This is a genomic window from Pseudomonas sp. AP19 (genome assembly GCF_001728855.1).
Lineage (GTDB): Bacteria > Pseudomonadota > Gammaproteobacteria > Pseudomonadales > Pseudomonadaceae > Aquipseudomonas > Aquipseudomonas fluorescens.
Genome location: NZ_LXJP01000041.1, coordinates 1 through 56781, shown reverse-complemented (window position 1 = coordinate 56781; position 56781 = coordinate 1). Strand labels below are relative to the sequence as shown.

General features: G+C 61.6%; 56 protein-coding genes (1 of these 56 only partly in view). 28 read left to right on the top strand and 28 right to left on the bottom strand.

Annotation, left to right across the window (positions count from 1 at the left end; translation table 11 throughout):
• Positions 1 to 191, bottom strand: the 5' end (the start) of a protein-coding gene (gene icd, locus A7D21_RS24120; protein ID WP_053256831.1) for an NADP-dependent isocitrate dehydrogenase. Its footprint begins 1066 nt before the window's first position; only the first 191 of its 1257 coding nucleotides appear in the window; its start codon is at positions 189 to 191; its stop codon lies off the left edge, out of view.
• Between the two features lie 493 nt (positions 192 to 684).
• Between icd and A7D21_RS24115 the strand changes: the two genes are divergently transcribed.
• The 22 genes from A7D21_RS24115 to nuoN all read left to right on the top strand — a co-directional run bounded on the left by A7D21_RS24115 (position 685) and on the right by nuoN (position 26934).
• On the top strand, positions 685 to 2910 hold the full coding sequence (locus A7D21_RS24115; protein ID WP_069552854.1) for an NADP-dependent isocitrate dehydrogenase: 2226 nt from the start codon (positions 685 to 687) through the stop codon (positions 2908 to 2910).
• A 228-nt stretch (positions 2911 to 3138) separates the two neighbouring features.
• Positions 3139 to 3585, top strand: a complete 447-nt coding sequence (locus A7D21_RS24110; protein WP_053256833.1) for an NUDIX hydrolase — start codon at positions 3139 to 3141, stop codon at positions 3583 to 3585.
• A 59-nt stretch (positions 3586 to 3644) separates the two neighbouring features.
• The gene (gene mnmA / locus A7D21_RS24105) at positions 3645 to 4769 is read left to right on the top strand and encodes a tRNA 2-thiouridine(34) synthase MnmA (protein WP_069552853.1); all 1125 of its coding nucleotides are present in this window, start codon (positions 3645 to 3647) and stop codon (positions 4767 to 4769) included.
• A complete protein-coding gene (gene hflD / locus A7D21_RS24100) occupies positions 4766 to 5389 on the top strand; it encodes a high frequency lysogenization protein HflD (protein ID WP_016969254.1) in 624 nt (207 codons plus the stop codon). The genes mnmA and hflD overlap by 4 nt, the downstream gene beginning before the upstream one ends.
• Positions 5390 to 5514: 125 nt before the next feature.
• The gene (gene purB, locus A7D21_RS24095) at positions 5515 to 6885 is read left to right on the top strand and encodes an adenylosuccinate lyase (protein WP_069552852.1); all 1371 of its coding nucleotides are present in this window, start codon (positions 5515 to 5517) and stop codon (positions 6883 to 6885) included.
• 85 nt (positions 6886 to 6970) lie between these two features.
• On the top strand, positions 6971 to 8137 hold the full coding sequence (locus A7D21_RS24090; protein ID WP_053256836.1) for a cupin domain-containing protein: 1167 nt from the start codon (positions 6971 to 6973) through the stop codon (positions 8135 to 8137).
• A complete protein-coding gene (locus tag A7D21_RS24085; protein WP_053256837.1) occupies positions 8130 to 8552 on the top strand; it encodes a GNAT family N-acetyltransferase in 423 nt (140 codons plus the stop codon). The genes A7D21_RS24090 and A7D21_RS24085 overlap by 8 nt, the downstream gene beginning before the upstream one ends.
• 212 nt (positions 8553 to 8764) lie before the next feature.
• The gene (locus A7D21_RS24080; RefSeq protein ID WP_053256838.1) at positions 8765 to 9502 is read left to right on the top strand and encodes a secretin N-terminal domain-containing protein; all 738 of its coding nucleotides are present in this window, start codon (positions 8765 to 8767) and stop codon (positions 9500 to 9502) included.
• Positions 9503 to 10004: 502 nt separating this feature from the next.
• Positions 10005 to 11330: an isocitrate lyase gene (gene aceA, locus A7D21_RS24075; protein ID WP_053256839.1), complete on the top strand. Its 1326-nt coding sequence runs from the start codon at positions 10005 to 10007 to the stop codon at positions 11328 to 11330.
• 655 nt (positions 11331 to 11985) lie between these two features.
• Positions 11986 to 12399, top strand: coding sequence for an NADH-quinone oxidoreductase subunit A (locus A7D21_RS24070; RefSeq protein ID WP_069552851.1), 414 nt, complete (start codon positions 11986 to 11988; stop codon positions 12397 to 12399).
• Between the two features lie 10 nt (positions 12400 to 12409).
• Positions 12410 to 13084 (top strand): NADH-quinone oxidoreductase subunit B family protein, encoded by a 675-nt coding sequence (locus A7D21_RS24065; RefSeq protein ID WP_012724951.1) that lies wholly within the window; start codon positions 12410 to 12412, stop codon positions 13082 to 13084.
• A 72-nt stretch (positions 13085 to 13156) separates the two neighbouring features.
• Positions 13157 to 14941: an NADH-quinone oxidoreductase subunit C/D gene (nuoC, locus tag A7D21_RS24060; RefSeq protein WP_069552850.1), complete on the top strand. Its 1785-nt coding sequence runs from the start codon at positions 13157 to 13159 to the stop codon at positions 14939 to 14941.
• Between the two features lie 2 nt (positions 14942 to 14943).
• Positions 14944 to 15441 carry an NADH-quinone oxidoreductase subunit NuoE gene (gene nuoE / locus A7D21_RS24055; protein WP_003174721.1) on the top strand — a complete coding sequence of 166 codons (498 nt, stop codon included), beginning with the start codon at positions 14944 to 14946 and terminating at the stop codon, positions 15439 to 15441.
• Entirely contained in the window at positions 15438 to 16793 is a 1356-nt protein-coding gene (gene nuoF, locus A7D21_RS24050) for an NADH-quinone oxidoreductase subunit NuoF (protein WP_053256841.1), read from the top strand. The genes nuoE and nuoF overlap by 4 nt, the downstream gene beginning before the upstream one ends.
• Before the next feature lie 135 nt (positions 16794 to 16928).
• Positions 16929 to 19643 carry an NADH-quinone oxidoreductase subunit NuoG gene (nuoG, locus tag A7D21_RS24045; RefSeq protein ID WP_069552849.1) on the top strand — a complete coding sequence of 905 codons (2715 nt, stop codon included), beginning with the start codon at positions 16929 to 16931 and terminating at the stop codon, positions 19641 to 19643.
• The gene (nuoH, locus tag A7D21_RS24040) at positions 19640 to 20647 is read left to right on the top strand and encodes an NADH-quinone oxidoreductase subunit NuoH (protein WP_053256843.1); all 1008 of its coding nucleotides are present in this window, start codon (positions 19640 to 19642) and stop codon (positions 20645 to 20647) included. Before nuoG ends, nuoH begins: the two co-directional genes overlap by 4 nt.
• A gap of 11 nt (positions 20648 to 20658) precedes the next feature.
• Entirely contained in the window at positions 20659 to 21207 is a 549-nt protein-coding gene (nuoI, locus tag A7D21_RS24035; RefSeq protein WP_003174725.1) for an NADH-quinone oxidoreductase subunit NuoI, read from the top strand.
• A gap of 9 nt (positions 21208 to 21216) precedes the next feature.
• Positions 21217 to 21720, top strand: a complete 504-nt coding sequence (gene nuoJ / locus A7D21_RS24030) for an NADH-quinone oxidoreductase subunit J (protein WP_003174726.1) — start codon at positions 21217 to 21219, stop codon at positions 21718 to 21720.
• Positions 21721 to 21722: 2 nt separating this feature from the next.
• The gene (gene nuoK, locus A7D21_RS24025) at positions 21723 to 22031 is read left to right on the top strand and encodes an NADH-quinone oxidoreductase subunit NuoK (RefSeq protein ID WP_003174727.1); all 309 of its coding nucleotides are present in this window, start codon (positions 21723 to 21725) and stop codon (positions 22029 to 22031) included.
• On the top strand, positions 22028 to 23881 hold the full coding sequence (nuoL, locus tag A7D21_RS24020; RefSeq protein ID WP_053256844.1) for an NADH-quinone oxidoreductase subunit L: 1854 nt from the start codon (positions 22028 to 22030) through the stop codon (positions 23879 to 23881). Before nuoK ends, nuoL begins: the two co-directional genes overlap by 4 nt.
• 49 nt (positions 23882 to 23930) lie before the next feature.
• A complete protein-coding gene (gene nuoM, locus A7D21_RS24015; RefSeq protein ID WP_053256845.1) occupies positions 23931 to 25463 on the top strand; it encodes an NADH-quinone oxidoreductase subunit M in 1533 nt (510 codons plus the stop codon).
• Between the two features lie 7 nt (positions 25464 to 25470).
• Positions 25471 to 26934, top strand: a complete 1464-nt coding sequence (gene nuoN / locus A7D21_RS24010; protein ID WP_053256846.1) for an NADH-quinone oxidoreductase subunit NuoN — start codon at positions 25471 to 25473, stop codon at positions 26932 to 26934.
• A gap of 443 nt (positions 26935 to 27377) precedes the next feature.
• Here nuoN and A7D21_RS24005 read toward each other — a convergent pair whose 3' ends face one another.
• Entirely contained in the window at positions 27378 to 28211 is an 834-nt protein-coding gene (locus A7D21_RS24005; protein ID WP_069552848.1) for an arylamine N-acetyltransferase, read from the bottom strand.
• A 120-nt stretch (positions 28212 to 28331) separates the two neighbouring features.
• Here A7D21_RS24005 and A7D21_RS24000 point away from each other — a divergent pair, with 120 nt between their 5' ends.
• Complete coding sequence (locus A7D21_RS24000; RefSeq protein ID WP_053256848.1) at positions 28332 to 28568, top strand: DUF6555 family protein; 237 nt, start codon at positions 28332 to 28334, stop codon at positions 28566 to 28568.
• Between the two features lie 43 nt (positions 28569 to 28611).
• Here the strand turns inward: A7D21_RS24000 and A7D21_RS23995 are convergent, their stop codons facing one another.
• Together A7D21_RS23995 and A7D21_RS35895 are read right to left on the bottom strand one after the other, a co-directional pair.
• Positions 28612 to 28812 (bottom strand): DUF6021 family protein, encoded by a 201-nt coding sequence (locus A7D21_RS23995; RefSeq protein WP_069552847.1) that lies wholly within the window; start codon positions 28810 to 28812, stop codon positions 28612 to 28614.
• Between the two features lie 14 nt (positions 28813 to 28826).
• Entirely contained in the window at positions 28827 to 29003 is a 177-nt protein-coding gene (locus A7D21_RS35895; RefSeq protein ID WP_167422768.1) for a hypothetical protein, read from the bottom strand.
• A gap of 127 nt (positions 29004 to 29130) precedes the next feature.
• Here A7D21_RS35895 and A7D21_RS23990 point away from each other — a divergent pair, with 127 nt between their 5' ends.
• Positions 29131 to 29652, top strand: coding sequence for a DUF3087 domain-containing protein (locus A7D21_RS23990; RefSeq protein WP_053256850.1), 522 nt, complete (start codon positions 29131 to 29133; stop codon positions 29650 to 29652).
• 15 nt (positions 29653 to 29667) lie between these two features.
• Here A7D21_RS23990 and A7D21_RS23985 read toward each other — a convergent pair whose 3' ends face one another.
• Complete coding sequence (locus A7D21_RS23985) at positions 29668 to 30795, bottom strand: MFS transporter (protein WP_053256851.1); 1128 nt, start codon at positions 30793 to 30795, stop codon at positions 29668 to 29670.
• A gap of 70 nt (positions 30796 to 30865) precedes the next feature.
• Positions 30866 to 32230, bottom strand: coding sequence for an MFS transporter (locus A7D21_RS23980; RefSeq protein ID WP_053256852.1), 1365 nt, complete (start codon positions 32228 to 32230; stop codon positions 30866 to 30868).
• Between the two features lie 659 nt (positions 32231 to 32889).
• Between A7D21_RS23980 and A7D21_RS23975 the strand changes: the two genes are divergently transcribed.
• Positions 32890 to 35706: a winged helix-turn-helix domain-containing protein gene (locus tag A7D21_RS23975; RefSeq protein ID WP_069552856.1), complete on the top strand. Its 2817-nt coding sequence runs from the start codon at positions 32890 to 32892 to the stop codon at positions 35704 to 35706.
• Positions 35707 to 35831: 125 nt separating this feature from the next.
• Here A7D21_RS23975 and A7D21_RS23970 read toward each other — a convergent pair whose 3' ends face one another.
• From A7D21_RS23970 to A7D21_RS23905, 14 genes are all read right to left on the bottom strand, one after another.
• Positions 35832 to 36104: a hypothetical protein gene (locus A7D21_RS23970; protein WP_069552846.1), complete on the bottom strand. Its 273-nt coding sequence runs from the start codon at positions 36102 to 36104 to the stop codon at positions 35832 to 35834.
• Positions 36105 to 36714: 610 nt separating this feature from the next.
• Positions 36715 to 37761: an EscU/YscU/HrcU family type III secretion system export apparatus switch protein gene (locus tag A7D21_RS23965; RefSeq protein WP_053256854.1), complete on the bottom strand. Its 1047-nt coding sequence runs from the start codon at positions 37759 to 37761 to the stop codon at positions 36715 to 36717.
• Positions 37762 to 37764: 3 nt separating this feature from the next.
• Positions 37765 to 38577 carry a type III secretion system export apparatus subunit SctT gene (gene sctT / locus A7D21_RS23960; RefSeq protein WP_053256855.1) on the bottom strand — a complete coding sequence of 271 codons (813 nt, stop codon included), beginning with the start codon at positions 38575 to 38577 and terminating at the stop codon, positions 37765 to 37767.
• Positions 38578 to 38583: 6 nt separating this feature from the next.
• Entirely contained in the window at positions 38584 to 38853 is a 270-nt protein-coding gene (sctS, locus tag A7D21_RS23955) for a type III secretion system export apparatus subunit SctS (RefSeq protein WP_003208314.1), read from the bottom strand.
• Positions 38854 to 38863: 10 nt separating this feature from the next.
• Positions 38864 to 39517: a type III secretion system export apparatus subunit SctR gene (gene sctR, locus A7D21_RS23950; RefSeq protein ID WP_017137580.1), complete on the bottom strand. Its 654-nt coding sequence runs from the start codon at positions 39515 to 39517 to the stop codon at positions 38864 to 38866.
• Positions 39514 to 40515 carry a type III secretion system cytoplasmic ring protein SctQ gene (sctQ, locus tag A7D21_RS23945; protein WP_069552845.1) on the bottom strand — a complete coding sequence of 334 codons (1002 nt, stop codon included), beginning with the start codon at positions 40513 to 40515 and terminating at the stop codon, positions 39514 to 39516. The genes sctR and sctQ overlap by 4 nt, the downstream gene beginning before the upstream one ends.
• Complete coding sequence (locus A7D21_RS23940; RefSeq protein ID WP_053256858.1) at positions 40512 to 40958, bottom strand: hypothetical protein; 447 nt, start codon at positions 40956 to 40958, stop codon at positions 40512 to 40514. Before A7D21_RS23940 ends, sctQ begins: the two co-directional genes overlap by 4 nt.
• Before the next feature lie 16 nt (positions 40959 to 40974).
• On the bottom strand, positions 40975 to 42297 hold the full coding sequence (locus tag A7D21_RS23935; protein ID WP_069552844.1) for a FliI/YscN family ATPase: 1323 nt from the start codon (positions 42295 to 42297) through the stop codon (positions 40975 to 40977).
• Positions 42294 to 42878, bottom strand: a complete 585-nt coding sequence (sctL, locus tag A7D21_RS23930; RefSeq protein WP_069552843.1) for a type III secretion system stator protein SctL — start codon at positions 42876 to 42878, stop codon at positions 42294 to 42296. Before sctL ends, A7D21_RS23935 begins: the two co-directional genes overlap by 4 nt.
• The gene (locus tag A7D21_RS23925; RefSeq protein ID WP_069552842.1) at positions 42875 to 43489 is read right to left on the bottom strand and encodes a type III secretion protein; all 615 of its coding nucleotides are present in this window, start codon (positions 43487 to 43489) and stop codon (positions 42875 to 42877) included. The genes sctL and A7D21_RS23925 overlap by 4 nt, the downstream gene beginning before the upstream one ends.
• Positions 43486 to 44268: a type III secretion system inner membrane ring lipoprotein SctJ gene (sctJ, locus tag A7D21_RS23920; RefSeq protein ID WP_069552841.1), complete on the bottom strand. Its 783-nt coding sequence runs from the start codon at positions 44266 to 44268 to the stop codon at positions 43486 to 43488. The genes A7D21_RS23925 and sctJ overlap by 4 nt, the downstream gene beginning before the upstream one ends.
• A gap of 4 nt (positions 44269 to 44272) precedes the next feature.
• Positions 44273 to 44707 carry a hypothetical protein gene (locus A7D21_RS23915; protein WP_053256863.1) on the bottom strand — a complete coding sequence of 145 codons (435 nt, stop codon included), beginning with the start codon at positions 44705 to 44707 and terminating at the stop codon, positions 44273 to 44275.
• A 9-nt stretch (positions 44708 to 44716) separates the two neighbouring features.
• Complete coding sequence (locus A7D21_RS23910) at positions 44717 to 44959, bottom strand: hypothetical protein (protein WP_053256864.1); 243 nt, start codon at positions 44957 to 44959, stop codon at positions 44717 to 44719.
• Positions 44960 to 44971: 12 nt separating this feature from the next.
• A complete protein-coding gene (locus A7D21_RS23905) occupies positions 44972 to 45544 on the bottom strand; it encodes a hypothetical protein (protein ID WP_053257994.1) in 573 nt (190 codons plus the stop codon).
• Between the two features lie 39 nt (positions 45545 to 45583).
• Between A7D21_RS23905 and A7D21_RS23900 the strand changes: the two genes are divergently transcribed.
• Positions 45584 to 46348 carry a tetratricopeptide repeat protein gene (locus A7D21_RS23900; RefSeq protein WP_053256865.1) on the top strand — a complete coding sequence of 255 codons (765 nt, stop codon included), beginning with the start codon at positions 45584 to 45586 and terminating at the stop codon, positions 46346 to 46348.
• Positions 46349 to 46491: 143 nt separating this feature from the next.
• On the opposite strand, the gene A7D21_RS23895 is transcribed toward A7D21_RS23900, so the two are convergent.
• The 8 genes from A7D21_RS23895 to A7D21_RS35890 form a co-directional block, all read right to left on the bottom strand.
• Positions 46492 to 46872, bottom strand: coding sequence for a hypothetical protein (locus A7D21_RS23895; RefSeq protein WP_069552840.1), 381 nt, complete (start codon positions 46870 to 46872; stop codon positions 46492 to 46494).
• Between the two features lie 13 nt (positions 46873 to 46885).
• Complete coding sequence (locus tag A7D21_RS23890) at positions 46886 to 48166, bottom strand: type II and III secretion system protein family protein (RefSeq protein ID WP_069552839.1); 1281 nt, start codon at positions 48164 to 48166, stop codon at positions 46886 to 46888.
• Entirely contained in the window at positions 48163 to 50301 is a 2139-nt protein-coding gene (sctV, locus tag A7D21_RS23885) for a type III secretion system export apparatus subunit SctV (RefSeq protein WP_069552838.1), read from the bottom strand. Before sctV ends, A7D21_RS23890 begins: the two co-directional genes overlap by 4 nt.
• Positions 50298 to 50633 (bottom strand): lipopolysaccharide assembly protein LapB, encoded by a 336-nt coding sequence (locus tag A7D21_RS23880; protein ID WP_053256869.1) that lies wholly within the window; start codon positions 50631 to 50633, stop codon positions 50298 to 50300. The genes sctV and A7D21_RS23880 overlap by 4 nt, the downstream gene beginning before the upstream one ends.
• On the bottom strand, positions 50633 to 50989 hold the full coding sequence (locus A7D21_RS23875) for a hypothetical protein (protein WP_053256870.1): 357 nt from the start codon (positions 50987 to 50989) through the stop codon (positions 50633 to 50635). Before A7D21_RS23875 ends, A7D21_RS23880 begins: the two co-directional genes overlap by 1 nt.
• Positions 50986 to 51120 carry a hypothetical protein gene (locus A7D21_RS36310; RefSeq protein ID WP_255311486.1) on the bottom strand — a complete coding sequence of 45 codons (135 nt, stop codon included), beginning with the start codon at positions 51118 to 51120 and terminating at the stop codon, positions 50986 to 50988. Before A7D21_RS36310 ends, A7D21_RS23875 begins: the two co-directional genes overlap by 4 nt.
• Before the next feature lie 8 nt (positions 51121 to 51128).
• The gene (locus A7D21_RS23870; RefSeq protein ID WP_069552855.1) at positions 51129 to 52016 is read right to left on the bottom strand and encodes an FHA domain-containing protein; all 888 of its coding nucleotides are present in this window, start codon (positions 52014 to 52016) and stop codon (positions 51129 to 51131) included.
• Positions 52017 to 52116: 100 nt separating this feature from the next.
• Positions 52117 to 52278, bottom strand: coding sequence for a hypothetical protein (locus A7D21_RS35890; protein WP_016969018.1), 162 nt, complete (start codon positions 52276 to 52278; stop codon positions 52117 to 52119).
• 609 nt (positions 52279 to 52887) lie between these two features.
• Between A7D21_RS35890 and A7D21_RS23865 the strand changes: the two genes are divergently transcribed.
• The gene (locus A7D21_RS23865) at positions 52888 to 56103 is read left to right on the top strand and encodes a type III effector HrpK domain-containing protein (protein WP_069552837.1); all 3216 of its coding nucleotides are present in this window, start codon (positions 52888 to 52890) and stop codon (positions 56101 to 56103) included.
• 70 nt (positions 56104 to 56173) lie between these two features.
• On the top strand, positions 56174 to 56635 hold the full coding sequence (locus A7D21_RS23860; protein ID WP_064452931.1) for a transcriptional regulator: 462 nt from the start codon (positions 56174 to 56176) through the stop codon (positions 56633 to 56635).
• Positions 56636 to 56781: the final 146 nt, after the last annotated feature.

Below are 56781 nucleotides of genomic sequence, written 5' to 3'. Positions count from 1 at the left end.
TTGCGCTTGCCGCCATAAGCCTTTTCAACAGCTGCGTCGACCACCTTGATCATCACCGGGCTGATGTCGACGCCAATACCGTCGCCTTCTATATAAGGGATGATCGGTTGGTCAGGAACATTGAGAGAATGGTCTGCATTGACGGTGATTTTGTCGCCGACTGCCGGAACCTGAATCTTCTTGTATCCCATGCTGAACTCCATCTATGGATTGAACATCTGGCTGCGTTCGAGCCTACTCCAGATAAATGGCGACTGAAACCTCGCGCCATGCTCATTTGCATCGAAAACAGCATATTTGGTCGCCTACAAGCCTGAAAGCAAAGGCAAAATCGCCAATCTTGAGCACATCGTGCGACTTTGGTCGCAGTCTGGGCCCTGCGACCTTTAGACCAATGGACGACTCACCTTTTGTATGAAGGCTCGGCGTAAGCATAGCGACCTATGTATAATGCCGCCGCTGACCCAAGAGTCACGACAGCTGACCGCTCTAGACAGTAGCCTTCAGCCAGAAAGCAGGACTATTACAATAGTCCACCCGCTTGACGCTCGACTGATGCAACCCAACATCACCGCGAAGAAACCTCGACATTTCGCTCATGGATGACTTTGAACGAACGCGCTCCACCCGGCGCATCTCGAGTTTCTGCGCACGCTTTCAGCAAAGAAGAGAGTTAATCCGAATATGCCCACCCGCTCGAAGATCATCTACACCTTCACCGACGAAGCCCCAGCCCTCGCCACCTATTCACTGCTGCCTATCGTAGAGGCCTTCACCGCTTCCGCTGATATTGCTGTGGAAACCCGCGACATCTCCCTCGCCGCGCGCATCCTCGCAAGCTTCCCCGAGCAACTGGGTACCCAGGCTATCCCGGACCACCTCGCCGAACTGGGCGACCTGGCCGTTACACCTGAAGCCAACATCATCAAGCTGCCTAACATCAGCGCCTCGACCCCTCAGCTGCAAGCTGCGATCAAGGAACTGCAGGCCCAGGGCTACGCCCTGCCGGACTACCCGGAAACCGTAACCACCGACGCGGAAAAAGAAACCCGTGCACGTTACGACAAGGTCAAGGGCAGCGCCGTGAACCCGGTCCTGCGCGAAGGCAACTCCGACCGCCGCGCACCGCTGTCGGTCAAGAACTACGCCCGCAAGCACCCGCACAAAATGGGCGCCTGGGCTGCGGACTCCAAATCGCACGTCGCTCACATGAGCAACGGCGACTTCTACGGCAGCGAAAAAGCCGTACAGATCGAAGCCGCTGACGCTGTGAAGATCGAGCTGGTCGCCAAAGACGGCACCGCGACCGTTCTGAAAGAGAAGACCTCGGTACAAGCCGGCGAAATCATCGACACGGCCGTGCTGAGCAAGAAAGCCCTGCGCAGCTTCATCGCCGCTGAAATCGAAGACGCCAAGAAACAAGGCGTGCTGCTGTCGGTTCACCTGAAAGCCACCATGATGAAGGTTTCCGACCCGATCATGTTCGGCCAGATTGTTGCCGAGTTCTATAAAGATGCCCTGGCCAAGCACGCTGCCGTGCTGGAGCAGATCGGCTTCAACCTGAACAACGGCATCGGCGACCTGTACGCTCGCATCAAGGCGTTGCCTGCCGATCAGCAAGCGCAGATCGAAGCTGACATTCAGGCGGTCTACGCCGCTCGCCCTTCCCTGGCGATGGTCAACTCCGACAAAGGCATCACCAACCTGCACGTGCCGAGCGACGTGATCGTCGACGCCTCGATGCCGGCCATGATCCGTGACTCCGGCAAAATGTGGGGCACCGACGGCCAGCTGCACGACACCAAGGCGGTGATCCCGGATCGCTGCTACGCCACCATCTACCAAGCCGTCATCGAAGACTGCAAGGCGCATGGCGCCTTCGACCCAACCACCATGGGCAGCGTGCCAAACGTTGGCCTGATGGCGAAGAAAGCCGAAGAGTACGGCTCCCACGACAAGACCTTCCAGATCAAGGCTGACGGCGTCGTCCGCGTCACCGACAGCAAGGGCACCCTGCTGATGGAACAGGCTGTTGAAGCCGGCGACATCTTCCGCATGTGCCAGACCAAAGACGCGCCGATCCAGGACTGGGTCAAACTGGCCGTCAACCGTGCCCGCGCCAGCAACACCCCAGCGATTTTCTGGCTGGACCCACAGCGCGCGCACGACGGCGTCGTGGTTGAGAAAGTTCAGGCTTACCTGAAAGACCACAACACCGAAGGCCTGGACATCCGCATCATGTCGCCGGTCGACGCGATGAAGTTCACCCTGGAGCGTACCCGCAAGGGCCAGGACACCATCTCGGTGACCGGCAACGTACTGCGCGACTACCTGACTGACCTGTTCCCGATCATGGAACTGGGCACCAGCGCCAAGATGCTGTCGATCGTACCGCTGATGAACGGTGGCGGCCTGTTCGAAACCGGCGCCGGCGGTTCGGCTCCAAAGCACGTGCAACAGCTGGTGGAAGAGAACTTCCTGCGCTGGGATTCCCTGGGCGAGTTCCTGGCCCTGGCCGCTTCCCTTGAGCATTTGGGTGTGACTTACAACAACCCGAAAGCCCTGGTGCTGTCCAAGACCCTGGACCAGGCCACCGGCCAGTTCCTCGACAACAACAAGTCGCCATCGCGCAAAGTCGGCAACATCGACAACCGCGGCAGCCACTTCTACCTGGCGCTGTACTGGGCTCAAGCCCTGGCCGCCCAGACCAAAGACACTGCACTGCAAGCGCAGTTCGGCGAACTGGCTAAAACCCTGAGCGAAAACGAGGCGACGATCGTTGCCGAGCTGAACGCCGTACAGGGCAAGCCAGTGGACATCGGCGGCTACTACGCGCCGAACCCGGAGCTGACCAGCAAAGCCATGCGCCCAAGCACCACCCTCAACGCGGCCATTGCCAAGTTGAAGTAAGGTTGTAAGGATGCAAAGAAGCCCCGGCCCCGCGCCGGGGTTTCTGTTTCAGCACACTGCGGTTTTGCAGAACACACCGAATCAACATGTGGGTGCCGGCTTGCTCGCGAATGCGCTGTGCCAGTCACCTGATGCATATCTGACCCATTGCATTCGCGAGCAAGCCCGCTTCCACACTGACTGCAACCCCGCCCAAAGACCGCACCGCATCATGAATCGAGGTTTTGAATGACCTGGCAACCCCACATCACCGTCGCCACCCTCGTCGAAGACAACGGCCGCTTCCTGATGGTCGAAGAACTCAAGGGCGGGCGCGCCGTGCTCAACCAGCCCGCCGGCCACCTGGACCCGAACGAAACCCTGACCGAAGCCGCCGTACGCGAGACCCTCGAAGAAACCGGCTGGGACGTCGAAGCTACCGGCATTGTCGGCATTTACCTGTACACCGCGCCCAGCAATGGTGTGACCTACCAGCGCGTGTGCTTCACCGCCAAGGCCCTCAAACACCACCCGGAGTATCAACTGGACGACGGCATCATCCGCGCCCGCTGGCTCACCCGTGACGAGCTGATGGCCGTGCGCGACGACTGGCGCAGCGAGCTGATCATCCGCTGTATCGATGATTATTTGGCCGGCCAGCGCCACAGTCTCGAATTGATCCGCCCTTCTCTTTAGCCTTGAGGGCTTGGGCCTGATAGAATCGCGTCCTTTTTCAAGACACCCGTTGAAACCCTATGCGTGATCCAGCCCCTTCTGACACACAAAAGAAGCGCGTCATCGTCGGCATGTCCGGCGGCGTGGATTCTTCCGTTTCCGCCGTTCTGCTCATGGAGCAGGGTTATGAGGTGGAAGGCCTGTTCATGAAGAACTGGGAAGAAGACGATGGAACGGAATATTGCACCGCCATGGACGACCTGGCGGACGCCCAGGCCGTGTGCGACAAGATCGGCATCAAGCTGCACACTGCCAACTTCGCAGCCGAGTACTGGGACAACGTGTTCGAGCACTTCCTGGCCGAATACAAGGCAGGTCGCACGCCGAACCCGGACATCCTGTGCAACCGCGAAATCAAGTTCAAGGCGTTCCTCGACTACGCCATGATCCTTGGCGCCGACCTGATCGCCACAGGCCACTATGTGCGCCGTCGCGACATCGAGGGTCACACCGAACTGCTTAAAGGCCTGGACCCGAACAAGGACCAGAGCTACTTCCTGCATGCCGTCGGCGGCGAACAGATCGCCAAGACCCTGTTCCCGGTCGGCGAGCTGGAAAAACCCGAAGTGCGCAGGATTGCCGAGAAACACGGCCTGGCCACCGCCAAGAAAAAGGACTCCACTGGGATCTGCTTTATCGGTGAGCGCCGTTTCAGTGATTTCCTCAAGCAGTACCTGCCGGCACAACCGGGCGAGATCAAGACGACGGAAGGCGACGTCATCGGCCGTCACCATGGCCTGATGTACCACACCATCGGTCAGCGCCAGGGCCTGGGTATCGGCGGCTTGAAAGACGCCGGCGAAGAGCCGTGGTACGTGCTGATCAAGGATCTGGAGCACAACGTGCTGATCGTCGGCCAGGGCAATGAACACCCACTGCTGTTCTCGGGCGCCCTGCTCGCTTCGGAGATCTATTGGGTCAACCCTGTCGACCTGAGCACTCCGCGCCGCCTGACCGCCAAAGTGCGCTATCGCCAGAGTGATCAGCCCTGCACCCTGGAAAAAACCGCCACCGGCTATCGTGCCACCTTTGATGACCCGCAACGCGCGGTCACCCCAGGCCAGTCCGTGGTGTTCTATGACGGCGAAATTTGCCTGGGCGGCGGCGTGATTGAAGTCGCCGAGCCCTGGAGCAACCCGGCATGAGCCCGACCCAGGAGCAATTGACGGCGCTTGGCGGGGTTTTCCTCGCTGCCGTGCTGGTCGACAAGATCGCCAAGACCGGCCAGGTCACCGAAGCCGGACTGACCTGCATGCTCGGCAGCTTGCTGATCCGCGATCCCAAGGACACCCTGGAAGTCTATGGCGGTGACGATTTGGCGCTGCGCGAAGGTTATCGCGCGCTGATCGGCGCGCTGGAGCGCGACCCGAGCACCTTGCAGCGCGAGCCATTGCGCTATGCGCTGTCGATGCTCGGCCTTGAACGCCAACTGGCCAAACGCGAAGACATGCTGGAAACCATCGGCAAACGCCTGCCGCAGATTCAGTCCCAGGTGGAACACTTCGGCCCGGCCCACGAAAACGTGATTGCCGCTTGCGGCGCGCTGTATCAGGACACCTTGAGCACCTTGCGCCAGCGAATCCAGGTACACGGCGACATGCGCAACCTGCAGCAACCCAATAACGCCTCGAAAATCCGCGCCCTGCTCCTGGCCGGTATTCGCTCGGCACGGTTGTGGCGGCAGTTGGGCGGCCATCGCTGGCAACTGGTGATCAGTCGTCGCAAATTGCTCAAAGAGCTTTACCCGTTGATGCGCAACGAATAAGTCGCACCGACAGGCCATTTTCAAGCCGTTACGCGTAATACGCCGGTCAGTTGGCAACGGACCGGCGGATTTTTTCATGTATGATACGCGCCCCATTTCGTTGCCCGACTGTCCGAGAACACCCCATGCAGCTCTCTTCGCTCACTGCGGTTTCCCCTGTTGACGGCCGCTACGCCGGCAAAACCCAGGCCCTGCGCCCTATTTTCAGCGAATACGGCTTGATCCGTGCTCGTGTTCTGGTTGAAGTGCGCTGGCTCCAGCGCCTGGCCGCTCACCCCGCCATCAGCGAAGTGCCGGCGTTTTCCGCCGAAGCCAACGCTGTACTGAACACCCTGGCGGAAAACTTCTCTCTGGAGCACGCCGAGCGTGTGAAAGAGATCGAGCGCACCACCAACCACGACGTTAAAGCCATTGAGTACCTGCTCAAAGAGCAAGCAGCCAAGCTGCCGGAACTGGCCCAGGTCAGCGAGTTCATCCACTTTGCCTGCACCAGCGAGGACATCAACAACCTGTCCCACGCCCTGATGCTGCGCGAAGGCCGTGATGACGTGATGCTGCCGCTGATGCGCCAGACCGCCAACGCCATCCGCGAACTGGCCATCCGTTTCGCCGACGTGCCGATGCTGTCGCGCACCCATGGTCAGCCGGCCTCGCCGACCACCCTGGGCAAAGAGCTGGCGAACGTCGTGTACCGCCTTGAGCGCCAGATCGCTCAAGTCGCCGCCGTGCCACTGCTGGGCAAGATCAACGGTGCCGTAGGCAACTACAACGCGCACCTGTCGGCCTACCCTGAAATCGACTGGGAAGAAAACGCCCGCGCCTTCATCGAAGACGAGCTGGGCCTGGGTTTCAACCCGTACACCACTCAGATCGAACCGCACGACTACATCGCCGAACTGTTCGACGCCATTGCGCGCTTCAACACCATCCTGATCGACTTCGATCGCGATATCTGGGGCTACATCTCCCTGGGCTACTTCAAGCAGCGCACCATTGCCGGTGAAATCGGCTCGTCGACCATGCCGCACAAGGTCAACCCGATCGACTTCGAAAACTCCGAAGGCAACCTCGGTATCGCCAACGCGCTGTTCCAGCACCTGGCCAGCAAGTTGCCGATTTCCCGCTGGCAGCGCGACCTGACCGACTCCACCGTACTGCGCAACCTCGGCGTAGGCTTCGCCCACAGCGTGATCGCGTACGAAGCCAGCCTCAAAGGCATTAGCAAACTGGAACTCAACGCGCAGAAAATCGCCGCTGACCTGGATGCCTGCTGGGAAGTATTGGCCGAGCCGATCCAGACCGTGATGCGCCGCTACAACATCGAAAACCCTTACGAAAAGCTCAAAGAGTTGACGCGCGGCAAGGGCATCACTGCCGACGCGCTGCAAACTTTCATCGACGGCCTGGACATGCCAGCCGCCGCCAAGGCCGAGCTGAAATTGCTCACCCCGGCCAACTACATCGGCAATGCGGTGGCCCAAGCCAAGCGCATCTGATTTAGCGCAAGCCCTCTTGAGACGCCCGGCCGCGCCGGGCGTTTTTATTCCTGTCTTAAAAGTGCTTTTTTTCAATAGGTTACACATGAATCCTGATATTCCTCTTCAACTTCTGGGCGGCATCACGGCACGCGAATTCCTGCGCGACTACTGGCAGAAAAAACCGCTGCTGATCCGCCAGGCCATCCCTGATTTCGAAAGCCCGATCGATGCCGACGAACTGGCCGGCCTGGCCCTGGAAGAAGAAGTCGAATCGCGCCTGGTGATCGAGCACGGCGAGCGCCCATGGGAGCTGCGCCGCGGGCCTTTCGCCGAAGACGCCTTCAGCACCCTGCCCGAGCGCGAGTGGACGCTGCTGGTGCAGGCTGTCGACCAGTTCGTGCCGGAAGTGGCCGAGCTGCTGGAGCACTTCCGCTTCCTGCCAAGCTGGCGTATCGACGACGTGATGATCAGCTTTGCCGCACCCGGCGGCAGCGTCGGCCCGCACTTCGATAACTACGACGTGTTCCTGCTGCAGGCCCAAGGCAAGCGCAACTGGAAAATCGGCCAGATGTGCAATTCCGAAAGCCCGCTGCTGCAGCACGCTGACCTGCGCATCCTCGCCGAATTCGAACAAAGCGAAGAATGGGTGCTGGAACCGGGCGACATGCTCTACCTGCCGCCGCGCCTGGCGCACTTCGGCATCGCTGAAGATGACTGCATGACCTACTCGGTCGGCTTCCGCGCACCGAGCGCCGCTGAAGTCCTGACCCACTTCACCGACTTCCTCAGCCAATACCTGACGGACGAAGAGCGTTACACCGACGCCGACGCCCAACCGGTCAGCGACCCGCACCAGATTCAAGGCGATGCACTTGACCGCCTGAAAAGCCTTCTGGCCGAGCACATGAGCGACGAGCGCATGCTGCTGACCTGGTTCGGCCAGTTCATGACCGAGCCACGCTACCCGGAAATGGTCGCAGGCGAAGAGTTGGTCGAAGAAGACTTTATCGCCAGCCTGGAAGACGGCGCGATTTTGGTCCGCAACCCAAGCGCCCGCATGGCGTGGTCGGAAGTGGACGATGATGTCTTGCTGTTCGCCAGCGGCCAGAGCCGTTACCTGCCAGGCAAACTGCGCGAGCTGTTGAAGCTGATCTGCTCGGCCGACGCCCTGCACAGCGAAAATCTTGGTACATGGCTCGCAGACGAAGACGGTCGCGACCTGCTGTGCGAATTGGTCAAGCAAGGAAGCCTGGGATTTGCCGATGAATAAGATTCACGTAAGTGTCGCGGACTGGCAAAAGGATATCGCTGAGATTCGGCGCATTCGTGAAGCGGTATTCATCGCTGAACAATCGGTTCCACCTGAGCTTGAATGGGACGCAGACGACGCTGACGCCGTGCATTTTCTCGCCTTTGAAGGTGACTTTCCGATTGGCACCGCGCGCCTGCTGCCCAGCGGCGAAATCGGCCGCGTATCGGTGCTTAAGGACTGGCGCGGGCTGAAGGTCGGCGACAAGCTGATGGAAGCCGTGATTGGCATGGCCGAGCAACGTGGCCAGACCAAGCAGTTCCTCAGTGCGCAGGTGTATGCGGCGCCGTTTTATGAGCGACTGGGCTTCAAGATTGTCAGTGATGAGTTCCTGGAAGTCGGGATTCCACATGTCGATATGGTGCGCGAGGGCTGATTCGAGACCGAGTCGCCCTTATCGCAGGCAAGCCAGCTGCCACATTTGGAATGCATTCCCCTGTCGGAGCTGGCTTGCCTGCGATAGCGTCATCAGCAATACCCAAAATGCCCTGCCTGCCAGGGCATTTTGCCGTCTACGATTCAACTTGCGACCTGCCAGGCCGACAAACTGGCACTATCAAGCTTAAATGACTCGCAGAGATAACGGACATGTCCCTACGCACCCTGCTCACCGCTCTCCTCCTGACCGCCAGCGTCTCAGCAATGGCTGACACCGAAGTCGTCAACCTGAGCAATCGCACCAGCGCTGATTTACTGCCCGTGGCGCAGAATTTCATCGGCAAGGACGGCACCGTCAGCGCCTACGGCAACCAGCTGATTGTCAAAGCCGACCCCGGCAAGATCCAGGACCTGCGCGCATTGCTCGCCCAACTCGACACACCCGCCAAGCGCCTGCTGATCACCGTCGACAGCAACGAAAACAATCAGCAGAACACCGGCGACAGCCAGACGCGCATCATCAGTTACGGCACCGCCAGCCGCGATGGAGGCATCCAGCAGATCCAGGCCAGCGAAGGAGTGCCCGCGCTGATCCAGGTGGGCCAGAGCGTGCCACTGACAACGACCCAGCCAGACGCCTATGGCCGCCCGCAAAACCAGACCCAGTATCGCAACGTGACCCAAGGTTTTTACGTCACCGCCAGCGTCACTGGCGAGACCGTACACCTGGCCATCAGTACCAACCGTGACCGTATGAGCCAGGAACGTCCCGATGTAGTGAACGTACAGAGTACCGACACAACCGTCAGCGGGCGCCTGGGTGAATGGATCTCGCTGGCAGGCATCAACCGTGAGACTCAGGCCGACAAATCTTCTACAACCCGCAGCTACTCTACTCAGGGACGCGATGACCTGACTTTGCGGGTCAAGGTCGACACCTTGAACTGAAGCACCGAAAACTGACTGGCGAGTCGTATTAGACTAAAGATGTAGTGCTATAAAAAAAGCACTACAAAACGTTTGACGATCCAAAAAAGCATGGGCATGATGGCCTCGCTCCCGCTAATCAGGGGCCCTGGCAAGGGCCTTCGGATCGTCGCTCTAAGCTACCCATCTGAGCCGATTCGTGTCTGTACCGCCCACAAGGTGTGTTTGACGAGGTTGCGACTGGAACGAAGTTGTCCCGAGGGACGGAAGCTAACCAGGTAACCCGGCTATACACTGATGGATCGTACAAAGGCCCACGACGCCCGAAGACTGTTCGCAGTTCGCCCTTACCTGCCCAACTCCCCTCTCGTTACTCGTTCATCCCGTCGCCTTCCCCGCCGAACCTGACTTGACCGCCTAAGCTTCTGGTCAGCGAGCGCCACGCCTGTGCAGTGAATGCAGGGCTGGCAAACGGATCTTTCCACACTGTTTTTCCACACGAAGACGCGACGAGGTTTTTCCCATGGCACTGACACGCGAACAGCAAATTGCAGCCCTTGAAAAAGACTGGGCTGAAAACCCACGCTGGAAAGGCGTGACCCGCGCTTATTCCGCTGCTGACGTCGTCCGCCTGCGTGGCTCGGTTCAACCAGAGCACACCTTTGCAAAACTCGGCGCCGAGAAGCTGTGGAACCTGGTAACCCAAGGTGCCAAGCCGTCCTTCCGTCCCGACAAAGATTTCGTCAACTGCATGGGCGCCCTGACCGGTGGCCAGGCAGTCCAACAGGTGAAAGCCGGTATCCAGGCGATCTACCTGTCCGGCTGGCAAGTGGCAGCGGACAACAACTCCGCTGAATCCATGTACCCCGACCAGTCGCTGTACCCGGTGGACTCGGTGCCAACCGTGGTCAAGCGCATCAACAACTCGTTCCGTCGTGCCGACCAGATCCAGTGGAAAGCCGGTAAAGGCCCGGGCGATGAAGGCTACATCGACTACTTCGCACCGATCGTGGCGGATGCTGAAGCCGGTTTCGGCGGCGTACTGAACGCCTACGAGCTGATGAAAAGCATGATCGAGGCTGGCGCTGCCGGCGTGCACTTCGAAGACCAGCTGGCTTCGGTGAAAAAATGCGGGCACATGGGCGGCAAAGTGCTGGTGCCTACCCAGGAAGCCGTACAGAAGCTGACCGCTGCGCGCCTGGCCGCTGACGTGGCCGGCACCCCGACCATCATCCTGGCACGTACCGACGCCAACGCTGCTGACCTGCTGACGTCCGATTGCGACCCATACGACAAGCCATTCGTCACCGGCGAACGTACCCAGGAAGGCTTCTATAAAGTACGCGCCGGCCTCGACCAGGCCATCGCTCGCGGCCTGGCCTACGCGCCGTACGCCGACCTGATCTGGTGCGAAACCGCCAAGCCGGACCTCGACGAAGCGCGTCGTTTCGCCGAAGCGATCAAGAAGGAATACCCGGACCAACTGCTGTCCTACAACTGCTCGCCTTCTTTCAACTGGAAGAAGAACCTGGACGACGCGACCATCGCCAAATTCCAGCGCGAACTGTCGGCCATGGGCTACAAGCACCAGTTCATCACCCTGGCCGGCATTCACAACATGTGGCACAGCATGTTCAACCTGGCGCACGACTACGCCCGCAACGACATGACGGCCTACGTGAAGCTGCAGGAGCAGGAGTTCGCTGACGCGTCCAAAGGCTACACCTTCGTGGCGCACCAGCAGGAAGTGGGCACCGGCTACTTCGACGACATGACCACCGTGATCCAGGGCGGCACCTCGTCCGTGACCGCGCTGACCGGTTCGACCGAAGAAGAACAGTTCCACTGATCAACTGAGTACACGGCCATTGCGGGTTCACGGAAGACCTAACCGCAATGCCGCACGATCTGACGCCCCGACTGGTTCGGGGCGTTTTTTTTGGTGCGCAGAAAAGCCCTCGGACAGCATACGCATCAAAGGTGGGGGCTGGCTCGCCTGCGATAGCGGTCCGTCAGCGCCCTTTCACAGGCTGGCACACCCCTGTCGCGGGCAAGCCCGGCTCACACAGGGACTGGGCCGAACCTGAAGGCTTTGCGCAAAACATTGATCCAGAGCGGTATTTGCCTGAATAAAATCGGTTAAAAGATCCCTTCGAGCAACTAGCGGCAATCTAGCAAGTAACAGCAACTTCCCCCGCTACATCACACGCACCCGCTTAACACCCACCCAAACAATAGTCATTATCATTTAGCCCATGAAAACTTCTTTACAGCTTAAACAAAACATATTTGATAAAAAGCCCGCTAATGCCCACCCCGCAAGGGCTGCAGCCCCACAAAGGTGCACTATGTGCTTATTCCATCGAATAATTTCGCTATAGGAATTTTACTTGCCCGGTGTTTAGCCATAAAATCACCGCGATTGATTGCAGTGCGACATATCGTCACTGCATCGTTACTTTTTCGAGCTCAGAGACCTTTGCTCTCTGTTAAGGATTTCCAGCATGACCGAAGCGACAGGACTCATGGTCCACAACTGGGGCTTTGCCATTTTCCTCCTCGGTGTTGTCGGCCTTTGTGCCTTCATGCTTGGTGTCTCCAGCCTCCTCGGGTCAAAAGCCTGGGGCCGCAGCAAAAATGAACCGTTCGAGTCCGGCATGCTGCCTACAGGTGGCGCCCGCTTGAGGCTCTCAGCCAAATTCTATCTGGTCGCGATGCTGTTCGTGATCTTCGATATCGAAGCCCTCTTTCTCTTTGCCTGGTCTGTGTCCGTCCGCGAAAGCGGCTGGACCGGATTCGTCGAAGCCCTCGTTTTCATAGCAATTCTGTTGGCAGGCCTTGTCTACCTATTTCGAGTGGGCGCCCTTGACTGGGCTCCGGAAGCTCGTCGTAAGCGGCAAGCGAAGCTGAAACAATGAGGCTTTGGCGATGCAATACAATCTCACCAGGATCGACCCGGATGCTCCTAACGATCAGTACCCTATCGGCGAACGGGAAACCGTTTCCGATCCGTTAGAAGATCAAGTCCACAAAAACATCTACATGGGCAAGCTGGAAGACGTGCTGAGTGGCGCGGTCAACTGGGGACGTAAGAACTCCCTGTGGCCGTACAACTTCGGTCTGTCCTGCTGCTACGTGGAAATGACCACCGCCTTCACGGCGCCCCACGACATCGCGCGCTTTGGCGCCGAAGTTATCCGGGCATCACCGCGTCAGGCGGATTTCATGGTTATCGCCGGAACCTGCTTTATCAAGATGGCGCCGATCATTCAGCGTCTCTACGAGCAAATGCTCGAACCGAAGTGGGTTATCTCCATGGGTTCGTGCGCCAACTCCGGTGGCATGTACGACATCTATTCCGTCGTTCAAGGGGTGGACAAGTTCCTGCCCGTGGACGTCTACGTGCCTGGCTGCCCGCCCCGCCCTGAAGCATTTCTGCAAGGCTTGATGCTGTTGCAGGAATCGATTGGCAAGGAGCGTCGCCCACTGTCCTGGGTTGTCGGAGATCAAGGCGTGTATCGCGCCGAGATGCCGTCACAAAAGGAACAGCGCCGCGAACAGCGAATCGCAGTCACCAACCTGCGCAGCCCCGACGAAGTCTGATCCAGCACCGCTTCTTTTATAGAACGAAAACCTGGCTTCATTCTTTACGTTGACCGAAAGCGATAAAAAACCATGACTACAGGCAGTGCTCTGTACATCCCGCCTTATAAGGCAGACGACCAGGATGTGGTTGTCGAACTCAATAACCGTTTTGGCCCTGACGCCTTTACCGCCCAGGCCACACGTACCGGCATGCCGGTGCTGTGGGTGGCGCGCGCCAGGCTCGTCGAAGTCCTGACCTTCCTGCGCAACCTGCCCAAGCCGTACGTCATGCTCTATGACCTGCATGGCGTGGACGAGCGTCTGCGGACCAAGCGCCAGGGCCTGCCGAGCGGCGCCGATTTCACCGTGTTCTATCACCTGCTGTCGATCGAACGTAACAGCGACGTGATGATCAAGGTCGCCCTCTCCGAAAGCGACCTGAGCGTCCCGACCGTGACCGGCATCTGGCCCAACGCCAGTTGGTACGAGCGTGAAGTCTGGGACATGTTCGGTATCGACTTCCCTGGCCACCCGCACCTGACGCGCATCATGATGCCGCCGACCTGGGAAGGTCACCCGCTGCGCAAGGACTTCCCTGCGCGCGCCACCGAATTCGACCCGTTCAGCCTGAACCTCGCCAAGCAACAGCTTGAAGAAGAGGCTGCACGCTTCCGGCCGGAAGACTGGGGCATGAAACGCTCCGGCACCAACGAGGACTACATGTTCCTCAACCTGGGCCCGAACCACCCTTCGGCGCACGGTGCCTTCCGTATCATCCTGCAACTGGACGGCGAAGAAATCGTCGACTGCGTGCCGGACATCGGTTACCACCACCGTGGTGCCGAGAAGATGGCCGAGCGCCAGTCGTGGCACAGCTTCATCCCGTACACCGACCGTATCGACTACCTCGGCGGCGTGATGAACAATCTGCCGTACGTGCTCTCGGTCGAGAAGCTGGCCGGTATCAAGGTGCCGGACCGCGTCGACACCATCCGCATCATGATGGCCGAGTTCTTCCGGATCACCAGCCACCTGCTGTTCCTGGGTACCTACATCCAGGACGTCGGCGCCATGACCCCGGTGTTCTTCACCTTCACCGACCGTCAGCGCGCCTACAAGGTCATCGAAGCCATCACCGGCTTCCGCCTGCACCCGGCCTGGTACCGCATCGGCGGTGTCGCGCACGACCTGCCAAATGGCTGGGAACGCCTGGTCAAGGAATTCATCGACTGGATGCCCAAGCGTCTGGACGAGTACCAGAAAGCCGCCCTGGACAACAGCATCCTCAAGGGCCGGACCATTGGGGTCGCGGCCTACAACACCAAAGAGGCCCTGGAATGGGGCGTCACCGGTGCTGGCCTGCGTTCCACCGGTTGCGATTTCGACCTGCGTAAAGCGCGCCCGTACTCCGGCTACGAGAACTTCGAATTCGAAGTGCCGTTGGCGGCCAATGGCGATGCCTACGACCGTTGCATCGTGCGCGTCGAAGAAATGCGCCAGAGCCTGAAGATCATCGAGCAATGCATGCGCAACATGCCGGCAGGCCCGTACAAGGCGGACCACCCGCTGACCACGCCGCCGCCGAAAGAGCGCACGCTGCAACACATCGAAACCCTGATCACGCACTTCCTGCAGGTTTCGTGGGGCCCGGTGATGCCGGCCAACGAATCCTTCCAGATGATCGAAGCGACCAAGGGTATCAACAGTTATTACCTGACGAGCGATGGCGGCACCATGAGCTACCGCACCCGGATTCGCACTCCAAGCTTCCCGCACCTGCAGCAGATCCCTTCGGTGATCAAAGGTGAAATGGTCGCGGACTTGATTGCGTACCTGGGTAGTATCGATTTCGTTATGGCCGACGTGGACCGCTAAGCATGAATAGCACGCTTATCCAGACAGACCGTTTCACCTTGAGTGAAACCGAGCGCTCGGCCATCGAGCACGAGCTGCATCACTACGAAGACCCGCGCGCGGCGTCTATCGAAGCCTTGAAGATCGTCCAGAAGGAACGTGGCTGGGTGCCGGACGGCGCCCTCTACGCCATCGGCGAGATCCTTGGCATCCCCGCCAGCGACGTTGAAGGTGTGGCCACGTTCTACAGCCAGATCTTCCGCCAGCCGGTGGGTCGCCACATTATTCGCGTGTGCGACAGCATGGTCTGCTACATCGGTGGCCACGAGTCCGTGGTCAGTGAGATCCAGAACAAGCTGGGCATCGGCCTCGGCCAGACCACTCCGGATGGCCGCTTCACGCTGCTGCCGGTGTGCTGCCTGGGTAACTGCGACAAGGCGCCGGCGTTGATGATCGACGACGACACATTCGGTGACGTGCAGCCTGCTGGCGTCACCCAATTGCTCGAGGGCTACCCATGACCCTGACTTCTTTCGGCCCGGCCAACCTGATCAAGCGTTCGGCCGAGACCCACCCGCTGACCTGGCGCCTGCGTGACGACGGCGAGCCGGTATGGCTCGACGAGTACCAGGCCAAGAACGGTTACGCCGCGGCGCGCAAAGCCTTCGCCGACATGGCCCAGGACGATATCGTCCAGACCGTGAAAGACGCCGGCCTTAAAGGTCGCGGCGGTGCTGGCTTCCCCACTGGCGTTAAGTGGGGGCTGATGCCCAAAGACGAATCCATCAACATTCGCTACCTGCTGTGCAACGCGGATGAAATGGAGCCGAACACCTGGAAAGACCGCATGCTGATGGAGCAACTGCCCCATCTGCTGATCGAAGGCATGCTGATCAGTGCCCGCGCACTGAAAACCTACCGTGGCTACATCTTCCTGCGTGGCGAATACACCACCGCCGCCAAGCACCTGAACCGTGCCGTGGAAGAAGCCAAGGCCGCCGGCCTGCTGGGCAAGAACATCCTCGGTTCCGGTTTTGACTTCGAACTGTTCGTGCACACCGGCGCCGGGCGTTATATCTGCGGTGAAGAAACCGCACTGATCAACTCCCTCGAAGGCCGCCGCGCCAACCCGCGCTCCAAGCCGCCTTTCCCTGCCGCCGTCGGCGTGTGGGGCAAGCCGACGTGCGTGAACAACGTCGAGACCCTGTGCAACGTGCCGGCGATCATCGCCGACGGCGTGGACTGGTACAAATCGTTGGCCCGCGAAGGCAGCGAAGACATGGGCACCAAGCTCATGGGCTTCTCCGGCAAGGTCAAGAACCCGGGCCTGTGGGAATTGCCATTCGGCGTGACCGCCCGCGAGTTGTTTGAGGACTACGCCGGCGGTATGCGCGACGGCTACACCCTCAAGGCCTGGCAACCAGGCGGCGCCGGCACCGGCTTCCTGCTGCCCGAGCACCTCGACGCACAAATGTACGCCGGCGGCATCGGCAAGGTCGGCACCCGTATGGGTACTGGCTTGGCGATGGCGGTGGACAACACCGTGAACATGGTGTCGTTGCTGCGCAACATGGAGCAGTTCTTCGCCCGCGAATCCTGCGGCTTCTGCACCCCGTGCCGTGACGGTTTGCCATGGAGTGTGAAGCTGTTGATGGCGATCGAGAAAGGCGAAGGCCAGCCAGGCGACATCGAGACCCTGCTGGGTCTGGTCGGCTTCCTCGGCCCAGGCAAGACCTTCTGTGCTCACGCACCGGGCGCCGTGGAGCCATTGGGCAGCGCAATCAAATACTTCCGTTCGGAGTTCGAAGCCGGCATCGCGCCTACCAGCGCCGCCGTCCCGCCTCTGGCGAGGCCGATCGTAGTCGGCGCGTAACGCTTAACCAGGCGAAGGGTCCGTGCCCTTCGCCTGCTCATGTGCTGACGCCTGTATGGCTGTGTAGATGCACATGAATAACAAGATTCCATTAGCCACGCCCGCTGACAACGGGCCAACGAAGAACTTTGAACCATGGCCACTATCCACGTAGACGGCAAAGCGCTCGAAGTCGATGGGGCGGACAACCTGTTACAGGCATGTCTGTCACTAGGCCTCGACATCCCTTATTTCTGCTGGCACCCCGCGCTTGGTAGCGTGGGTGCCTGCCGCCAGTGTGCGGTCAAGCAGTACACCGACGAAAACGACACCCGTGGTCGTATCGTCATGTCCTGCATGACCCCAGCCACCGACAACACCTGGATCTCCATCGAAGATGAAGAATCCAAGGCGTTCCGCGCCAGCGTTGTCGAATGGCTGATGACCAACCACCCCCACGACTGCCCGGTCTGTGAGGAAGGCGGTCACTGCCACCTGCAAGACATGACGGTGATGACCGGCCACAACGAGCGCCGTTATCGCTTCACCAAGCGCACTCACCAGAACCAGGACCTCGGCCCGTTCATTTCCCACGAAATGAACCGCTGCATCGCCTGCTACCGTTGCGTGCGTTTCTATAAAGACTACGCCGGCGGCACCGACCTGGGCGTATTCGGCGCCCACGACAACGTGTACTTCGGTCGCGTTGAAGACGGCGTGCTCGAAAGCGAGTTCTCCGGCAACCTCACCGAGGTCTGCCCGACCGGTGTGTTTACCGACAAGACGCACTCCGAGCGTTACAACCGTAAGTGGGACATGCAGTTCGCACCGAGCATCTGCCATGGCTGCTCCAGCGGTTGCAACATCTCCCCGGGCGAGCGCTACGGCGAATTGCGCCGGATCGAAAACCGCTTCAACGGTTCGGTCAACCAGTACTTCCTGTGCGACCGTGGCCGTTTCGGCTATGGCTACGTCAACCGCGAAGACCGCCCACGCCAGCCGCTGTTGGCCGGTGGCGCCAAGCTGAGCACCGACGAAGCACTGGATAAAGCCGCCGACCTGTTGCGCGGCCGCAACATCGTCGGTATCGGTTCGCCACGCGCCAGCCTCGAAAGCAACTTCGCGTTGCGCGAGCTGGTCGGTGCCGAGCACTTCTACTCCGGTATCGAAGCCGCTGAGCTGGAGCGCATTCGCCTGGTCCTGCAGGTGCTGAACGACAGCCCGCTGCCGGTTCCGAACATGCGCGACATCGAAGACCACGATGCGATCTTCGTCCTCGGCGAAGACCTGACCCAGACCGCTGCGCGTATCGCGCTGTCGCTGCGTCAGTCGGTCAAAGGCAAGGCCGAAGACATGGCCGACGCCATGCGCGTACAGCCTTGGCTTGACGCCGCGGTGAAAAACATCGGCCAGCACGCGCTGAACCCGCTGTTTATCGCAAGCCTGGCTGAAACCAAGCTCGACGACATCGCCGAAGAATGCGTGCACGCCGCGCCGGATGACCTGGCGCGTATCGGTTTCGCCGTGGCCCACGCCCTGGACGCCAGCGCACCTGCCGTCGAAGGCCTGGACACGGAAGCCGCGGAACTGGCCCAGCGCATCGCCGACGCCCTGCTGGCCGCCAAGCGTCCATTGATCATTGCCGGCACCTCGTTGGGTTCCAAAGCGCTGATCGAAGCCGCCGCCAACATCGCCAAAGCCCTCAAGCTGCGCGACAAGAACGGTTCCATCAGCCTGGTCGTGCCGGAAGCCAACAGCCTGGGCCTGGCCATGCTCGGTGGCGAGTCCCTCGACGCCGCCCTGCAGGCTGTGACCGACGGCAAAGCTGACGCCATCGTGGTACTGGAAAACGACCTGTACACCCGCACCGATTCGGCCAAGGTCGACGCCGCGCTGGACGCAGCCAAAGTGCTGATCGTTGCTGATCACCAGAAGACCGCCACCAGCGAGCGTGCCGACCTGGTGCTGCCAGCCGCCACCTTCGCCGAAGGCGACGGTACCCTGGTCAGCCAGGAAGGCCGTGCCCAGCGCTTCTTCCAGGTGTTCGATCCGAAATACATGGACGCCAGCATCCTGGTTCACGAAGGCTGGCGCTGGCTGCATGCCCTGCGCTCGACCCTGCTGAACCAGCCACTCGACTGGACCCAGCTCGACCACGTCACCGCAGCCGTCGCCGCAAGCGCCCCGCAACTGGCGCGCATTGTCGACGCGGCACCGTCCGCCGCGTTCCGCATCAAGGGCATGAAGCTGGCCCGCGAGCCGCTGCGTTATTCCGGGCGTACCGCCATGCGTGCTGACATCAGCGTGCACGAACCGCGTACACCGCAGGACAACGACACCGCGTTCGCCTTCTCCATGGAAGGTTATTCGGGTTCGGTCGAGCCGCGTCAACAGGTGCCGTTTGCCTGGTCGCCGGGCTGGAACTCGCCGCAAGCCTGGAACAAGTTCCAGGACGAAGTCGGTGGTCATATCCGCGCTGGCGACCCAGGCACCCGCCTGATCGAAAGCACCGGTGATGCGCTGAACTGGTTCGCCGCCGTCCCGCGTCCGTTCAACCCGGCCCAGGGCACCTGGCAGGTTGTGCCGTTCTTCCACCTGTTCGGCAGCGAAGAAACCTCTTCCAAAGCCGCACCGGTTCAAGAGCGCATTCCGGCCGCCTACGTGTCCGTGGCCAAGTCCGAAGCCGATCGCCTGGGTGTCAACGACGGCGCCCTGCTCAGCCTGAACGTCGGTGGCAAGACCCTGCGTCTGCCGCTGCGTATCAACGACGAGTTGGGTGCGGGTCTGGTGGCACTGCCGAAAGGCCTCGCCGGTATCCCGCCTGCGATCTTTGGCCAAACCGTTGACGGTCTGCAGGAGGCAGCGCAATGACCTGGTTCACCCCTGAAGTGATCGACGTGATCATCTCGGTCGTCAAGGCCATCGTGATCCTGTTGGCCGTGGTCGTCGCGGGCGCCCTGCTCAGCTTCGTCGAGCGTCGCCTGCTGGGCTGGTGGCAGGACCGTTACGGTCCGAACCGCGTTGGCCCGTTTGGTATGTTCCAGATCGCCGCCGACATGCTGAAAATGTTCTTCAAGGAAGACTGGACCCCACCGTTTGCCGACAAGGTGATCTTCACCCTGGCACCGGTCGTGGCCATGAGCGCCTTGCTGATCGCCTTCGCCGTTATCCCGATCACCCCGACCTGGGGCGTGGCGGACCTGAACATCGGCTTGCTGTTCTTCTTCGCCATGGCCGGTCTGTCGGTCTACGCGGTGCTGTTCGCCGGTTGGTCGAGTAACAACAAGTTCGCCCTGCTGGGCAGCTTGCGGGCTTCGGCCCAGACCGTGTCCTACGAAGTGTTCATGGGCCTCGCGCTGATGGGCATCGTGGTGCAGGTCGGCTCGTTCAACATGCGCGACATCGTCGAGTACCAGGCGCAGAACCTGTGGTTCATCATTCCGCAGTTCTTTGGCTTCTGCACCTTCTTCATCGCTGGCGTCGCCGTGACTCACCGTCACCCGTTCGACCAGCCGGAAGCGGAACAGGAACTGGCCGACGGTTACCACATTGAATACGCCGGCATGAAATGGGGCATGTTCTTCGTTGGCGAGTACATCGGCATCATCTTGATCTCGGCCCTGCTGGTCACGCTGTTCTTCGGCGGCTGGCACGGTCCCTTCAACATCTTGCCGCAACTGGCGTTCTTCTGGTTCTTCTTGAAGACGGCGTTCTTCATCATGCTGTTCATCCTGCTGCGCGCCTCTATTCCGCGCCCGCGCTATGACCAGGTGATGGATTTCAGCTGGAGATTCTGCCTGCCGCTGACCCTGATCAATTTGCTGGTGACGGCTGCCGTTGTGTTGTTGAACACGCCAGCCGGCGCGGTTCAGTGAGGATTTGACCCATGTTCAAATATATTGGCGACATCGTTAAGGGTACCGGTACCCAGTTGCGAAGCCTGGTGATGGTGTTCGGTCACGGCTTCCGCAAACGCGACACCCTGCAATACCCGGAAGAAGCGGTGTACCTGCCGCCGCGCTATCGCGGCCGTATCGTGCTGACCCGCGACCCCGATGGCGAAGAGCGTTGTGTAGCCTGCAACCTGTGCGCCGTGGCGTGCCCGGTAGGCTGCATCTCCCTGCAGAAAGCTGAAACCGAAGACGGTCGCTGGTACCCGGACTTCTTCCGCATCAACTTCTCGCGCTGCATTTTCTGCGGCCTCTGCGAGGAAGCTTGCCCGACCACCGCGATCCAGCTGACACCGGATTTCGAGATGGCCGAGTTCAAACGTCAGGACCTGGTGTACGAGAAAGAAGATCTGTTGATCTCTGGTCCCGGTAAAAACCCTGATTACAACTTCTATCGTGTTGCAGGTATGGCCGTTGCCGGTAAGCCGAAAGGCGCCGCACAAAACGAAGCCGAGCCGATCAACGTGAAGAGCTTGCTGCCTTAAGGAAGAAAGATGGAATTCGCTTTCTATTTCGCGTCGGGTATTGCAGTGGTGTCCACGCTTCGCGTGATCACCAACACCAACCCCGTGCACGCCCTGCTCTACCTGATCATTTCGCTGATCGCCGTGGCCATGACCTTCTTCAGCCTCGGCGCACCGTTCGCCGGTGTCCTGGAAGTGATTGCCTACGCCGGCGCCATCATGGTGCTGTTCGTGTTTGTGGTGATGATGCTCAACCTGGGGCCGGCTTCGGTCGCCCAGGAGCGCGTCTGGCTCAAACCCGGCATCTGGCTTGGCCCGGTTGTCCTGGCCGCCCTGCTGCTGGGTGAACTGCTGTATGTGCTGTTCGCTCACCAGAGCGGCCAGGCCATCGGCCACACCACCGTAGACGCGAAGGCCGTGGGCATCAGCCTGTTCGGCCCGTACCTGCTGGTGGTCGAACTGGCTTCGATGCTGCTGCTCGCGGCAGCCATCACCGCCTTCCACTTGGGCCGCAACGAAGCCAAGGAGCAATGACGATGCCTGCTATCCCTTTGGAGCATGGTCTGGCGGTCGCCGGCATCCTGTTCTGCCTTGGCCTGGTCGGCCTGATGGTCCGCCGTAACATTCTGTTCGTGTTGATGAGCCTGGAAATCATGATGAACGCCGCAGCACTGGCGTTCATCGTTGCGGGTGCACGTTGGGGCCAGCCGGATGGACAAGTCATGTTCATCCTGGTGATCAGCCTGGCAGCCGCCGAGGCCAGTATTGGCCTGGCGATCCTGCTGCAACTGTATCGTCGCTTCCACACGCTTGATATCGACGCTGCCAGTGAGATGCGCGGATGAACATGATCTTTCTGACTTTCGTATTTCCCCTGATCGGTTTCCTGCTGCTGTCGTTCTCCCGTGGACGCTGGTCGGAAAACCTGTCTGCCCTGGTGGGTGTGGGCTCCATTGGCCTGTCGGCGATTGTCGCCGCCTATGTCATCTGGCAATTCAACGTGGCGCCGCCGGAAGGCGGCCACTACACCCTGGTACTGTGGCAGTGGATGTCGGTGGAGGGCTTCAAGCCCAACTTCGCCCTCTACATCGACGGCCTGTCGATCACCATGCTTGGCGTGGTCGTCGGTGTAGGCTTCCTGATCCACCTGTTCGCGTCCTGGTACATGCGCGGCGAAGCCGGTTACTCGCGCTTCTTCGCCTACACCAACCTGTTTATCGCCAGCATGCTGTTCCTGGTCCTCGGCGATAACCTGTTGTTCCTGTACTTCGGCTGGGAAGGCGTGGGCCTGTGCTCGTACCTGTTGATCGGTTTCTACTACAGCAACCGCAACAACGGTAACGCGGCACTCAAGGCCTTTATCGTCACCCGCATCGGCGACGTGTTCATGGCCATCGGCCTGTTCATCCTGTTCCAACAAGTGGGCACGCTGAACATCCAGGAACTGCTGGTGCTGGCACCGCAGAAGTTCCAGGTCGGTGATTTCTGGATCACCCTGGCGACCCTGATGCTGCTGGGTGGCGCTGTGGGTAAATCCGCACAACTGCCGCTGCAAACCTGGCTGGCGGATGCGATGGCCGGCCCGACTCCGGTCTCCGCACTGATCCACGCCGCAACCATGGTCACCGCCGGTGTCTACCTGATCGCCCGTACCCACGGCCTGTTCACCCTGGCGCCGGAAATCCTGCACCTGGTGGGCCTGGTTGGCGGCGTGACCCTGGTACTGGCCGGCTTCGCCGCGCTGGTGCAGACCGACATCAAGCGTATCCTCGCCTACTCGACCATGAGCCAGATCGGCTACATGTTCCTGGCCCTGGGCGTTGGCGCCTGGGACGCGGCGATCTTCCACCTGATGACCCACGCGTTCTTCAAGGCGCTGCTGTTCCTTGCTTCGGGTGCGGTGATCGTTGCCTGCCACCACGAGCAGAACATCTTCAAGATGGGCGGCCTGTGGAAGAAACTGCCGTTGGCCTACGCCAGCTTCATCGTCGGGGGTGCGGCACTGGCTGCCCTGCCGTTGGTGACCGCCGGTTTCTACTCCAAAGACGAAATCCTCTGGGAAGCCTTTGCCAGCGGTAACCAGAATCTGCTCTACGCAGGTCTGGTGGGTGCCTTCATGACCTCGCTGTACACCTTCCGCCTGATCTTCATCACCTTCCACGGTGAAGCCAAGACCGAAGCACACGCAGGCCACGGTATCTCCCACTGGCTGCCACTGTCGGTGCTGATCATCCTGTCGACCTTCATCGGCGCCATGATCACCCCGCCACTGGCCGGTGTATTGCCGGAAAGCGCTGGGCATGCCGGCGGCGCTGCCAAGCACAGCCTGGAGATCGCCTCCGGCGCTATCGCCATCGCCGGTATCCTGCTGGCGGCCCTGTTGTTCCTCGGCAAGCGTCGCTTCGTGACCGCCGTCGCCAACAGTGGCATTGGCCGCTTCCTTTCGGCCTGGTGGTTCGCCGCCTGGGGCTTCGACTGGATCTACGACAAACTGTTCGTCAAGCCTTACCTTGCGATCAGCCATGTACTGCGCAGAGACCCGCTCGACCAGACCATCGGTTTGATCCCGCGCGCCGCCAAGGCCGGTCACACCGCCCTGAGCCGCAGCGAGACGGGCCAATTGCGTTGGTATGCAGCTTCCATGGCCGTCGGCGCCGTGCTGGTGATCGGCGCCATCGTGGTGGTAGCGGTATGACTATGAACATTGCGTACTTTGCGAACTTGCAAAAGGAAACGAGCCCGTCATGATTCTGCCCTGGCTAATCCTGATCCCCTTTATCGGCGGCCTGCTCTGCTGGATGGGTGAACGCTTCGGCGCCACCCTCCCCCGCTGGATTGCGTTGCTGACCATGTCCCTGGAACTCGCGCTCGGCCTCTGGCTGTGGGCCCATGGCGACTATTCATTTGCTCCGGCACCGGGTGTCGATCCGACCTTCGCGCTTGAATTCAAGCACGTGTGGATCCAGCGCTTCGGCATCAACGTGCACCTGGCCCTCGACGGCCTGTCGCTGTTGATGATCCTGCTGACCGGCCTGCTGGGTATCCTCTCGGTACTCTGCTCCTGGAAAGAGATTCAGCGTCACGTGGGCTTCTTCCACCTGAACCTGATGTGGATCCTGGGCGGCGTTGTCGGCGTGTTCCTCGCCCTCGACCTGTTCATGTTCTTCTTCTTCTGGGAAATGATGCTGGTGCCGATGTACTTCCTCATCGCGCTCTGGGGTCACAGTTCTTCGGACGGCAAGAAAACCCGGATCTACGCGGCGACCAAGTTCTTCATCTTCACCCAGGCTTCCGGCCTGATCATGTTGGTGGCGATCCTGGGTCTGGTACTGGTCAACTTCAACAGCACGGGCGTGATCACGTTCAACTACGCCGACCTGTTGAAAACCAAGATGTCCCTGACCACCGAGTACATCCTGATGCTGGGCTTCTTCATCGCGTTCGCGGTGAAGCTGCCGGTGGTGCCGTTCCACTCCTGGTTGCCTGACGCTCACGCCCAGGCGCCGACCGCAGGTTCCGTGGACCTGGCGGGTATCCTGCTGAAAACGGCGGCCTACGGCCTGCTGCGTTTCGCCCTGCCGCTGTTCCCGAATGCCTCGGCCGAGTTTGCGCCGATCGCCATGACCCTGGGTCTGATCGGGATCTTCTACGGTGCGTTCCTGGCCTTCGCCCAAACCGACATCAAGCGTCTGATCGCCTTCTCGTCCGTTTCCCACATGGGTTTCGTACTGATCGGCATCTACTCCGGCAGCCAGCTGGCGTTGCAAGGCGCAGTGATCCAGATGTTGGCCCACGGTGTCTCGGCCGCCGCGCTGTTTATCCTCAGTGGCCAGCTGTACGAGCGCCTGCACACCCGTGACATGCGTGAAATGGGTGGCGTGTGGTCACGCATCGCTTACCTGCCGGCGATCAGCCTGTTCTTCGCCGCCGCCTCCCTGGGCTTGCCGGGCACCGGCAACTTCATCGGCGAGTTCCTGATCCTGATGGGTTCGTTCGTGCACACACCGTGGATCAGTGCCATTGCGACTTCCGGCCTGGTGTTCGGTTCGGTTTACTCGCTGATCATGATCCACCGCGCCTATTTCGGCCCGGCCAAGTCCGACACCGTCCTGCAAGGGATGGATGCTCGCGAACTGATCATGGTGCTCGGCCTTGCGGTGCTGCTGATCTACATCGGCGTGTACCCGCAACCGTTCCTGGACACTTCTGCCGCGACGATGCATGGCGTGCAGCAGTGGTTCAGCACCGCCTTCACTCAACTCGCTTCGGCACGGTAAGAGCGCTATGGAATTCACGATCCAACACTTTATCGCGCTTGCGCCGCTGCTGATTACCAGCCTCACCATTGTGGTGGTGATGCTGGCGATCGCCTGGCGCCGCAATCACTCGCAAACGTTCCTGCTGTCCTGTGCCGGTTTGAACCTGGCCCTGCTGTCGATCATTCCGGCCCTTAAAGTCGCGCCACTGGCCGTGACCCCGCTGATGATGATCGATGACTTCGCGCTGCTGTATATCGCGTTGATCCTCGTCGCCACCCTGGCCTGCGTGACCCTCGCGCATGCCTACCTCGGCGAAGGCGGCACCGGCTACCCTGGCAACAAGGAGGAGCTGTACCTGCTGATCCTGCTGGCTGCGGCCGGTGGCATCGTGCTGGTCAGCGCGCAGCACCTCGCGGGCTTGTTCATCGGCCTGGAACTGCTGTCGATCCCGACCTACGGCCTGGTGGCCTACGCCTTCTTCAACAAGCGCTCCCTGGAAGCCGGCATCAAGTACATGGTGCTCTCGGCCGCCGGTTCCGCGTTCCTGTTGTTCGGTATGGCCCTGCTCTACGCAGAAGCCGGCAGCCTGAGCTTCACCGGTATCGGTCACGCCCTGGCAACCACCAGCATGCCTGCGCCAATCGCCCAGTTGGGCCTGGCCATGATGCTGATCGGCCTGGCGTTCAAGCTCTCCCTGGTGCCGTTCCACCTGTGGACCCCGGACGTGTACGAAGGCGCCCCGGCGCCGGTGGCGGCGTTCCTGGCCACAGCGTCGAAGGTTGCCGTGTTTGCGGTGATGGTGCGTCTGTTCCAGATCTCCCCTGCCGCCAACACCGGCGTGCTGAGCAACGTGCTGACCGTGATCGCGATTGCGTCGATCCTGTTCGGTAACCTGCTGGCCCTGACCCAGAACAACCTCAAGCGTCTGCTCGGTTACTCCTCCATCGCTCACTTCGGCTACCTGCTGATCGCCCTGGTGGCGAGCAAAGGCCTGGCCGTGGAAGCGATTGGCGTGTACCTGGTCACCTACGTCATCACCAGCCTCGGCGCATTCGGCGTTATCACGCTGATGTCCTCGCCGTACAAAGGCCGTGACGCCGACGCCCTGTACGAATACCGCGGCCTGTTCTGGCGCCGTCCGTACCTGACCGCCGTACTCACCGTGATGATGCTGTCCCTGGCCGGCATCCCGCTGACCGCGGGCTTTATCGGCAAGTTCTACATCGTCGCTACCGGTGTTGAAGCGCACGAGTGGTGGTTGGTTGCGTCCCTGGTACTGGGCAGCGCCATCGGCGTGTTCTACTACCTGCGCGTGATGGTCACCCTGTACCTGATCGAGCCAAACCTGCGCCGTGTGGACGCCGAGCTGCACTGGGAACAAAAAGCCGGTGGCGTGATGCTGCTGGCAATCGCCCTGCTGGCGTTCTTCCTGGGTGTGTACCCTCAACCGTTGCTCACCTTGGTGCAGCATGCGGTGCTGGGCGTTTGATCGCCTAGCGGGACGTTAGTCAACAAAACGGCGCCTTCGGGCGCCGTTTTGGATTGTGCGACACGTTATTGAGTCAGCGAGCGGTGGCGTCTATTGAACGCACATCAGCGCGCAGCGTGCGCCGATTGCGTTGCTGGCATCCGCGCTGGCGGTGAGCAACTATCCTGTGTGTCATCCTGCTCGCGGACGGTTTACGTGTCGCACCGGGCGCAACAACTGACCACTGCCAAAAGAGGGCCACGCAGGTTGGATGACCTGGATTACAGCCAACCCTACACGTCCGCGCGCTCGCCCGTCATGGGCAACAACATGGTCGCCTGCTCCCAGCCGCTGGCCGCTCAGGCGGGCCTGGGCCAGCCTGAGCGCGCTCAGAAAACAGCGCTCAGGTCACTTGGTGTTGTGCATCGGCCTGCAGGTAAAACGTTGGCGCGACGGCGTCTATGTCAAGACGCCTGCGAGTGTGCGAGCACCAGGCCAGCAAGCGTCTCGCGCAGCTGCGGATGGGCCGGCAAGCGAATGCCGAAGGTTTCATGCAGTAAGCTCATCAGCTCATCGGCGCTCTCGATGACACGCTTTTCGCTCGGTTGGTCGAGACTGTGCAGAGCATAGTTGGCATTGTTCAACGTATACCGTTTGCCCGGTGCCAGACGCGCGGCCTTCAACTGCCCGACGAAGACTGACGCCGGGTGCGTCGATACGTACCAGTTGCCGATGAGGTAGTCCATGTCCGCCTGCACTTGCAGGTCGAACACATACAAACCCCGCCACTCCTCGCCCACCTGGGTCCACAGGGTGTAGTCGGCACCATTGAACGTCAGGCGATAAGGTTCATGAGCCGTGGCCTGAACCGCCTCGGTGTCCAGCTGCAGTGGGCTGCTCGGCACCATGCCGCCAAAGCCCACATCGGTCACATAACGCACGCCATCCAGTGTCACCAGGCTCAGGCGATGGGTACGCCCGGTGCGCGCGTCCGGTGGCCCGCCCATCACGACCCAGCCGGTCAGCCCCCGCGCGTCAAAGCCTAATTCCTGCAGCAGCGCCAGAAACAGGTGGTTCAGCTCAAAGCAATAGCCGCCGCGCCCCTCCAGCAGAACCTTTTGCTCGATGCTGGGCAAATCGATCGGCACCGCCGCACGCAGCAAGGTCGACAAGCTCTCGAAAGCGAAGGTGCACACATGGCGCAGTTGCAGCGCTTGCAAGGTTTGCAGGGTGGGCGGTGGCGGCGAGTCATAGCCCAGGCGTTGCAGGTAGAGCTGGCTGTGAGTCAGACGGGGCATGGCGCGATCCTTTAGCGCAGGGCGAAGCCGTCACTATGCCGCGACAGTGTGCAGGTTGTCATTTTGAGTGAACCTTTTTGAACGCTTACCTATCCATCTATAACAAGACAGGGAGGCAACATGAGTACCGCAAAAATCTACACCATCCACTATCAGCTGCACGGTCAACCGAAGTCCTTTGTGGTGCGCGCCGAGGTCATGAACAACGCCGAGGCCTGGCACTGGGCGGCGGTCGACGCCGACATTGCGCATGTCAGCCGCATTGGGCGCGTGGGTCACGAACAGGTGAAAAAAACCACCCGCCCCTGGGCGGAGAAGTTCGGCATTACCGAGGTCACCTGGGCTCCGCCCAAGTAAGTACCTCCACACAAGCAAACGCCCCGCCATAGCGGGGCTGACTTTACTTCTTCAAGTCGCCCAACGGATCGTAGGGCGGCTTTTTTTCCGCCGGTTGTTTCTTGCCCTTGTCCAGGGGCGCGATCGCCGGGCCAATCGGGTCGACCTGAGGGTCGGCGACGTCGGGGGAATCCGGGTCGAAGCCCAGTTCATACTTGCCGCTGGCATGCTCGCTGGATCGCGGGCCTTTGGGGGAATCACTCACGATAACCTCCTTATTTAAAGCGGGCGCGCTTTGTCATGCAGGTTTTCCAGGTCTTGCTCAACCTGCTGCTCATCATCGTCCTGACGCTCCGCCGGGTCGTTGGGACGCAACGCATCGTTGTCGCGCTCCTCCTCGCCGGGTGTGCGGTCAGGGTTGGGCGTGCCAGGGGGGGGTTGTTTATATTCGGGCATGATCGTTCACCTCAAGGGGAGTGGGTGGCCTACACAAAATTAGAGAAAGCGCCAGGCTTCATCGTTCAACTTGTTTGCCCAAAGCATGCGAAGATGCCACCCCGCGCCCTGTTGAGACCTGCCCCGGATGTTCGAGCTCAAACCCTGCGACCCCGTTACCTACCGCCAACAAACGCGGCGCAGCACACTCATCGTGGCCGTGCTGTTCATCGCCTTGGCGATGCTGCTGTCGAGCCTGGCAGTGATGCTGTTCGGCGAACCCGGCGGCGATAACTTTCGCTTCAATGTCGGTGGCGTGTTTGCCGGGGTATTGATCACGCTCGCGCTGGTGCGCGGCCCATTCTGGACCCAGCCTTGGCTTGCACCCGCGGTATATGGCTGGCAGCTCAAACGCAGCCTGATGAGCGTGACCAATGTGATGCACACGGTCACTGAACGCGTGCAAGCCAACGACCCGACGGCGATCAAGGTCCTGCGCTTCTACCACTTGGGGCTGACCCAGATGCATGCGCTGGATGCCAATTCCAGCGCCCAGGCGCAACTGGTCGGTGAAATCGACGCGCACGCGGCAAAGATGCAGGCGCTGGGGATCGACACCGAGCAAACCCGCTTCGACCCTGCATGGATGGACAGCATTAAAAGCGCTTGAGACCGCACGCCGCGGTCAGCCGCTGACCTTTGCCCGCCAGCAGAACACTGCGCTCACCGCAATCGCTGCCCCCGCCAGGCCAAACACCCACGGCGCCGACGCCACCGGCAGCAACAGGCCCGCCATCAGCGGCCCAAGGCCCGCGCCGACATCGCGCCACACCGCGTTCGACGCCAGCGCCGAAACGCGCATCGAGCCCGGGTTGCGCTCGGCCACCAAGGTGGTGACCAGTGGCAGTTGCAACGCACGTAACACCAGCACAGCGGCCGCGCCGACAATCACCCAGTAACTGCCGAACGCGGTCAGCGCCAAGGCACTCAAAAACGAGAACAGCAGCAGCATCGAGGTGGCGCCAAAGCGTTGCGCCGCGCGGCCACCCAGTGGGCTCAGGAGCATTTCCGAGGCATAGCGCAGGGCCATTAATCCACCGGCGATCAGCACCGCGTCGCCGCCGAGAATCTTCTGGGCCTGGATCGACAGGCCAAAGATAAACAGCCCGTCCAGCGCCACACCTTCGATAAATGACCAGGTCGCGACGCTATCCGGCCACTTGAAGCGGCGCCCTGTGCTGTGCAAATCATGCCCGTTGGTGGGCAACCCGCGCGCCACCCACACGCCGACCAGGCAGCAGCCGGCAAGAATCACGAAGATGGGACGCGGCCCGGCCCATAAGGTCAACCAGCCACCGAGCGGCAACGCCAACATCGGCCCCAGGGCAATCACCGCCCGTGAGCGCCCTGCCCTGCGTGCTGCGCCCGCCGGTTCGGAAGTCGCCAACACTTGCGTCGACAGGTTCAACGCGGCGAAACACAGCCCCCAGATCAGCCGCAGCCCCAACAATGCCGCAAACCCCGACAACATTGAGTTGCCCAAAGCGCACACGGTCGCCGCGCCGGCGGCGATCATGCAGGTCAGGCGATCGCCGTTGCGTGCGTAGAAATTCAAGACATGCCGGTAGCCGAAAATCCGCACCAGGCGGTTGGCCGCCAGCAACACCCCGGCCTGGGCCAGCGTGATGCCAAAGGCCTGGGACTCCATGGGCAGCAGCAGGTAGAGCAACACGTCACTGGGCAGGCACAACGCGAGGGTCAGTGCGGCACGTCGGGAAGTGCGATCAGCAGTACGTTGGGCCTGGCTGGACATAAATCTGAAATATTCCGAAACATTCAGGCCGCCACACTAGCGCCCTCGACGACGCATTTACAACGGCCGTTTACGCTTTTTTCCCGTAGGGCAGCAAGCGCAGACCGCTGGCCACGCTGCCCACCAGTGCAAACACGCAGCCCAGCCACAACGCATATTTCGGGCCGCTGGCCAGGGACAGATGGAAACAAAACGCCACCAGCGATGCGCCCAGCGTTTGCCCCAACAAGCGTGAAATCGCGACGATGCCACTGGCCCCGCCGCTGCGCGCGAGCGGTGCACTGGTCATCAACGCCTTGAGGTTGGGCGACTGGAAAAAGCCGAACCCGGCGCCACACAAGGCCATGCGCCAGCCGATGTCAAAGGCCGACGCCTCGTTACCCAAGGTCGCCAGCGCCGCCATGCCCACGCTGAGCATCAACAGGCCGATACCGCACAACACGCCCAAAGACACCCGATCCGCCAACCGCCCCGCCACCAAGGCCATCACCGCAACCACAGCAGGCCACGGCGTCATCAGAAAACCGGTTTCCACCTGGCTATGGCCGAGGACTGCCTGCAACAGGAACGGCAACGACACAAACGCCAGGCCCTGGGCGCTGAACGCACAGATGGCGGTGAGGGACGACAGCGCAAACACCGGCCGCTTGAACAGGTCCAGGGCGAGCATCGGCGCCGGATGCCCGGCCTGCCGACGCAACAACAGCACGCCGCAGACCAGCGCCACAGCGATCAGGCCCAGGGTCAGTGCGCCTTGGGCACCGTGTACCGCCGTACCCAGCCCGAGCACCAACAAGGCAAACAGCCCGGCACACAGCAACGCGGCGAGGCGGTCGAACGCATGCCCGGTCATCGGCAGCGTCGGTAATGAACGCAGACCCAGGCCCAATGCCAACAAGCCCAATGGCACGTTGATCAGGTACAGCCAGTGCCAGGTCGCCACCGACAGAATCGCCGACGCGGCCGTGGGCCCGAGGGTGAACGCCAAGCCCACGACCAACGAGTTATAGCCCAAGCCGCGCCCGAGCATTTTCGAGGGGTAGATATGCCGCAGCAACGCCGTGTTCACGCTCATCACCGCCGCCGCACCGAGCCCTTGCGCCACGCGCGCGGCCGTCAGGGTCAACAGCGACCCGGCCAGCCCGCAAAACAACGACGAGACAATAAACAGCAGCAACCCGCCGAGATACACCCGGCGGTGCCCCAGCACATCACTCAACGACGCGAACGGCAACACCGTGGCAATAATCGCCAACTGATAGGCGTTGACGACCCAGATCACCGAGGCCGAGTCGGTGCCGATGCCTTCGGCCAACGTCGGTAACGCTGTGTTGACGATGGCCGTGTCCAGGGTCGCCATGCCGATCCCCAGGGAGATGGCGATGACGGCGGGCAGGCGTTTATTGAGGGGCAACCCATCGGCAACAGAGGACATGAACAATCCGCGCAGGTGACAAAGGCCTCTAGAGTACGGGGCGCGCGGATTTTTTTCAGTGGACAATTGCCTGGCTGTCGGAATTTTCATGTACGCCGAGGGTGTTGATTCGCCGTCGCGCTTCATCCCTATATCGGCTGACTTGGCTGGGTGTGGCCAAGGCGCGAGGGGTGCGCAGTCCGGTTCGTATCAGCAATCTGTCAGAACGTCATACCGATGTACCACGGTGGTGCATGGAGACGTTTGGCCCCCAAAACCGATTCATCACCGCCACCCCACGGCGGTTTTATTCGGCATCCCGAACGACACAATTAGAAATATTCGTGTTTCCGAACAAATCCGCTTCAACCGCCCCGACCAACCTGAAAATCACCATAAATTTCATGCGGTTGTTGTCATCTTTGTTACATGCCAACTGGCATACATTCTGCTTTAGCACTATTTCCAGTAATAAAATGTTTCAGGGTTGAGACAGTCTCATCCACTGAGACAGGATTCGCGACACACCCATAACAACGAATACGCCCCAAAGGAGGGCGGCTTTTCTGACCCTTTGATCGACATCAACTTTCCAAGACTGCTGCTGCACATCTGTACCCCAAAAAAAGGCGAATGGCCTGATGGTCAATAACAAGCCCGACTATAAAAAGGACGAATTGATGAGCTCGAGCAAGAACCACGCAGTGTCCTATATGGATGCAGACCACCCCACCCCGGCGCCCGCTGAGAGCGTCCTCGGCTTTGGCCCCTTTCTGTTACTGGCAAGACAGCACGTGTTGCTGCGCAACGGTGAGCCCGTGACCCTGGGTAGCCGTGCGCTGTACCTGTTGATTGCGCTGGCGACGCGCGCCGGCGAATTACTGGAAAAAGCCGAGCTGATCGCCTACGCATGGCCCAAGGTGGTCGTCGAGGAATGCAACCTGCGTGCGCAGATCGTCGCCCTGCGCCGGGCACTGGGCGACGATGGCAACTTCAGTTATATCGTCACCGTGCCGGGCCGAGGCTATCGCTTTGTGGCACCGGTCACCGTGCAAACCGCCAGCGAAGAAACCCTGCCGGTCCCCTATGCCCGGGCCGAGGAACTCACGCTGCCGCGGCTGCCCTGCGAAGTGATCGGCCGCGACACGCTGATCGCCAGCCTTGCCGACCAGTTGCTCAGCCAGCGCTTCGTCACCCTCACCGGCCCGGGCGGCATCGGCAAGACCACCGTCGCCCTGGCGGTGGCCCGCGAGTTGGCCCGTGCGTTCACGCTGGACACCTGCTTTGTCGACCTGGCGCCCGCCACCAGCGGGCAATGGGTAGCCGGCATACTCGCCAGCGCCCTGGGCATCCAGACGATCAGCGATAACCCGCTGCACAGCATCGCGGCGACCCTGGCCGACCGCCGTTTGCTGCTGGTGCTGGATAACTGCGAACACGTGTTGCCGGCCGCCGCCGACGCCGTGGAAACCCTGCTGAGCAGCGCCCCACAATGCTACGTGCTGACCACCAGCCGCGAACCGTTGCGCGCCGAAGGCGAACGGGTGCACGACCTGGCGCCGCTGCAAGTGCCTGACGAACAGGCGCGCCTGAGTGCCAGCGAAGCCTTGGCCTGGTCTGGTGTGCGCCTGTTTGTGGAACGCGTGCGCGCCCTCGACCCCGGCTTTGAGTTCAACGATGCTGATGTGTCGGCAGTCAGCGCCATCTGTCGCAAACTCGACAGCAATGCGCTGGCCATCGAGATCGCCGCCGCACGGGTACGCACCTTTGGCATTCAGGATCTGGTCGGCCTGCTCGACGGCAGCTTTCGGCTGCAAATGACCGGCCGGCGCACTGCCCTCGCCCGTCACCGGTCCCTCAGCGCCACACTGGACTGGACCTACTCGATGCTCAGTGGCGACGAACAGGCCATGTTGCGCCAACTGGCGGTGTTTACCGGCTGCTTCACCCTCGATGCGGTCAAGGCCATGACGGCCGACAGCAGCCTGGACCCACGCAACGCCCTGCCGTTGCTCGAAAGCCTGATGGACAAGTCATTGCTGATCGCCGGTCAATCGCAGTTGCTCAAGCGCTATCGCCTGCTGGAAACCACCCGCGCCTATGCCCTGGAAAAACTCGCCGGACAGGGCGAGGTCAATGCCACCAGCCTGCGCCACGCGCGGTATGCCCTCGGCATGTTGCAGGAAGCCGGGCAGACCCTGGATGGCCTGTCGCCGGAAACCTGGGTCGCCCTCTACGGCCCCGAAAACAGCACCATCCGCTCGGCCCTGGACTGGGCCTATTCACCCAACGGCGACCTGCCCCTGGCAATCGAACTGACCCTGGGCGGAGTGCCGCTGTGGCTGCGTCTGTCGCTGGTCAGCGAATGCCGCACCTGGGTCGCCAAGGGCCTGGCGAGCAACGCCATCACCCCATTGCCGCTGCGCCAACGCATGTTGCTGCACACGGCTCTGGCCAGTGTGCTGATGCTGACTTACGGCACCGGTGGGGAGATGCGCGAAGCCTGGCGCCAGGTTCGTGATGACGCCCGCGACCTCGGCGACGCCGAACACAAAATGCGCGCCTTGTGGGGGCTGTGGACCGACCGCTGTGGCTGCAACCAATATGCCGAAGCCTTGGAGCTGGCCGAGCGATATTTGGCCTTGAACAGCAGCGGTAACCAGCAATTGCTCGGCAAACGCATGCGCGCCGTGGCGCTGTTTCATATGGGCGACCTGCAGGGCGCGCGACAGAATATCGACGAAGCCCTCGGCTCACCGTCGGCACCGCGCTCGCACATCATCGACGTGCATTTTGACCAGCGCATCGCCGCCCGTTGCCTCAAGGCCAAGGTGCAACTGCTCGAAGGCGAGGTCGACCCGGCACTGCGCCTGATCGGCGCCTGCGTCGACGAAGCGGTCTCACTCGACCACCCGGCAACCCTTTGGTACACCCTGTGCCTGGGCGCGATTCCCCTGGCCCTGCTTACGTCCAACCTGCCGAAAATGCGTTACTACCTGGGCCTGCTGCAAGACAGCACCACCTGCCAGGACCTGCATATCTGGCGGCAATTTCGCCGCTGCTTCGAAAGCATCCTGCTGATCCGCCAAGGTTCGCCGGAAGAAGGCGTGCCGCAATTGGGCGAGGCGCTGCACCATCTGCAAGGCCAGGGCGACAGCCAGCTCCATAGCCTGCTGCGCTCTGAATACGCGCTGGGCCTGGCGCGGCTGGGCCTGGAGCAACTTGCCCTGGAAGTACTGGAAGACACACTGCAAGTGGCTGTCGGCCGCCAAGAGTGTTGGTTTGTACCGCAAATACTGCGGATCAAGGCGCAACTGACCCTGCGCCAGGGCGACTGCGGTTCAGAGGACAAGGCCAAGGTCCTGCTGCGCCAAGCCTGGGTGGATGCACAACTGGCGGGCGCGCACTTCTGGCGCGCACAGATTGCAACCGACCTGGCACGCCTGCAGGAACCCAAATTGAGGATTGCTTCGTTACCTCGGTTTCAACATCGCTAGGGGTCTAAATTTGGAATGACTACTGTGGTGAGCGGGCTTCCCCCGCGCTGGGCTGCGAAGCGGCCCTGAAAGGCACATTGATCGCCCCCCAAAAAGGAGGCGATCTGTACATCTAAGAAACCCGTTTAGCGCGGATACTCAATTTCCATCGCCCTGGCTTCCAATACTTTCCAGATTGCATAGCCGTCTTGCGCCAACAACGAAGCCGTTTGAACAAAATGAGTCAGATCTTCGATATCGATTGTCTTGAGATCCATACACGCCAGACTTTCGATAGCGTCTTTCGCGGCACGCATTCTCTCCCCTGCAACCGCGTGTAAGTCACAAAGAGATGCTTGAGAATTGATGAATAGCACCGGGTGTTCACTTGCACTGATTTGAAGCGGGATATATGACATTGGCGATACTCCACTGAGGTAGGGGAGCTGCCACTTTTGCGACCAAACAAAGGGTGACAGCTGTACGCAGGTTGGTCGACCGGGCCTCAGTGATACCCGGCACACCCGAAGGCGTCCCGCGCACAGCTGCCATAACACGAAAGTGTGGGCGAAAAAAAACGCCGACTTTCGAAGGATGGCGCCTGTGCGCACTGAGGTTTCAGGCGACCAAGCCTGAGTCGTTGAATTGGCAACGACGAGGCGAATCATAAGTGGCGTACCTGGCGGATGCAACTGATGGCATCGAATGAAATTGAGTGACCTCGTAGATGATGAGCTACAACCTCCATCTGATCTTATTGGGGCTGCTGCGCAGCCCGGCGCGGGGCAAGCCCTAATGCCGGTCAGTTAAGCGCAGATCCCCTGTGGGAGCGGCGGTGCGACGATTCGACTTGCTCGCGAAAGCGGTGGGTCAGTTAACATCAATGTTTTCTGGGCCGACGTCTTCGCGGGCAAGCCCGCTCCCACATTTGATCTTCGCTGCATTGAGCATTTCGTTCGCTTAACTGACTGGCATTAGGGCAAGCCCGCACATCACAATAAGTCATTCCACGGTTTGATTCAGGTTGGCTCAGATCAGGCGCGCAGCCACAAGCCAATCGGCCACGGCCTGGAATGAGGCATCCGGCACGGGGTCGCCGGGTACGGCTTTCCTGGCGATAGCCGCCGCCAGGGACTTGTCCGGCGCATGGGGAATCCCCAGATCGTAGGCCTCCTGCAACATCAACAAGGCCTCTTCCGGTGATGCGCGACACACGATCACCGGCACCGGCGTTTCCCCGCGGACATAGCGCACGCCAATCACCCAGCCATCGGTGGTGCCGATCATCATCGACGCCCGGCTCAACCCCAGCTTGGTGGCCAGCGCCTGCATTTCATTGCGTTGGCGCCGCCGTTCGCTCTTGATCAGCGGGTCGCCGTCGATGTCTTTGCGCTCGCGCTTGGTTTCGCTGCGGGTCATCTTCATGTCGCGTCCGAACAGCCAGCGCTGCATCAGCACGTCCACGGCGCCCACCGTGAGAAACGCGCACAGCACCGTGAACACCAGCGGTTTGAGCACCAGGAAAAACGTCGACTCCATACACTCGGCACCACAGCGTGACGACTCCATCAGCGCCTGTAACGCGTGCTTGCCGACCACGTAAAACGCGATCGCCAATACATGCACCTTGACCAGCCCCTTGAGGAACTCCACCAGGTTGCGCAAGGCGAAGATCTTCTTCATGCCCTCCGCCGGGTTGATGCGTTTGAACTCGGGCTTGATCGGGTCCACCGAAAACACAAAGCCGCGCATGGTGATGAGGTTGGTCAGGATCACCACGCCGGTGGTCACCGCCATCACCGGCAGCGTGATCCCGATGATCAGTTGTTCGGCATGGTCGAGCACCCGGGGCCACACCGTGGCGAAGGGTTCGATGTAGATGCGCGCGGTCAGGTCAATCAGCGCCGTGACCTGCGCCATGGCCCGGGGCGCAAGGATGGAGATGCACAAGGTGCAGAACAGAATGACCATGCCCGACACCAGGTCCTGGCTCTTGGCGACCTGGCCTTTCTTGCGGGCGTCGTTGAGCTTTTTGTCCGTGGCCGGCTGGGATTTCTCTTCGCTGGTGTCGGCCATCAGCTACTCCATGCCTGCCAGGGTTTTGAGCAATTCGACGGTGCCGCGAAACGCCGCCAACTGGTCGAGCATCAACGGGATCAGGAAGCCGATATAGATCACCATCAGGATCGAAAAAAACAGGTTTTTCACCGGCAACGACAAATCGAAAATGTGCAGGTTCGGCGCCATCCGCGACAGGTAGGCAAGCATCAAGTCAGTAATCAGCAGCGAGATCAGCAACGGGGAAACCATCAGCACGCCAACACGCATGATCTGGTCGAGGATCGACAGCACCGCCAGCAGTGCCGAGCTGGCAAATACCGGGGTAAACGCGGTCACCGGCCACAACTGGTAGCTGTGGTAATAACCGTCGACCATCAGGATAAAACCGCCGGACATGAAAAACAGCGTGATCAGCATCACCGTCAACAGGGTCGACATCACACTCGATTCGCCGGTTGAAAGCGGGTCCACCAACTGCGCCATGGTCGAGCCGCGCTGCAGGTCGATCAGCTCCCCCGCCACCTCTGCCGCCCAGAACGGAATGCCGAACAACAGCCCGATCAGAATGCCGATCAAAAATTCCTTGATCAGCAACCCGGCGATGAACACGCTGCCATGTTCGGGCATCGCGGTGAGTGCTTCGAACACCGGGAAGAACATCGGGATGGAAATGGCCACGGCCACACAGCCACGAATCATCCCGGTGAGGCCCAGGCGGTTGAAGGCCGGGGTAATCACCACCACGCCCATGGCCCGGCAGGCGGCCAGCGAGGCGGCGCTGATCACCGGGTAGGCGACTTCCAGGAACTGCGCGGTAAGGCTGGCATCCATGGGCGGTCAGCGTGTCCACAACGGGAAATTGTCGAGCACCTGGCTCCCCAACTCCGCCACTTGCCCGGCCAAAACCGGGCCCAGGAACACGATGGTCAACAGGACCGCCACCAGCTTCACCACCTGCGGCAGGGTCTGGTCCTGGATCTGCGTCAGTGCCTGGAACAGCCCCACGCTCAAGCCCACGATAATCGCCACCCCCAGCGCGGGCGCCGAGAGCATCAGCACAGTCATCAGCGCCTGTTTCATCAATGACAGGAAAACATCCTGGCCCATGGGTCGTGCCTCAGCCGTAACTCAAAATCAAACCGTGCATCAAGCGCGACCAGCCACTCAGCGACACGAATAAAAAAATCTTCAAGGGGATCGAAATCAAGTTCGGCGAGACCATCGACATGCCCATGGCCATCAGCACGTTGGACACCAGCAAGTCCACCACCAAAAACGGGATGTACAGCAAAAAGCCGATCTCGAAGGCGCGCGTGAGTTCCGAACTGACAAACGCCGGGATCAGCACTACCAGGTCGTCATCGCGCAGGTCGGCACGCGCCTCAGGCGACCAGATCGTTTCCGTAGCCTGCACAAAAAAGCCACGCTCGGACTCATTCGCGAAGCGCTTGAGGTGCGCCTGCAACGGCGGGCGCAGGGCATCGCCCAAGTCCTTGAGTTGCTCCACATGCTCGATGTTGAGATCGCGGCCCTCCACCTGCCGGTACATATCGCCGATCAAGGGCGTAGTCACGTACACCGAAAGAATCAGCGCAATGCCGTACAACACCAAGTTTGGCGGAGTCTGCTGCACGCCGAGGGCGTTGCGGATCAGGAACAACACCACCGAGATCTTCATGAAACCGGTGAGCGTCACCACCGCCAACGGGATCAACCCGATCGTCGCAACGACCAGGATAATCTCGATCAGATTCGGCTGATAACCGGTCATGGAGTGGCAAAACTCAGCAGCCGCACACCCAGGCCGTCACCGATTTTTACCAGTTGCCCCTGGCCGACGCGGCGCCCGTTAACCATCAGGTCAACGCTGTCCACGTCGGGCGTATTGAGCTGCAACAGGCTGCCCGCGCCCAGCTCACGCAATTGCGCCAGGGTCAGTTCCAGGCTGCCGACCTGGCACACCAATTTGAGCGGCAGGTCATCCAGGGCCGCAGCAGCATCAACCTCAGTCATCGTGTTCTCCATGTCCAAAAGGGGCGTTGTCAATTCTTCCTGCACACGCAAGGCTTCACCGTGGTATTGGCAGCGGGCCTGCAGGCGCCCGTCCAGGTCGAGCAACAAGCCCGAGCCTGGCTCAAGCATCAGCACATCGCCGGGGCGCAAACTGCGCAGCTCACCCAAGGTCAGCGACTGCCGCCCGGCGACCAGCGCCAGGGTCTGGCGCAGGTTGGGCAATGGGTCCGGTTCAGGCTGGACATATTGGTCGAGCAACTGCGCGATGAGCACGGCGGCGCCTTCGCTCAGATCGAGGTGCGCGCTCATGGCCGGCTGATTGCCAAAGGTCAGCTCAAGCGACAGGCGCACGGCGTAATCTCGCTGCCCGTCGGTGGCCGCCAGGAGCTGCACCGCATGACCGAGCAGCGGCTCGAGGCGCTCGATCAAGTCGAGCACCGCCAATTCCAGTAACAACGCGCGTGGCAACGAGGGCAGCAACTGCACATCGAACTGCAGCGCCAACGGCACCAGCGCCTGCTCCACCGCAGCGGCCGAGAGGCGCAGGCGCGCCGGGGCGCGGCCGAGCAATAGCGGCACCTCGCACGGGCTACTGACGGTGGCGGTGGCGGCGGCCCAGCTCACCCGCAGGTCTTGCCCGGCGCATCGGCCCTGCCAGGCGCGACGGCGTCGGTGCAGTTGGTTATGCAGGGTGAGCAAGGCCGGGTCGTAGTGCGTCAGCCACGGCGCCAATGGAACGGCAAGGGCTGCGATCATGTGCCAATGCCTTCGTCACGCAATTCGCCAAGGCGGCGCTCAGCGCGTTCACGGCCGTCGAGCAGGCTTTGCCAGGCGTCGGATTGACGCTGGCGGTTCAGGCGCTCCTGGCGAAACAGATCACGCTCGCGCTCCTGGCTGTGCAAGGTGGTGGACACGTGGGTCACGTCGTTTTCCAGTTGCTGCTGGTCATCCGACAGGCCGCGCAAACGCTCCTGGGCCGCCTGCCAACTGGCCACCGACAAGCCCTCGGTGAGGGACGCGTACACTTGACGGGCTTCCTCGGCGATGGCTTCACGGTGCCGGCGCAAGTGCTCCTTGGCGTCGGTCAATACGCCATGGGTGTGCGCGCAGCGCTGCTGCTGGGCAGCCAACTGGCTGGCGGCCCGTTGTTCGCGCAGCACCCGCAAGGTTTGCAGGGTGCGCAGTTGGTCGGTTTTCATTGGGTTCGCTCCTGTGTCATGCCAATACCTGGCGCATGCGGATCAAGGTGTGTTCCAGGCTGCTGGGTTCATCCGCGTTCTGGCGCAGGAAGGCTTCGATAGCGGCGTGGCGAGCGATGGCTTCATCGGCCAACGGGTCGCTGCCGGCAGCGTATTCGCCCACGCGGATCAGCATTTCGATTTCGCCGTAGCGCGCCATCAGCTCACGAATACGCATGGCCAGGCGTTTGTGTTCCTCTGCGGCAACTTGCTCCATCAAGCGGCTGCGGCTGCGCAATACGTCGACGGCCGGGAAGTAGTTACGCTGGGCCAGTTCGGCGCTGAGGGCGATGTGCCCGTCGAGAATCGAGCGGGCTTCCTCGGCCACCGGGTCACTGGCGGCATCACCTTCGGTGAGCACGGTGTACAACGCGGTGATGCTGCCGGTGGGGCCGGGGCCGGCGCGTTCCAGCAGGCGCGGCAAGATCGAGAAAAACGACGGCGGGTACCCGCGACGGGTCGGTGGTTCGCCCACGGCCAAGCCAATTTCGCGCTGGGCGCGGGCAAAACGCGTCAGGCTGTCCATCAACAGCAACACGTTGCGGCCCTGGTCGCGGTGATATTCAGCCAGGGCCGTAGCGACAAATGCAGCCCGCACACGCTCGGCCGCCGGGCGATCAGAGGTGGCAACCACCGCCACCGTGCGCGCGCGCGCCGGGGCATCGAGTTGCACGTCGAGCAGTTCACGCACTTCCCTGCCCCGCTCGCCGATCAAGCCAATCACGATCACGTCGGCTTCGCTGTTGCGGATGATGCTGGCGAGCAACGATGACTTGCCCACCCCAGGCTCACCGAAGATGCCCATGCGCTGGCCCTGGGCCAGGGTCAGCAAGCCGTCGATGGCGCGAATGCCCAGGGCCATGGAGCGCACGATCAGTTGCCGGGAAAACGGTGCCGGCGGTTCGGCGTGCAATGGGTAATGGTGCAAGGCCAGGGTCGGCGGTGTGCCGTCGCCGTCGAGGAACTCGCCCATCGGGCTGATCACTCGACCGAGCTGCGCGTCACCGACGGCCACACCCAGGGCCTCGCCGGTGGCGGTGATTTGCGTGCGCGTGGACAGGCCCTCCATGGAGCCGATGGGGGAAAGAATCGCCTCGTCGCCCTCAAAGCCAATCACCTCGGCACTCAGGCTGCGGCCACTGACCGGGTCGCGCAGTTGGCACAATTCACCGATGCTTGCCCCGGCGACACTGGCGCGCAACAGCACACCCCGAATGCTCAACACCGTGCCGTGCATTGGCCGCAGGCGTGTCTGGTTGAGGCGCTCGGTCAGGCGTGGCAGCAGTTTCGCCAGGTTCATGCCACACCTTCTTCGGCAAACGGCAGCAGGCTGCGGCGCAGGGTTTGCAATTGGGCTTCGACACCCAGTTCAACCGAGCCCGCCGGGCTGCTCAGGCGAGCCTGGCCGGCACCCAGTTGTTCATCTGCCGCCACGGCAATCACCAGGCCTTCGCGCGTGAGGCGTTGGCGCAAGGCGTCGACCTCGGCAGGCGGCACCCAGAGGGTCAAGGCCTGGTCCTGGCGAAACGCGCTCAAGGCCTGACGCGTACACCGCGTTAGACGCTCAGCATTGTCCAGCTCGCCGAGCACTTCGCGCACGATGCCTAAAGCCAGGTCGGCCAGCGACGCCTCCAGGCTGCTCAAGTACTGCTGCACCTGGGATTGGGTCTGCACCAGCAACTGCGCAACGTGCTCGGCGCCCTCTTGCCGCGCGCTTTCAAAGCCCTCGGCGCGGGCGGCTTGCAGCCACTGGTCACTGTCGGCCTTGATCTGCTCCGCCTGCGCTTTGGCAGCCTGCAGAAACGCAAAACCATCGCTCCACAACGCAGCGTCTTCAGCGCGCAAAATGCGCGCCGTGGGGCGGCTCGGTAATTCACTCATGGTGTGATGTCCTCGGCCAGCAGGCACGCGGCGGCGGCCTGGACGATCTCCAGGTCACGCGGCAACCGCGCGCTGTAGCCCTTGGGGAAGTCGAAACGCAAACGCAGCCAACCCCGCCAATCGGCGTGCTGGGCGTGCAGCCACGCGGCAACACAGCCGTGGCCGTCACGGTCGATTGCCTCGATCAGTTCGGCAGGTTCACGCAGCAAATCCGCGGCGCCGCCGAGTTGGCGCAAGGCCAGGGCCTGAACGAAGACCTCCGCGCCCAAGCCTTCACGCAACGCCTGGACCACGTCGCGGCGGATCTCGCGGCTCAAGGTCGCGCCATGCCAGATCGCACCGCACAACCTCGGCAAACGGGCAAATTGCGCAGGCGACAGCAGCAACACCGGCAGATCACTCACTGGCGGGGTGGCCAACTGTGCGAGGGGCGCCAGTTGGTAATGGCTGACCAGCAACTGCTCCAGGCGCGGGCGAAAACGCGGCTGGCCCTGCAGGGCGTGCAGCACGTCATCCGGCAAATCAGCCGCAAAGCACGCGCCCAGGCTGGGGCCACGCACAAACTGCAAAGGCTCGGCGATCAACCCTTGCCAGCGCGCCAACACGCTCATTCACCCTCCTTGAGCACATACAACGCCTGGGACTGGCGCCGCGCCCAATGCTGACGGGCCAGTACCCCGAGGGCACCCAGGGCGATCAGCAGCAAACTGCCAAATATAAAACGTGCCTGGGGCAGGTTGTCTTCCAGCAGCCACAAGCCCATGAAGCGCGCCAGCCGTGGTTGCGCCGGGTTCTGGCTGATGGCGACGGCGGCTTTGATCGCGGTCACCGAGACGCCTTCGTAACTCAGGCCGGAAATACCATTGGCAACCAGCGTCTTGATCTGCGGGATCAGCGTGTTGATGTCGGTGCCCGGGTCGTACCGCACCAGCACCGAGGCCGAAGACGGTGAAATCACGCGCTTGAGCAAGTCATTGTCCGGCAGCACCACGTGCACACGGGCGGCGACAATGCCGTCGATCTGCGACACCGAGTGCGACAGTTCTTCGCTCAGGGCGTAAATCATCTGCGCCCGCTCCTGCACCGGCGAGGACACCAGGCCATTGCCCTTGAACACCTCGCCCATATTGGAAAAGCTCTGTTGCGGCAGACCGGCGTTGTCGAGCAGCGTCATCGCTTCGGCGAAGCGCTCCTCGTCGACCACCACTTTGAGCTGGCCGTTGTCCTGGGTCTTGCGCTCCGCCGGAATCCCACCGCGCAGCAGCACCGCGACCATGGCGTTGGCATCGCGTTCGCTGAGGTTGGTATAGAGGTCGGTGTTGCACGCTTGCAGCAGGCTGGCGAGCAGGCCGATCAGCAACAGACGCAGTGCGCGGTTTGGGCTTGGCATGGTGTTATTGCCCCTTGAGCAACGTGTTGGCGGAACCGGAAATCTGCGTCGCACCGCGCACCACCATCTGGGTTTCGATGGAGTAGTCGAACATCTTGCCCAGGGAATGGACGATCTGATCGACCTGTTGCTCGCCGACCTTTTTCCCCGGCTCAGCGGACGGTGAAGCACTCGCAGTGCGGATCTCAGCCGAAGCGGGCGGCGGTGCCGACGGGTTGTTGGTGAGCAGGTCGGCACGCTCGGAGAAGGCCCGCGTACGGTCGATGAAACTGTTCATACGCTCCATCAGGCCCGAGCCGATCTGGTGCGGGCTCGCGCCCTCGGGCATGCCTTTGGCGGTGTTTGCCATGTGCTCGAACAGGTTCTGCGAGGCCCCGGCGGGCCCCGCACCGGCGGACGGCGGCAAGGCCGTAGCGCCGGCGGCGAGACTGATAGTCATAGGGGCTTCCTACTCTTCGTCGTCATCGGACATGGCGTCGTTCAGCAGTTCCTGCATCTTCGGCATGATGATGAACTGGCCGCCGATCGTGACGGCCTGGGTGATCAACGCATCGTTGAACTTGGCGTCGTCCGCGTCGGTGCTATCTGCCGGTTTATCCGCCGCCTTGGCGTTATCCACTGCGGCGTTGAACTTGGCTTCAGGGCTGACGCCACCGGGGGCGAGGTTGCTGTCTACGGCCGTTACGGACATGGTGCTGCTCCTTTACTGGGTTGGGGTTTCGGTACTGACTTGCGCGCCGCGAAACACCCGCACACCGCGCTCGCGCGCCATCGGGGGGGCCACGGCCGTGGGTTGCAGGTGATCCACATGCTGTTGCACCAGCGCCAGGTACGGCGGCGGGCCGGTCACGAAGACTTCATCGCCCTCGGGGCCGTTGCGCATCGACAGTTGCTGGCCGAATACGTCGAGGGTATTGAGATAGGCCTGCAACTGGTCGAGGTTCAGCGCACTGGCCTTGAACAGTTTGGTGCTGATCTCGTCGCTGCTGTTGAGGTACAGAAGGTGGCCGTCGAAGTACCAGGTGAGGCCGTTGGTGCTGCACAGCGTCTGCAAAAATTCACCGGCGGTGGCGGCGCGAAGAGTGCTGCGGGCCTTGCCGCGCACCTTCTCCGAGAGCACCACAGGCACGTCCAAGTTGTGGCCGAATTCTTCCAGCGCGCTGCGCACATCCTGATCGACCAGCACGTAGGCATAGGGTGTGGAAAACCATTCAGGCTCTTCGCCAGCGTGGGCAAAACCGGCGCTGAACAGCCATAGGAGCGCCAGCAAAAATATGCTTACATGGCCTGCGCCTTCGCCCGACGAGTTGTGACGATGACCAAGAATTTTCTGCTTGCCAGTACCCTGCTGCTGGCTGCCTGTTCCAGCAAACCTGCGACCGATTCCGACAAGTCCCTGCAACTGGCCAATGACCTGAGCAAGCGCGGCGACTATGCCAGCGCCGCTGCGTTGTACGAGCGCGCCACCCAGCAACCGGGAGCCGGTATCGACGTGTGGCTCAAGCTCGGCCAGGCCAGGCTTGACGCCAAGGACGCACTCGGCGCCGAGCGCGCTTACCAGCAAGCGCTGGGCCTGGACGCCCACAACGCCGACGCCCTGCTCGGTCTCGGCACTGCGCAGTTGCAGTTGGGCAAAACCCAACGCGCCGTGACTGCGTTGGGCCAGGCTGCCGACATCAACCACCTGCCCGTCGCCTACACGCGCCTGGGCATCGCCCAGGTCCTGAATGGCCAGGCCACGGCGGCACAAACCGCTTTCGCGAAAAGCCTCAGCCTGCAACCCGACGACCTCGACAACCGCTGCAACCTGGCCCTGGCCTACGCCCTCGGCGGGCAGTCGCAACAGGCGCTGGACACCATCGCCCCCGTCACCCAGTCGCCCCGCGCCCTGCCCCGGCATCAGCGCAATGAGCTGCTGGTGATGGTGCTGGCGGGGTATGAGCAAAAGGTTGCCGGACTGCCGTTGGACGATATTCCCGCCGCCGAGCGCGGGCGATTGGTGATCGAAGCCAAGCGCATCAAAGCGATCAGTGATCCGGTGGCGCAGGCCAGGGAACTGGGGCTGGTTGACCCGCGCTGAGACACGACCGGCCGGTGGTTGATCGGGGTTTGGTTGTGCTTTTAATCCTGGGCGCCCGGTTAAACCACGCGGGCCAAACGCAGGCCTGAATCCGTGACCTTCGCCAGCACGCCCGCGCTCACCGGACATCGGGCCGCGCGCAATCATTGCTGACCTCCGGTGGCGCCGGCCTTGGCTTCCTGCTGATCCTTGCGCCGCTGCAACTGCTCACGATCAAACCCTTCGATGTACACCTGCGCCGCACGCCCCACCGGCGCGGCCATGGCAGGCCCCGTGGCGCGGCCCTGGTTCAGGTCCTGCTTGCGCTCGACCATCTGCAGCAAATTCAAATTGTTCGCACAGCCCAACGGCAGGGTCGGTTTGAAATCCTCATCCAGCCCGATCGCATCCTTGGCCGCCGGTTGCTGGCACTGAGTCGGCCAACCATCCGCCTGGTAGTGCGGCGAGTAATACACCGGCGCCAAGTGGGTCTGGCAGCCCATCAGTGCCAGGGGCAACAACATCAACAGACGAAAAGCAGTCATGGCAGGCCCCTTATCAATTCATGTAGAAACCGAACGCCCCGCCGCTGCGCGGTCCGGTGGCCGCTGCAGTAGCCGGTTGTGCGTCCAGGGGCGTGGCGAGCGTGCGACCGCGCACCGGCTCCACCAGGTAGGGGGTAATCAGGATCACCAACTCGGTTTCATTGCGCTGAAAGCGCTTGGAGCGGAACAGGTTGCCGAGGATCGGCAAGTCACCCAACAGCGGCAGTTTCTCGATGTCCTGGCTGCTTTGACGCTGGAACAGCCCGGCAATCGCAAAGGTCTGCCCACTGCCGACTTCCACGCGCGTATCGGCACGGCGCACGCTGAAGGACGGCACATGGAAGTTGCCGAAATCCACGGTGCCGCCGCTGACCACACTGCTGACTTCCGGGCGCACTTGCAGGGCGATACGACCGTTGGGCAGCAAGGTCGGGTTGAACAGCAGCGACACGCCGAATGACTTGTACTCGATGCCCACCAGGTCGCGGTTGACCGGCACCGGGATCGCCACTTCACCACCGGCGAGGAAGCTGGCGGTCTGGCCGGTCATGGCAGTGATGTTGGGTTCGGCGAGGATCTGCAAAATGCCGTTGGCCTGCAGCGCATCAAGCATGCCGTCGATATTCACATTGCCCGAGCCGCTGCCTGCCGTCGCCAAGCCCCCGGCAGTCGCCGCCGCCAACGGCCCCCCGGTGATCAGGCCGAAGGAAAACGTGCCGTTATTGAACATCGCGTTCCAGTTCACGCCGTAGTGCAGCAGTTCGGAACGGGACACTTCGGCAAAGCGCACACGCAGGTTCACTTGGGCTGCGCCGGCGTATTCGGTGGTGTTGATCGCACTCTGAAAGCCTTGGCCCTGCGGGTTGAGCAGCGCGTTCAGGTCAGTCGCTTCGGCCACCGAACCAAGCGTGCCGTTGGCGATCAGGCGGTTGCCGGCGCCGGTAATGCGCGCGCCGTTGCCGGGGTGCAACGCCTGCATCGGCGTGGTCACCGCCTGGGTGCCGCTGCTGACGGACAAGGTCAGGCTGGCCAATTGTTTGCCGTCGTTGCCGAGGGCGATCAGGCTGGTATTGCCCGGCGCCTTGCCGAAGATATACAGCGTACCGGGCGACACCACCTGCAGGTCGGCCACATTCGGCTCGGCCACCAGTACCGAATCCACCGGCGCGGCAAAGTGCAAAATCCGCCCCTCACCGGACGCCAGGTTGATCGAGCCACCGGCGCCATTGGCAATTTCCTGGGCCTGGCTGGCACACGAGATCAAAGCGAGCAACAACACACAAAAACGCATCATGAGGCAGACGCCAGGGAAGTGACGGAGGCCGTGGCAGGCGCACGGCGGTTCGAGATATCGGTAAGGCTGATGGTCACCAACGCTTGCAGGTTGTATTCGGTGGCCAGTTCGCGGAACGACAGCACCGCCAGTTCCAGTTCGCCGCGCAGCACCAGCCGGCGCAGGCTGCGGCGCAGCTCCGGGTGCACCAGCAACACCGCACTGTTCACCTCACGGGTGCTGTCGCAGGCCTGGCGCAGTTGGGCGAGCAAGGCACGACTGAGGTCTTCGGGGATCAATTCGCGCTGGGCCTCCTGGCGGCGCAGGGACGCGCGCAGCTGGTCTTCCAGCCCCGGCGCCAGCACCAGCGCGCCGATCACGCGATTGCGGTCGGCGTAGTGATGGCTGATCTGCCGCGCCAATGCCGCACGCAAGTGTTCGGCCAGGCGCCCGGCGTCGGTTTCGCGCGCGCCCCACTCCACCATGGCTTCAAGCAAGGCGCGCTGGTTGCGGATCGACACGCCTTCACCGACCAGCAGGCGCAAGGTTTCGGCAACCCGCTGCAACGGCACCAGGCGCAACGCTTCTTTCACCAGTTCGCCGTAAGTGGCTTCGGTGCGCTCCAGCAACAGACGGGTTTCCTGGATGCCGAGGAAGTCGGCGGCATAGCGGCGCAAGCTACGTTCCAGCACACCGCGCAACACCTCATCGGGCAGCAGGAAACCAATCCCGGCGTTGCGCAAGGTCTCTTCGTGCTGGCGCTCGATCCAATGCGCGCTGCGACCGTTGAGTGGCGAGTCGGCGAGCACGGTGGCGATGTCCAGCAGTTGCACATGCACCGGATCGTCCTGCAACAGCAGGCAGTTGATCGGCAGTTCGCCTTCGCTGACCGGCACACCTTCCAGGGAGACGCGGTAACTGCCCGGCGTGGCCTTGGCCTCCATGTAGATGCCCGGCACCGGCACGTCCACGCCGAGGTCGGTGCGCAGCTCGTGGCACAGCGCTTCGACCCGCTGGCGCAGCAACTGGCGGGGCGCGCTCTGGGACACGCCACTGCCGAGGGTCAGCAGCACGAGGGTCTCGGGGAGCAGGTTGTCGTCCAGTTCGGCCTGGGCTTCGACCAGCGGTTCCGGCGTCTCGACCAACGTTTCCAACTCGCCTTGAGGCTGGCGGGTATGCCGGCGATACATCACGAACGCCGCACCGCCAAAGGCTGCGGACAACCCGAGAAACACCCAGGTGGGGAAGCCCGGCAACAGGCTGACGCCAATCATGATCAACGCGGTCAGGCCCAGTGCGCGATAGCTGGCACCCAGTTGCTTGATGATCTCGCTGCCCAAGTCACCGGCTTCACCGTCGCTGTTGACGCGGGTGACCACGGTGCCTGCCGCCACGGAAATCAACAGCGCCGGAATCTGTGCGATCAGGCCGTCGCCCACTGTCAGCAGCGAATAGGTGTGCACCGCCACGCCGAAGGGCATGTCGCGTTCGATCATGCCGATCAGCATGCCACCCAGCAGGTTGACCGCGAGAATCACCAGACCGGCGATGGCATCGCCCTTGACGAACTTCATCGCGCCGTCCATTGCGCCGAACATCTGGCTTTCACGCTCCAGGCGCGAGCGCCGGCGGCGGGCTTCGGCCTGGTCGATATCGCCATTGCGCAGGTCGTTGTCGATGCTCATCTGTTTGCCGGGCATGGCATCCAGGGTGAAACGCGCGGCCACTTCCGCCACACGCTCGGCGCCCTTGGTGATGACCACGAACTGCGCCACGGTAATGATCAGGAACACCACCATACCGACCACCACCTGGCCGGCGATCACAAAGTCACCGAAGGCCTTGACGATATGCCCGGCATCGCCGTGCAGCAGGATCAAGCGCGTGGTGGTGATGGACAACGACAAGCGAAACAGCGTGCTGAGCAGGATCAGCGGCGGCAGCGCGGAGAACTCCACAGAGTGGCCGATGTAGAAGGCGACGATGAGAATCAGGATGCTCAAGGCAATGTTGAGGCCGATCAGCATGTCCACCAGGTAGGTGGGCAGCGGGATGATCATCATCACAATCGCCATCAGCATGAACGCGACGATGATCACGTCGGTGCGCTGCGCGGCCATACGCGCCAGGTTATTCAGGCGGTTGAGTGCACTCATGCGCCGGCCCTGCGTGCGGCCAGGTAGCGTTTGAAACACTGACGCGCGTCGTCCTTGCGCTCGCCGTACCACAGCGCACGAGCGCGCAGCAGCAACAGGCTGGCAGACTCGCCTTCGAGCGCCACCAGGCGGTCCAGCGCACTCAGCGCTCGGCTAGCGTCGCCGCTGTCGGTAAACGCCAGCACCAGCGAGCGCAGCAACACGCCGTCATGGGGCGCGACACTGACCGCAATCAGCAACATCACCAACGCACGTTGCGACTGGCCATTGCGCCGGTACAGCTCGCCAATGCCCTTGAGCAGTTGCACAGCGTCGTGGTTATCGCGGGCCATCAGGCATGTACCTCCGAGCGTTGCTGTTCGAGGCTGCGGCGCATGTCGATCTCTTCGCCGATCAGCTCGTGGGCCAGTTGTTTAATGGCCGGCTCCGCGTCCAGCGTCGGCAGGATGTGTTCCATCACGTGTTCGAGCAGTTGCAGGGAACGGGCGCTGCCGAACAGCAACGAATCAACTCCGGCGGCGCTGGTCAGCGCTTCGAGGTCACTGCGCAGGGAACGCCGGGTCTGGGTTTTGCGCGTCTTGAGGACCGCTTCGAAGGCGGTGGCCTGGCGTGAATTGACCGGGCGAACAGCCTCGACCGGCGCGCTGCGCACATCACTGGGAATCAACGGGCGGGGTTCGACTTTCATGCGTGGGCCTGCGTGAGGAAGTGGGCACGGTCAAGGGTGGCGATGTCGGTCGGCCAACCCCCACCGCGGCGGGCTGTACCGGCACCCGCGCAGGCCAGCCCGCGCCGACCGTTGGCGTGCGTGCATTGCATAGATCGACTCATAAGGTGAAGGTAAAGCGTTCCTCGCCACGGGCGAGAATCACTTGGTTGTTCTCGATGCGCTCCAGCACCCAGTTGTCCGCGAGCGCTGCGCCGGGGTACAGGCGTTTGCCGCTGTCGTTGATCACATAGGGGTTGGTGCCGAACCATACGGCCTGGAAACGCACCCGTGGCCGCGCGGCATCGGCACGCACGGTGACGCGAGGATTGAGCACGATCTGCTGGCCATAACGCTGGTCGAAGGCTTGTTGCAGCGCCAGCCATTGCGGTTTTTGTGACTGTTCGAAACTGCCGACGGCACTCAGTTGGCCATTACTGCTGCTGACCTTTACCGCATCCAGATGCGCCGCTTGCAGTTGCTGCTCCAGCCAGGCCTTGGCCTGCGCGTGGGACGGCGTTTGCACAACCGGAGCCTCGACGATGGCTGCCGAGCGCGTCGGCGGCGAGTCATTGCGAAAAGCCAGCGCTGCGGCGCAGAGAAACAGCAGCGCGATTGCGACAATCCACGGCGCAAATGTACGGCGTGCACGGGCAGGTTTTTCCGCCCCTTCAGGCACTGCCAAACGCACGCCTACCGTGCCGATACGCAGCTGCAAAGGCAGGCGCGCGCGATGGCCGCTGCCCTGGGGAATGCACACGTTCGCGCCGAACAGCACGTCGCCACCCAACGCTTCAATCGCGACCTGGCCGCCTTCAAAAAAACGCAGGCGCAGGTGCAGGCCGGCAATTGCGGGGTCGCTGAGTACCAGGTCGGCCGCGAGGTCCGCGCCAAGGGTGTAGACAGGCTGGTCGAGCACCAGGGAACTGCCCTGGTGCAAACCGCTGGTCACCGTCAGGGTCGGTGCACCCATACCGGCGACCGGGCCCATGGAAATCAAGGCTGTCATTTTCGGGTTTGCCCCCTTGAGCATGTGCAACGGGGTCAAGAATCAGGATAACTGCGGGCCAGAAGTAAACGGGCAGCGCCGGCGCCGCCCGTTTGGCGAATCAGTTCTGCGGACGCTGTTTGGTGGCGTCGAGCTCCGCTTTTTTGGCGGTGCTGATTTCAGTGATTTTTGCCGACTTTTCGATAGCCATGTTGAAGGTCGCTTCCATCTTCGCGATAGCGTCGTCGGCGCCGCCTGCTTTTACTGGTGGGACATCAGCCATGTTCATCTCCTTGCAGTGATAGGGAAGTTATTCAGTTGCGCATCAGCACGCTGAAAGTATGCAAACCGGATGAACGCCCAAAACGTCAGACAGTGAGCTTTCGAACCGTCGTTGGTTTGCATGGGGGCCATACTACTCACGATCAAAACGCCTTCGCTGTGAAAGCTTGTGAAACGTTTCAGATACCGGGTGTGAACGGTTTGGCTCAACCTGGCGTTGAGAAAAACTCATCCCCGTTTCGCCGTGGAACTTTTAACGAAAAGCCCAAACACCGCCAATACCCAGTGTTTACAGGGGATTGCGCACCTGAACTCGAATATGGCTGAACACTAAGCCGCTCTTTCCCACCCTATAAACGAGCGGTTCATCACGGCATCTGCATTTTTTTCGTATCGACTTCACATTTTTCACTACTAGCCTTTTGCCCAACTTCGCAGATATTTCCATTTGTAACAAAAGCGACTTGCTCATCGCGTTTGATAGCTCGGCGTGAGCGACCTTCAATGCCCGCGAACAACTAGTGATGTGCGCGTAATTAGTACAGTTGCACTAATAGCCGAAAGCCTTAGTGCGCGGGCTTTAATATATGAAACAACTTCCAGGTGTTCTATGACTGCGATTCCGAGTGGCCTTGATCCGGCCGAAAGCAAGGGCACGGACGGCCCCCAGAAAAAATTCGAAACCGCGCTGTTCACGGCCGTCAACCAACCTGCCTTCGAACCCTCCAAAATCCGTGGCCCGTCGATTCCCCTGCCCTATCAGAATGTGCAGGCACCGGCGAACAACAGCATCACCTACACACCGCTGGGCAGCGACAAGCCGGTCACCCTCAAGCAAAGCGATAACCCGCGTCTCTACCAGACGCTGGTTGACCAGTACAACGCCCAGCAGAGCGATGCGAACCTGGAAAAGAACCTCGCCGCGAGCAAAGCGGCCGGCTACATCGAGGCCGACGCCAGCACCGTGGCGCCAGGCCTGGGCAACTACAAGGCGATCGGCAGCACGACGGAACTGGGCCCCGGGCTGATCCGCTACGAAACCTCTTCCGGCGACAGAATTGTGGTCAGCCAGAAAGAAACCCCGGGGCTGTTCGCCCAGGTCAGCGGCGACTCGGCCAAGCTGTTTGCAATCAATGCCAGCCAGGCTGAAGGCTACCGTTTGGCCAGCCCCAACGAGACCCTGGACCCGGCCGCCAACGTCGGCCCTCCCGAAGAAGTCGGGCCCGGCCTGATTCGCTATAACACCGCCTCCGGCGACAAGGTGATCGTGTCCCAGGACATTACTCCCGCGCTCTATGACCAAATGGCCAAGTTGTACGCCGGGACCACCGGCGCGGCGGGTGCTGCAGACACCTCGTGGATCGACAACTCGTCGTTCGGTGTGTCCGGCGCCAGGGACTGGGACACCCTCACCGGCAACACCAGCGGCACGCCCACCAAAGAAGAACTGGACCTGAACCGCCCCCGCGCCGCCGCGCAATTGCTCTCGCAGAATTGGGACGCGTGGGGCCTGCACGGTGCGCCCATCGACTTCGCCAACCCGCCCACCACCTTGCCACCCGAAGCCCAGGCGGTACTCAAGTACGTAGCCAGCAGCCCAAACCTGATGGCGGCGCTGGACAGCGGCGGTCGCGGTAAAGCCGACAATGTCATCACCCACGCCGACGTCGACCACTTCATCAGCAACACCAAGAGCGACATCGGTGCCGCGTCGAAAGCCTATGGCACATTCATGGGCAGCCATCCAGGCGACCTGGCCAAAGCCAACGCCAAGTCCACCGCCATCGTGATGGCTAACGAAAGCCTGGTGGCCAGCTCCGGCACCGCCATGCGCCCGGGCGATCAACAGCGCAGCAACGACGGCATGATTCGCCCCGACAACCTCGAGGCACTGGGCAGCGATTCGGCCCTGAGCAACGAGCTGACGGGTGCCGCCGCCATGTGGTCGAAACCCGGCATGTTCCACGCCCTCGAAACCGGCGGCGACAACCCGGCCACCGGCAAATCCGACGCCGTTGGCACCCGCGACAATATCGGTGCCTGGCTGGAAAAACAGGCGCCGAAAACCGACAGCGACACGCTGACCTTCCTTGACAGCGCCGCCACCCGCGATGCCGTCGCCGGTGTGGACACCTCCACGCTGACCGCCGACATCCTGGCCAACCCGCAAAACTACACGGGCGCACAGAAAGCCGCGGTGCTGGTGCAACTGAGCGATGCGCAGACGCGCCTGTTGGTCAGCGACTATGTGCCCAACGCAGGCTTGATGGACAAGTACACCTCGCCTCACTACGGCCTGAACCCCAACGAAGACAAGATCAAGGCGCAGTTGCAAAGCGGCATTGAGACCCTGTCGGCGGACCCGGACGTCCAGGCGTTCCTGCAGAACAACCGTGGCCCTGCGCTGAGCGATATCGTCGGCAGCGATCCGACCCTGAAAGTCGCCATGCAAAATTACTTTGCCGATGGCATTGAGTCAGGCAAAAACCTCAACGATAACCTCAACGCCAAGGACCAGAACGGCAAGCAGATCGACATGGGCATTGGCCTGCAAAACGCTGCCAACGACGCGACCATCGCCAACCTGGCGCTGGGCGGCAATGGCCATGTCGACTTGACCAAAGTCGCCGCCAACGCAGGGCAAAGCGACGCGATCCAAAGCTACTACAAGAACGAACTGGTGACCGGCAAAGCCTTCACCGACGCCGTGGCCGCCGGCATGGACCCGACCGTCGCAGCCAGCAGTTTCGCCGCAAGCACCGCGTCGGCCCAGGCGTTCCTCGGTGACAAGGCGACGGCGGATGAGGCGGCGACCTTGCAGGTCAACTTCAACGAAAACCTCAGCGATGCGCTGCTCGGTGGTGCCACCACCGATACGCTTAACGTCACGCTCGGCGATGGCAACGGCAACTTTGACGAAGCCAAAGTCACCGCCGCGATCAACGATGCCCAGCAAAAAGATCCGCAGATGTTCGTAACCTCCGACGGCGGCAAGATTGACCCGGCGCAAGTGGTCTCGATGCTGCGTTCGGTATGGGACATCGGCCGCCAGGGCAACAAGATCGCCGACGCCTTGCCGAAAGCCATCGAAGGCATGAAGTTCGGCGATGTCAGCCCGGCATTCAAACAGGGCCTGCTGCACATCGGCAGTGCGGTGTTGATGAGCGGCGTGCTGATGGCGCGTTCGGCCAGCGGCAGCACCACCCCGGTGGCGGATGCCAACCGCGTGTCGGCCGGCTTGCAATTTGCCGGGCTGTTGCTCGAAGGCGGTACCAAATACGCCAAGGAAGCCGGCTATGGCATCACGTGGGTCAACCGCCCGGACGGCGGCACCCTCGGCGATTTCCCCGGCAAGGTGCCGGTGGGCAAGGGCCCGCTGTCACCGCAGCAGATCGCCAATATCGGCGCGGCGGGCAAGATCATCGGGTCGGCGGGCGGCATCATCGGCGGAGTAATCGGGATTATCGGCGGTGTCGACTCGCTGAAAAAAGGTGATTACCTCACCGGCAGTTTTTCGGTCGCCACCGGTGTACTCGGCACGGGCGCAGCCGTGGCGGGCCTGGTGGAAGCCGGTGCCGGTTTGTATGGTGCCACGGAAATCGGCGCGGTGGCGGGCACCCTCAGCGGCATTCTCGGCGGCGCCACGGCGATTCTCGGCGGTATCGGCAGTGCGTTTTTGCCGTTCGCGCTGGCCGATGCCCACGGCAAGGCGCAAGACGCATTTTACGGGCAGCTGGCCCCGGTGCTGCAGCAATACGGCTTGACCGGCGGCCCGACCATGGAGGGCGATTACCCGGCAGACCCGATCCCTGCCATCAACACCTGACCCTTCCCGGCAGCTCGGGGTGAAAAGGAGCCACGCCGAGCTGTGATTCCCACGCATAAAGGTAAAAGACATGACGTATTCGACTCGCAGCCACCTCACCGATGACGCCTCGTTCGAGATCCACTTCGGCCCGTTCCAACTGCTGCCCCAACGTCATCTGCTGCTCAAGCACGGGCAACCCGTGGCGCTGGGCAGCCGCGCCCTGACCCTGCTGATCGCCCTCGCCTCACGGCCTGGGGAACTGCTGGAAAAAAACCGATTGCTCGGTATCGCCTGGCCGAAAACGGTGGTGGAGGAATGCAACCTGCGCACACAGATCAAGACCCTGCGCCGCGCACTCGGCGACGACGAGTCTGTCTACATCGCTACGGCGCCCGGCCAGGGTTACCGCTTTGTCGCCCCCACCTGGGTCCAACGTGCGCACGTCGACGTGGCGAAGGAGCCCGTCGTACTCGGGGTCTATGGCTGCCGACACTGCCGAGGTGCCGGGATGATGCCGCAGTTTGCTCAGATAAGCCTGCAGAACAGCTGATCGGGCCGGCTCATGCCGTGGGAAAAACAGGCCGTTGATGATTCACGCCGGTGGTGACAACCCAAGCCTTTGGGAGCTGGCGGTGAGCGACGGGTGTGTGACGTGATCTGACCTCAATCAATCAGCCACCCAGGTCAACTGTGGGA

Coding starts and splice junctions, on each gene's coding strand:
- A7D21_RS23875 (WP_053256870.1), bottom strand. CDS start 50,989: ATGAAAGTCGAACCCCGCCCGTTGATTCCCAGTGATGTGCGCAGCGCG.
- A7D21_RS23870 (WP_069552855.1), bottom strand. CDS start 52,016: ATGACAGCCTTGATTTCCATGGGCCCGGTCGCCGGTATGGGTGCACCG.
- A7D21_RS23880 (WP_053256869.1), bottom strand. CDS start 50,633: ATGGCCCGCGATAACCACGACGCTGTGCAACTGCTCAAGGGCATTGGC.
- A7D21_RS24000 (WP_053256848.1), top strand. CDS start 28,332: ATGAGTACCGCAAAAATCTACACCATCCACTATCAGCTGCACGGTCAA.
- nuoI (WP_003174725.1), top strand. CDS start 20,659: ATGTTCAAATATATTGGCGACATCGTTAAGGGTACCGGTACCCAGTTG.
- A7D21_RS23860 (WP_064452931.1), top strand. CDS start 56,174: ATGACGTATTCGACTCGCAGCCACCTCACCGATGACGCCTCGTTCGAG.
- A7D21_RS23990 (WP_053256850.1), top strand. CDS start 29,131: ATGTTCGAGCTCAAACCCTGCGACCCCGTTACCTACCGCCAACAAACG.
- A7D21_RS23895 (WP_069552840.1), bottom strand. CDS start 46,872: ATGACTGCTTTTCGTCTGTTGATGTTGTTGCCCCTGGCACTGATGGGC.
- A7D21_RS23965 (WP_053256854.1), bottom strand. CDS start 37,761: ATGGCCGACACCAGCGAAGAGAAATCCCAGCCGGCCACGGACAAAAAG.
- nuoC (WP_069552850.1), top strand. CDS start 13,157: ATGACTACAGGCAGTGCTCTGTACATCCCGCCTTATAAGGCAGACGAC.
- A7D21_RS24005 (WP_069552848.1), bottom strand. CDS start 28,211: ATGCCCCGTCTGACTCACAGCCAGCTCTACCTGCAACGCCTGGGCTAT.
- sctV (WP_069552838.1), bottom strand. CDS start 50,301: ATGAGTGCACTCAACCGCCTGAATAACCTGGCGCGTATGGCCGCGCAG.
- nuoG (WP_069552849.1), top strand. CDS start 16,929: ATGGCCACTATCCACGTAGACGGCAAAGCGCTCGAAGTCGATGGGGCG.
- A7D21_RS24080 (WP_053256838.1), top strand. CDS start 8,765: ATGTCCCTACGCACCCTGCTCACCGCTCTCCTCCTGACCGCCAGCGTC.
- A7D21_RS23925 (WP_069552842.1), bottom strand. CDS start 43,489: ATGAGCGTGTTGGCGCGCTGGCAAGGGTTGATCGCCGAGCCTTTGCAG.
- sctL (WP_069552843.1), bottom strand. CDS start 42,878: ATGAGTGAATTACCGAGCCGCCCCACGGCGCGCATTTTGCGCGCTGAA.
- sctS (WP_003208314.1), bottom strand. CDS start 38,853: ATGGGCCAGGATGTTTTCCTGTCATTGATGAAACAGGCGCTGATGACT.
- hflD (WP_016969254.1), top strand. CDS start 4,766: ATGAGCCCGACCCAGGAGCAATTGACGGCGCTTGGCGGGGTTTTCCTC.
- sctR (WP_017137580.1), bottom strand. CDS start 39,517: ATGACCGGTTATCAGCCGAATCTGATCGAGATTATCCTGGTCGTTGCG.
- A7D21_RS24070 (WP_069552851.1), top strand. CDS start 11,986: ATGACCGAAGCGACAGGACTCATGGTCCACAACTGGGGCTTTGCCATT.
- A7D21_RS24110 (WP_053256833.1), top strand. CDS start 3,139: ATGACCTGGCAACCCCACATCACCGTCGCCACCCTCGTCGAAGACAAC.
- A7D21_RS24115 (WP_069552854.1), top strand. CDS start 685: ATGCCCACCCGCTCGAAGATCATCTACACCTTCACCGACGAAGCCCCA.
- nuoN (WP_053256846.1), top strand. CDS start 25,471: ATGGAATTCACGATCCAACACTTTATCGCGCTTGCGCCGCTGCTGATT.
- A7D21_RS24085 (WP_053256837.1), top strand. CDS start 8,130: ATGAATAAGATTCACGTAAGTGTCGCGGACTGGCAAAAGGATATCGCT.
- A7D21_RS23890 (WP_069552839.1), bottom strand. CDS start 48,166: ATGATGCGTTTTTGTGTGTTGTTGCTCGCTTTGATCTCGTGTGCCAGC.
- nuoE (WP_003174721.1), top strand. CDS start 14,944: ATGAATAGCACGCTTATCCAGACAGACCGTTTCACCTTGAGTGAAACC.
- A7D21_RS23935 (WP_069552844.1), bottom strand. CDS start 42,297: ATGAACCTGGCGAAACTGCTGCCACGCCTGACCGAGCGCCTCAACCAG.
- A7D21_RS35895 (WP_167422768.1), bottom strand. CDS start 29,003: ATGCCCGAATATAAACAACCCCCCCCTGGCACGCCCAACCCTGACCGC.
- A7D21_RS23980 (WP_053256852.1), bottom strand. CDS start 32,230: ATGTCCTCTGTTGCCGATGGGTTGCCCCTCAATAAACGCCTGCCCGCC.
- nuoH (WP_053256843.1), top strand. CDS start 19,640: ATGACCTGGTTCACCCCTGAAGTGATCGACGTGATCATCTCGGTCGTC.
- A7D21_RS24065 (WP_012724951.1), top strand. CDS start 12,410: ATGCAATACAATCTCACCAGGATCGACCCGGATGCTCCTAACGATCAG.
- A7D21_RS23940 (WP_053256858.1), bottom strand. CDS start 40,958: ATGAAAACCGACCAACTGCGCACCCTGCAAACCTTGCGGGTGCTGCGC.
- nuoK (WP_003174727.1), top strand. CDS start 21,723: ATGCCTGCTATCCCTTTGGAGCATGGTCTGGCGGTCGCCGGCATCCTG.
- A7D21_RS23865 (WP_069552837.1), top strand. CDS start 52,888: ATGACTGCGATTCCGAGTGGCCTTGATCCGGCCGAAAGCAAGGGCACG.
- A7D21_RS36310 (WP_255311486.1), bottom strand. CDS start 51,120: ATGCAATGCACGCACGCCAACGGTCGGCGCGGGCTGGCCTGCGCGGGT.
- A7D21_RS23985 (WP_053256851.1), bottom strand. CDS start 30,795: ATGTCCAGCCAGGCCCAACGTACTGCTGATCGCACTTCCCGACGTGCC.
- nuoJ (WP_003174726.1), top strand. CDS start 21,217: ATGGAATTCGCTTTCTATTTCGCGTCGGGTATTGCAGTGGTGTCCACG.
- sctQ (WP_069552845.1), bottom strand. CDS start 40,515: ATGATCGCAGCCCTTGCCGTTCCATTGGCGCCGTGGCTGACGCACTAC.
- sctJ (WP_069552841.1), bottom strand. CDS start 44,268: ATGCCAAGCCCAAACCGCGCACTGCGTCTGTTGCTGATCGGCCTGCTC.
- aceA (WP_053256839.1), top strand. CDS start 10,005: ATGGCACTGACACGCGAACAGCAAATTGCAGCCCTTGAAAAAGACTGG.
- A7D21_RS23900 (WP_053256865.1), top strand. CDS start 45,584: ATGACCAAGAATTTTCTGCTTGCCAGTACCCTGCTGCTGGCTGCCTGT.
- A7D21_RS23975 (WP_069552856.1), top strand. CDS start 32,890: ATGAGCTCGAGCAAGAACCACGCAGTGTCCTATATGGATGCAGACCAC.
- A7D21_RS35890 (WP_016969018.1), bottom strand. CDS start 52,278: ATGGCTGATGTCCCACCAGTAAAAGCAGGCGGCGCCGACGACGCTATC.
- sctT (WP_053256855.1), bottom strand. CDS start 38,577: ATGGATGCCAGCCTTACCGCGCAGTTCCTGGAAGTCGCCTACCCGGTG.
- A7D21_RS23915 (WP_053256863.1), bottom strand. CDS start 44,707: ATGACTATCAGTCTCGCCGCCGGCGCTACGGCCTTGCCGCCGTCCGCC.
- nuoM (WP_053256845.1), top strand. CDS start 23,931: ATGATTCTGCCCTGGCTAATCCTGATCCCCTTTATCGGCGGCCTGCTC.
- A7D21_RS23910 (WP_053256864.1), bottom strand. CDS start 44,959: ATGTCCGTAACGGCCGTAGACAGCAACCTCGCCCCCGGTGGCGTCAGC.
- A7D21_RS23970 (WP_069552846.1), bottom strand. CDS start 36,104: ATGTCATATATCCCGCTTCAAATCAGTGCAAGTGAACACCCGGTGCTA.
- nuoF (WP_053256841.1), top strand. CDS start 15,438: ATGACCCTGACTTCTTTCGGCCCGGCCAACCTGATCAAGCGTTCGGCC.
- mnmA (WP_069552853.1), top strand. CDS start 3,645: ATGCGTGATCCAGCCCCTTCTGACACACAAAAGAAGCGCGTCATCGTC.
- purB (WP_069552852.1), top strand. CDS start 5,515: ATGCAGCTCTCTTCGCTCACTGCGGTTTCCCCTGTTGACGGCCGCTAC.
- nuoL (WP_053256844.1), top strand. CDS start 22,028: ATGAACATGATCTTTCTGACTTTCGTATTTCCCCTGATCGGTTTCCTG.
- A7D21_RS24090 (WP_053256836.1), top strand. CDS start 6,971: ATGAATCCTGATATTCCTCTTCAACTTCTGGGCGGCATCACGGCACGC.